A 54,592-nucleotide genomic window follows, 5' to 3' on the forward strand; every position below is an offset into this window, starting at 1 on the left:
ACGACTCGAGGATGCGGACGACGCGGTCGAGCATCGAGTCACCGGACGGCGAGTTGGCCATGCCGCCATTGTTCCGTGTCCGATCCGGGCAGCTTCACCATCCGGATCCGTCCGTAGATTCGACATCTGTCAATATAGACGTGTGTCGAATCAAGATCTCGCGGGTGACGACGCCTGCTGCTCTCCGCTCGTGCGCCAACCCCTGACGGGCGATCGCGCCGCCGACCTCGCCCGGATGTTCAAGGCCCTCGGCGATCCGGTGCGTCTGCGGATGCTGTCGCTCGTCGCGAGCCATGCCGGCGTTGAGGCGTGCGTGTGCGACATCTCGGGATCGTTCGATCTGTCCCAACCGACGATCTCGCACCACCTCAGAGTTCTGCGCGAGGCAGCCCTGCTCGAGTGCGAGCGTCGCGGCACCTGGGTGTACTACCGGGTGGTTCCGGCTGCACTACGGCAACTCTCCGATGTACTCGGGATCGAGCCGACCGAGGTACCCGCATGAGTGAGCGAACTGCGGTGGACACTCCCGTGATGGGCAGGATGTCGACACTCGACCGCTTCCTTCCCGTGTGGATCGGCACCGCCATCGTCGTCGGCCTGCTGCTCGGCCGCATGATTCCCGGACTCGGAGAAGCCCTGGGTTTCATCGAGATCGACGGGATCTCGCTGCCGATCGCCCTCGGCTTGCTGATCATGATGTACCCGGTACTGGCGAAGGTGCGCTACGACCGTCTCGACACGGTCACCGGCGACCGCACCCTGTTGATCTCGTCGCTGATCCTCAACTGGATCGTCGGTCCTGCACTGATGTTCGCGCTCGCGTGGCTGATGTTGCCGGATCTGCCCGAATACCGCACCGGTCTGATCATCGTCGGCCTCGCGCGCTGCATCGCGATGGTGATCATCTGGAACGACCTCGCGTGCGGCGACCGGGAAGCCGCAGCCGTGCTGGTCGCGATCAACTCGGTCTTCCAGGTGATCATGTTCGCCGCTCTCGGCTGGTTCTACCTGTCGGTGCTGCCCGGATGGCTCGGCCTCGAGCAGACCGGGCTCGACGTCTCCCCGTGGGAGATCGCGAAATCCGTGCTGATCTTCCTCGGGATCCCGCTCGTCGCCGGTTCTCTCACTCGTCGATTCGGAGAGAAGGCGAAGGGCCGCAGCTGGTACGAGCAGACCTTCCTGCCGCGCATCGGACCGTGGGCGCTGTACGGACTGCTGTTCACCATCGTGGTCCTGTTCGCGCTGCAGGGTGAACAGATCACCTCGCGACCACTCGACGTCGTACGTATCGCCCTGCCCCTGCTGGCGTACTTCGCGATCATGTGGGGGAGCGGGTATCTCTTCGGCGCTGCAGTAGGACTCGGCTACGAACGCACCACCACACTCGCCTTCACCGCCGCGGGCAACAACTTCGAACTCGCCATCGCCGTCGCGATCGGCACGTTCGGGGTCGCGTCCGGACAGGCACTGGCGGGAGTCGTCGGCCCCCTCATCGAAGTGCCGGTCCTCGTCGCACTCGTGTACGTCGCTCTGGCCCTGCGCACACGTTTCGTCGCCCGTGCCGGAGGTGCGTCGTGACCGCCGTTCCGTCCGTGCTGTTCGTGTGCGTGCACAATGCCGGACGGTCCCAGATGGCCGCCGGGTTCCTGAGTCGCCTCGCAGGGGATCGCATCACAGTCCGTTCCGCCGGGTCCGCACCCGCCGAGGAGGTGAACCCTGCTGCGGTCGCGGCGATGGCCGAGGTCGGAATCGACATCTCCGGCGAGAACCCGAAGATCCTCACCGCCGACGCCGTGCAGACCTCCGACGTCGTGATCACGATGGGGTGCGGCGACACCTGCCCGGTATTCCCCGGTACGTCCTACCGGGACTGGGTGCTCGACGACCCGGCCGGACGAGGGCTCGACGCCGTGCGTCCGATCCGTGACGAGATCCGGGCGAAGGTCGAGGCGTTGATCGCCGAACTGACGCCACCGGCATGATCGAGTTCGGTAACCGCATCCACCGGGTACCCACAGGTCTGTCACGCTGGGCGCCCATGTAGGGCACTCGGTGTGGACGCACGTCGTCCCCGACCTGCTCCGGACACCGCGTTGCACGTCATCGCAGGTCCGGTAGCGTTCTGAGACGACTCGTAATCGCGTGTCGGTCGATCGGCTCGGTGCAGCCGAACTGTGGGAGGTTCCCGTGGCTGGTGGTCTCGTCGCCCTTCTGGACGACGTCGCGGTACTTGCGAAGGCAGCCGCGGCATCCATAGACGACATCGGCGCCGCAGCCGGCAGGGCGAGCGTCAAGGCAGCGGGCGTGGTCGTCGACGACACGGCCGTCACCCCCCGCTACGTGCACGGGTTCACCCCCGATCGCGAACTGCCGATCATCCGCAAGATCGCGATCGGGTCGATCCGCAACAAGCTTCTGATCATCCTGCCGGTCGCGATGATCCTGAGTCAGTTCCTCCCGCAGGCCCTGCCGTATCTGCTCATCGCCGGCGGTCTGTTCCTCTGCTACGAGGGCGCCGAGAAGGTCTACGAAGCGCTCACCGGCGGACACCACGAAAAAGAGGCCACCGCAGCGGAGAAGGGCCCCGAGTTCGAGAAGGCCATGATCGGCGGGGCGATCCGCACCGACCTGATCCTGTCCGCCGAGATCATGGTGATCTCGCTGGCCTCGGTCGAGGACGAACCCTTCCTGACTCGCCTGCTCGTCCTCATCGTCGTCGCCGTCCTCATCACCGTCCTGGTGTACGGCGTGGTCGCCCTGATCGTGAAGATGGACGACGTCGGCCTGGCGCTCGCGAAACGGAAGTCCACTTTCGCTCAGCGCGTCGGTCGCGGTCTCGTGAAGGCGATGCCGAAGCTGATGACCGTTCTCACCGTGGTCGGGATCGCCGCCATGCTGTGGGTCGGTGGGCACATCCTGCTCGTCAATGTCGGCGAGGCCGGATTCCATTGGCCTGCCGATCGTCTGCACGACCTCGAGCACTGGTTCGGCGAGCTCGTGCACGGCGGATTCGGCGGCGTGCTGTCGTGGACCGCGGGGACCGTGACATCCGCTCTGGTGGGCCTGATCGTGGGTGCGATCGTCGTGCTGATCATGCACCTGATCCCGCGGCGGAAGAGGGCCGACGCCGCGCACTGACGCCGCCGGATCCCCCGGACGGGTCACTCGGGGGCGTTTCTCCGGACCGCCTGCGCGAACGCCCGCATGAGACCCGGATCCTTGACGCCGCGTTCGGCCTCGATGCCGCTGGAGACGTCGACACCCCACGCCCCGGACGTGGAAAGTGCCCTCTCCACGTTGTCGGGGTTCAGCCCGCCCGCAAGGACCCACCGGCCGGACGGCAAGGCACTGCGGTCCTGCCAGTCCCATGTCTTCCCTGCACCGGCGGCTGCGCCGTCGACGAGCAACAGGTCGGCGCCGAAGTCCTCCGACAGCGCCTCGGCTCCTCCGGTGTTGATCGCGCGGATCACCGTGAATCCCGCGTCGTGCAGCACGCGCACGTCGTCGGCCGACCGCAGGTCGTGCACCTGGACGTGATCGAGATTCGCGGCTCGGGCCGTCGTGACGATCTCGTCGAGGGACGCATTCACATAGACGCCGACGGCGAGTGTTCCCGCCGGCACGCGGGTGCGGAGCGTCGCGGCCCGATCCGGGGAGATGCGACGAGGGCTCTTCACGAGAACGAAACCGACCGCGTCGACGCCCAGTTCGACGGCGAGATCGACCGTCGCCTCGTCCTGCAGTCCGCACATCTTGATGAACGTCATCACTACCTTCCTCGCCGCTTCTCCACCTCGAGGATATGTGTGCGACCGTCAGCGGCAGCAGTTCGGATCCAGGACGACCCTGAGCGCCTCGAGGGACTCGACGCGGGCACGGTGATAGACGTTCATCCCGCGTCGCTCGGATTCGACCATGCCCGCCTTGCGTAGTTGTCCGAGGTGATGACTCACCGTGGATTCCGCCAGATCCACACCGGCGGCAAGATCGCACGTGCACACCGCACCTTCGTCGGCGGTGAGCAGGATCGACACGAGTTTGATGCGCACCGGATCGGCCAGGGCCTTCAACCGCAACGCGACCTCGAGGGCGGCGTCGTCGCGCATCGGCGCAGCCGATACCGGCGCGCAGCAGATCGGGGCGCGGACATCGATCACGGGCAGCGCTTTCGGCATGATTCGAGCCTAACCACCTTCTTGACATATGTCGAAGTACAGGAGCATCCTGTGGGCAGTAATTCGATATATGCCACACAGGTGGAGGCAGTCATGTCACGCATCCAGTTCGCCCTCGACGTCGACGACCTGCCCGAAGCGGTCGCCTTCTACTCGACACTGTTCGGCACCGAACCGGCCAAGCTCGAACCGGGCTACGCCAACTTCGCGATCGCCGATCCGCCGTTGAAGCTGGTGCTGTTCGAGAACCCGGGCAAGGGCGGCACGATCAACCATCTCGGGGTCGAGGTCGACTCGTCCGAGAAGGTGCACACCGAGATCGCCCGATTGACCGAGGCGGGCCTGTTCGCCGACGAGGAGATGGGCACGACCTGTTGCTACGCCACGCAAGACAAGGCGTGGGTGACGGGTCCGGCAGGGGAGAAGTGGGAGGTGTACACCGTCCTGGCGGATTCGGCCACCTTCGGGTCGAGCCCGCAGCATCTCGACGGCACGCAGGAAGCCAGCGGCGGAACATGCTGCACGACCGGTGCCCCGGACGAGCAGCAGGACGACAACTCCACGTCGAAAACCGGCGTAACCTCCTGCTGCTGACCGCCTTTCGCTACGAATATCACGGAACCGGGACGAGATCTGTCGCCTCGCCGCCGGGCGGGGCGACGACTCGTATCAGCCTCGCGCCATGTCCACGAACCGCGACAGGTGCAGCTGGTGGGCAACGGTGATGGTCGCGGTCGGGCCGTTACGGTGCTTGCCGACGATGAGGTCGGCCTCGCCACCACGAGGGTCGTCGCGCTCGAAGGCGTCGGGGCGGTGCAGCAGGATGACCATGTCGGCGTCCTGCTCGAGGCTGTTGTGCACCGCGATGCCGTCGGCGACGAAATTGTGTGTGCCGGGCACCGTTCCGTCGTAGACGTCCTGCTCGCCGAGACTCGTGACGGAGACGATCTCGTCCCAGAACACGTTGTTGGTGGCGACCATGTCGATGTCGGCCGTGTCGAGGACATCGGCGACCCGGGCGAGCCGCGAGCGTGCACCCTCGGTGGTGCGCGGGGTGGCGGACGCGACCGGTCCGATCGGAGCGAGCTGTTCGACGGCGAGCAATTCGCCGAGCTCGGCTTCGATCTCGGGGGTGACGGTGTCGGGGCTGTGCTTGACGAGCTTCGGTCCGAGCTGCGCCAGGACCCACTGCGCCGCGGTTCCGTGCTTGCCCACGTCGTGGAGGAAGACCGCCTGGTTCTCCGCCCCGGTGACAGTGAGGTCCCAGCCCTCGACGGCATCGGTGATCCGCGCGAACACGCCGATGCGCAGGAGCAGGCGCGCGAGGTCGTCGGCCAGACGACGCTCCGCCGACCGGTAGCGGACGACGGCGCGGGCAGCGCCTGCGTCCCATGCGACCTCACCGCTGTCTTCCCAGATGTGGCAGACGAGCTCGGCGACCTGCTCCTTGGGGAGCGAGAACGCGCGGGTGGGGATCAGTCGGCCGGCCACGGCAGTGTCCGCGAGAACGGCCACCTCGTCGTCGGATGCGGGTATCACGTCGAGGGGTGCGGGCACCGCACGCGGCACTGCGACACGCTCACCGGCGACCAACTCGCCCAACGGCATCCAGCCGTCGATGGTGAGGAAGGGATGGTTCGCGGTGGCTTCGACACGACGCCCCGAGGCCAGCTCCAACCGGAAGACTTCCTTACGGCCGCTGGGGAAGACCTTCACCATCGGCCGGACGACCATCCGCATGCGTTCGTCGAGCGACCACACGAGGGGCTGTTCACCCGACTCGAGCAGCTCGCCGAGCGTGACTTCGGCGCCGGTGTCGGCGCGCATGATGCGCGTGGACGCCGGCAGGCAGCCCGACTCACGGAGGTCGGAGACCTGCGGCCGCTTGTCGGTGCGCTGCTCGGGACCACGGTTGAGCTGACACACCGCGACGACCGGGACCTCGAGTTCCTTCGCGAGAAGCTTGAGGCTACGCGAGAATTCGGAGACCTCCTGCTGACGCGACTCGACCTTCTTGCCGGACGACATGAGCTGCAGGTAGTCGATGACGATGAGACGGATGTCGTGTTTCTGCTTGAGCCGCCGCGCTTTTGCGCGGATCTCCATCATCGTGAGGTTCGGTGAGTCGTCGATGAACAACGGCGCTTCGCTGATCTCGCTCATGCGGCGGGCGAGACGCGTCCAGTCGTCGTCGGTCATGCGTCCGGATCGCATGTCGCCGAGCTTGATCTTCGCCTCCGCGGACAGCAGACGCATGACGATCTCGGTCTTGCCCATCTCGAGCGAGAAGATGACCGACGCCATGCCGTGCTTGATGGAGCACGACCGCATGAAGTCCATGCTCAGCGTGGAGTTGTGTGTGGGCACCATCGCGCGACCCGCGAGGTACATGTGGTCGCCGTCGACCTCGACGCACCGCACCGGGACCGAGGGAACCGGGCGGACGGCGACGATGCGGCGCTCGCGCGGCACGGTAGCGCGGCATTCCTTGTGCCGCACGGCCTTGCTGGGCAGGACGAAGACGTCGTCGGCGGTGGCGAAGGAGATATCGGTGCCGTCGAGCACCGGCGCGTAACCGAGGCCCGACAGGAGTTCGGCGACGCCCTGCACCAGACGCTCGGACGAGCCGACGAACCGGATGGTGCCGTCGTCGTCGATCTCTCCACCGGCGTCGAGCAGACCCGCGAGGAGTTCGCGACGCTGCGGTTCGGATGCCCGCTGGTATTCGGCGGGGATGTGGGCGCCGAGCGCGACGAGGGCGCTCGTGAAACCACCTTCGCCGTCGATACGCATGTGCAGTTCGGGATCGGACGACGGGCCGCCGAGCCACGCACCGAGCGTGAAGGGGGAGACGGGCAGCTCGGTTGCCGGGAACGACAGTGCCTCGGTGTTCGCGACGGTGTGCCCGGCGTCGGCGGTGGCGGCGAGTTCGCCCGTGGTGCGGATCGCGCCGTCGCCGGTGCGCCACTGGTGCTGCTCGTCGGCGACGATCACGGTGCCGTCGGAGAACACGACGTCGAAGCACGGCCGGCCGTGCATGACCTCGGTGGCGGCGAGGACGCGGACGGGGCGGCCGTCGGCGCCGAGGAGTTCGTCGCCCACACCGACCTCGCCCATCGTGGTCCAGCCGGTGGGGGTGGGCAGGGGAGTGTCGAGCGCGAGGGCCTTACCCACACCGGGACGCGCGGCGACGATGATCATCTGGCCGGCGTGCAGCCCGTTGGTGAGCTCGTCGAGTTCGGCGAAGCCGGTGGGCACGCCGAGGGAGATACCGCCACGGCTGGCGATGGAGTCGATCTCGTCCATCGTGGGCTGCAGGAGTTCTTCGAGCGGCACGAAGTCTTCGGTGGTGCGTCGTTCGGCGACCTCGAAGACCTCCGCCTGCGCGCGGTCGACGATCTCGGCGACGTCCTGGCCGTCGGCGCCGGCGTAGCCGTACTGGACGATGCGCGTGCCCGCCTCGACGAGACGACGCAGGACGGCCTTCTCGGCGACGATCTCGGCGTAGTAGCCGGCATTGGCCGCGGTGGGGACGGTCTGGGTGAGCGTGACGAGATAGGCGGCTCCGCCGAGACGCTTGAGTTCGCCGCGCCGGTCGAGCTCGGCCGACACGGTGACCGGGTCGGCGGGTTCGCCACGGCTGTAGAGATCGAGGATCGCGTCGTACACGGCTTGGTGGGCCGGACGGTAGAAGTCGCCGGGCCTCAGCACTTCGAGGACGTCGGCGATGGCGTCCTTGCTCAGCAGCATGCCACCGAGCACGGACTGCTCGGCCACGAGATCCTGAGGGGGCTGTCGACCGAAGTCTCCACTCGGTTCCTCGGGAGGTCCCGAATATTCGGGATTTCCACGATCGTCAACGACGGCCACTGCAGTGCCTGCCTTCCTCCACATGTCCCCGTCCGGCGCGCTGTGCTCCGGCGGATACCTGCACGCACTCCCGGTGTCGGTACCCGGGGTTTCGTGTCCGGTTCTACTCGCCCCTACCGACATCCTGTGTGTGGAGTCGTGCGCCCGACGTTAGGGATCCGGATGACCCTCCACAACTCGGGTTGTGCACACAGTTGGGGATGAATTGTGGAAAGAGGAGGACAGCCTTGTGTACCGGATGTGCACAACCTGGGGACAACACATCTCACATCTCTCATAACTGCAGGTAGGAGCAGAAAAATGTCTGTTCACACGTGTGGAGAAGAAGAATTTCGGCGTGTCGGAGGGCCGGGCGTGTTCACCCATTCGTTCCCCGAACGACATTCCGAGGAGTCACAACGGTGTGGTTTACCCCCCGGTTTATCCACAGGCTGTGCACAGACGACGAGGAGCCCCACGCCGACCAGGCGCGGGGCTCCTCGAGGGGCCGGAATCAGGCAGCCACGACGTTCAGCGTGAACTTCGCGGTGACATCCGGGTGCAGCTTCACGACGATCTGGTGCTTGCCGGTCGCCTTGATGTGGGCCTTGGGCAGCTCGATGATGCGCTTGTCGACAACCGGGCCACCGGCAGCCTTGAGAGCACCGGCGACATCGGCAGCGGTGACCGAGCCGAACAGCTTGCCCGAGTCGCTCGAGGTCTTGACGCTCAGCGAAACGTCCTCGAGGCCCTCGATGGCGGCCTTGAGCTCCTGAGCGTGCTCGAGGCCACGCACGGCGCGAGCCTCCTGGGCACGGCGGATGCCCTCGACCTGCTTCTGGGCACCACGGGTGGCGACGATCGCCAGGCCGCGGGGCAGCAGGTAGTTGCGGCCGTAGCCGTCCTTGACCTCAACGGTGTCGCCAGGCGCACCGAGGTTGTCCACGTCAGCAGTAAGGATGAGCTTCATCGTGTCCCTCCCTTTCCTCAGCGAGTCGTCGAGACGTAAGGGAGCAGAGCCACCTCACGAGAGTTCTTGACAGCAACAGCGACGTCGCGCTGGTGCTGCACGCAGTTGCCGGTGACGCGGCGAGCGCGGATCTTGCCGCGATCGCTGACGTACTTGCGCAGCAGCGTCGTGTCCTTGTAATCGATCTGCACGTTCTTTTCCTTGCAGAAGGTGCAGACCTTCTTCTTCAAAACCTTCTCGCGCGCGGGCGACTTAGGCATGGTCGTTCTCCGTAATTTTGGATGTTCCGATCGAGGTCGGATCAGAACGGAGGCTCGTCGTCCCCGGAACCACCGAAGGAACCCGACTGCGGGGCGTCGCCCCACGGGTCGTCTCCGCCGACGTTCGTGTTCTGAGCGGGACGGCCACCGCCCGATCCACCGGAGGAACCACCGAAGCCTCCGCCACCGCCACCGCGACCGGCCTTGGTGACCTTGGCCGTGGCGTAACGGAGCGAGGGGCCGATCTCGTCGACCTCGAGCTCCACGACAGTGCGCTTCTCGCCTTCACGCGTCTCGTAGCTGCGCTGCTTGAGCCGGCCCTGCACGATCACACGCGAGCCGCGAGTCAAGCTCTCGGCCACGTTCTCCGCTGCCTCACGCCAGATGTTGCAGCGCAGGAACAGAGCCTCGCCGTCCTTCCATTCGTTGGACTGACGGTCGAACACGCGGGGCGTGGATGCAACGGTGAAGTTCGCAACCGCAGCACCCGCGGGGGTGAAACGCAGTTCGGGGTCGGCGGTCAGATTGCCGACCACGGTGATGACGGTGTCGCCTGCCATGTGGTTCCTCCTGCAGTGTGGGGAGTCCTGATGCGCCAGAGCCTACGGCCCGGCGCCGACAGGCTCACTTGCCGTGGCGCAGAACCTTGGTGCGGAGCACCGACTCGTTCAGGCCGAGCTGGCGATCCAGCTCTGCAACGGCAGCAGGCGTCGCGCTGATGTCGATCACCGCGTAGATGCCTTCGCTGTTCTTGGCGATCTCGTAGGCGAGACGGCGCTTACCCCACACGTCGACCTTGTCGACCTTGCCGCCTTCCTGGCGAATGACGTTGAGGAACGTCTCCAGCGAGGGAGCGACAGTGCGCTCGTCCAGGCTGGGGTCCAGGATGATCATCAATTCGTAATGACGCATAAGACCTCATCACCTCCTATGGACTGTGAACGGTCACGGACGTTCCGTGACAGGAGGGTCGTTGCGTCAGCAACCCATGAAGGGTACACGACGGCCCGGCGACCAGCGAAATCGCCGACCGTCGCGGGCAGGGGATTTGTCCTAGGGTGAGAACATGCGCACGAGCTCCGGGACCGTCTCGCTCGTCGCCGTCCTGACGTGCGCGGTGATGATGTGGTTCGGCTACCTGAACAAGGCCCGGTGCGCCGGCCCCACCTTCGACGCGGAGGGCCGCACGCTGCGGTTCGAGGACATCAAGGACGCCGACGTCTGCTATTCCGACATCCAGCAGTTGTGGATCGGCCGCGGCATCAACCTCCACGTCTTCCCCTTCGTCGACGGGGGCATCACCTCGTCGGGAGCGTTGACCGGGGGCACCGTCGAGTACCCCGTGCTCAGCGGGGTGCTCATGTGGATCGGGGCCATCGGTGCCCACACCGATGCGGAGTTCCTCCTGCAGTCGGCGTTGTTGCTCGCCCCCTTCGGGCTGGTCACCGCGTGGTTGCTCGCCCGGATGGCCGGATGGGCCGCGCTGTTGTGGTCGCTCACGCCGCCGCTCGTGCTCTACGCCTTCCTCAACTGGGACCTGCCGGTCGTGGCGGTCACCGTCACCGCCGCCGCGGTGCTGACGATCGAACGCTGGTCGCTGCGGACTCGCGGAGTGGTCGCGGCAGTGCTGCTGGGCGTGGGCTTCTGTCTCAAGCTCTATCCGGGCATCTTCGTTCTGCCGCTCATAGCCTATGTCCTCACCGGCGGGAGCTCACCCGATCGGAAGCGGGACGTCCCCGGCGCCCTCGCCGTCGCGGGCACGGCGGCAGCGACGGTCGCCGCGATCAACCTGCCCTTCGCGATCCTCGGCTACGAGGGCTGGCGGGCGTCGTTCGCCTTCCAGCAGAACCGGGAAGCGGACGGGACCAGCAACTCCATCTGGTACTGGGGTCTGCGGCCGCTGATGGGCGGCTACCAGGAATACGAGAACACCCCCCAGTACAACGAGTTGGTGGCCCAGTTGTCGCCGACGCTGATCGCGCTGTCGTTCGCGCTCGCCCTGTGGCTCGGATGGCGCCGATACCTCCGCGACGGCGTCTATCCGTGGCTCGGTACCGGGGCCGCGATGCTGTGCGGGTTCATGCTCTTCCACAAAGTGCACTCACCGCAGTACACGCTGTGGCTGCTGCCGATGTTGATTCTGCTGCGCGTGCCATGGGGTCTCGTCGCCGCCTATCTGCTCGCCGATCTCGCCATCGGCATCGGCATCTTCCGATGGTTCGCCGCGACCGCCGGCGAAACGGACATGGCCCTGCCGCTCACGCTCGTCCACATCGGAGTGTGGGGACGCGCGGTCCTGCTGGTCGTGCTGTTCTTCGTCTTCCTGCGCGTCCCGCCCAGAACTCCGTGGCAGCAGACGGAACGGACGGGCTACGCTCGCCGTCCGACGACGACCGGGAGAGCGCAATGAACGACCACTGGATGGAACATCCCGTCCTCGAGGGCCCTCGTATCCGACTCGAGCCCCTCGCCGACGCGCACGTCGAAGATCTGCTGAAGGCCGCCGACGATCCCGACACGATCTTCGCCTGGGCACACCTTGTGATCCGCGACCTCGACGACGCGCGCACATTCGTGCGCGAGGCCGTGGCCGATCCGTCCCGGCTGCCGTACGCGATCGTCGACAGGGCGACCGGCGAGGTGCTGGGGTCGACGTCCTACTACCTCCTCGAACCGGCCCACCGCACACTGGTGATCGGCGCCACCTGGCTGTCGACCCGGGTGCAGCGGACCCACGTGAACAGCGAGTCGAAACTGCTTCTGCTGCAGCGCGCCTTCGACGACCTCGGGGCCGTGCGCGTGACCTGGCACGCCGACGAACGCAACACCCGTTCGCGCGACGCCCTGCGCCGGCTCGGCGCCACCGAGGAGGGCCTGCTCCGCAAGCACCGCAGGCGCCGCGACGGCAGCTGGCGGACCACCGCGCTGTTCTCCCTCACCGACGACGAGTGGCCCGGGGTATGCGCCCGGCTCGAGGAGCGCACGGTGCGATGAGGACGAGGCGCGCGCTCGCAGCCCCCATGGCGATCGCCGTGGGTGCGGTCGCGGTGTGCGCCGCGGTGGCGTGGGCCGACCCGACCACGCCGGGCGGGGTCATTCCGCCGTGCCCCACCTACTCACTGTTCGGAATCCTGTGTCCCGGTTGCGGTTCGTCGCGGATGCTGTACTCGCTCGTCCATCTCGACATGCCGGCAGCATTGCACTACAACGCCCTCGGTCTCGTCGCGCTGGCTGTGCTCACCGTGGCCTTCGGTCTATGGACGTGGAGCAGGGCGCAGGGCACACCGATGCCGCGGTGGACGCGATACCGGTGGACCCCGCACCTCGTGCTGATCCTGACGGCGATGTGGTTCGTCGTGCGCAACATCCCGGTCGCGCCGTTCACCGCCCTACGGATCTGACCGTCAGAGGATCGGGCAGTTGACCAGGTAGTCCCAGTCCGTCCCGGGATCCCCGGTCACTCGGACGAGAATCGAGGATGCGCTACCTGCCGGCACATTCACCACTGCGACCCAACTCGTGGTAGGTGCCGGTGACACCTTCCCCTCCCGACTGCCGCGACTGGTTGCACTGCTGGGTCGTCGGCAGCGATGATCCGTTGCCCAGGATCGCACTGCCCAGATCGATCGCCTGTCCACCCAGATCCACCACGCTGCCGGGCAGTTCGGACACGCTGCCGGGCAGATCGTTGCTGCCGGCGCTGCCGGTGGGAGCGGCCGAAGCGGTAACGGGCGCACCGAATGCGACCGCCGCCACCGTGACCGCCGTCAGAACCGCGCGCAGACCCGACCTGCGAATACGAGACATGCTTCCTCCGATGATCGATGCGTTGAATCCCCCACCAGGACGTTCCCACACCGCGAGGCCTGTGCGTATCCTGCAATCGGATGAATCTGTCTCGGTCGGAACATCTTCCGGCCATTCCGATTCACGCCGTGTCGCCGCACGGCGGCCGGAAGGGAACACCCGGCAGGCGCCGTTCCCATTCGTCCTCGGTCACCGGAGTGCCGACGGTGGAACACAGTGTCGCCGCGACGGGCTCGGGGTCGAGTTGCCACAGTCGCACGGAACGGTCGGGACCACCTCCGACGAGCACCGCTCCGTCGTGCGCGAAGGTGGCGTCGCAGACCCGGCTTTCGCAGGCGGTGAGCACCGCGTGGGTGGTGTGGGAGTCCGGTCGGGTGACGTCCCAGATCCACGCCGCCCCGTCGCCGACGCCGGCCGTGAGACGATCCCCGCCGGGGGAGAAGTGCAGCGAGTACACCGCGTCCGCCCGCCCGGTGATCCACGCCAGTTCGCGTGGGACGGCAGGGTCCGCGACATCCCACAGGCGCACACTGCGGTCGGTGCTCGCCGCGGCCAGGATCGTTCCGTCGCCACCGAACGCGACCGTCTGCGCCTGACTCTCGAATCCGGACGACTCGGAGATCCGAGTCGGGTCGGTGGGATCGGAAAGATCCCAAAGTCCGACGAGACCGCCGGCACTCGCTACAGCCACGATGTCGGCAGTGGGATGCCACGACAGCATGTACGGATAGTTGTCGGCTTCGAAGGTGCCGACGACACGCGGAGCAGCGAGATCGGAGGCGCCGACGATCGCGACTTTCGCGTCCCCCGTCGCCGTTACCGCCACGACGGGTCGGTCGGGAGCGAACTCGACCACTCCGACGACACCGTGACGACGCCCTCGGTTGTCCCGGCGAACTGCGGCGCTGCAGGGTCCGCCAGATCCACAGGTGCACGGACCCGCCGGATGTTCCCGCTGCAGCGAGTGATCCGGTCTTCGACAGTGCCGCGGCACCGCTGAACCGATCCTCGACGGATGGGCTCAGAGACGGCAGTTCCACCGCCGCACCGGTATCGGCGATGTCCCACAGCGGCAAACCATTCAACCGTCCTCCGCCGCCCGAGTTGGCTCCTTTCGTTAGTGCGTGAGTGAGGACCCCGAAATCCGGTCGAGCAGTCCTTGTAGGTCGGCGTCGACCTGCGGTGGGAAGATGTGTCGGGTGCCGTTGATCGCGATGGTCGCCGACCGCAGCGGACGCAGCAGTTTGACGACCTTGACGATCGCGAGACCGCTGCGTTCCTGCACCACCCGGGAGACCGCCAATGCCGCGAACACCACCGTCAGGTGCGCCTCGATCGCATCGCGGGTGCGGTGGAAGATCGGCCGGGCCCGCAGATCCGTCTTCGACATCCGGAACGACTGTTCGACATGCCACAACTCGTGATACTTGCCGATGATCTCGCTCGGATCCATCAGGGAGACAGGAAGGTTGGTGACGTAACCTTTCAGGACGACGAGCATCCTGGCGCGTTCGAGCGAGGCAGTGTCCAGCCGCCGGCCCTTCGCGGTGACTGTCACAAACCGTGTGGACTTCGGCGCGGCGTCCCCGTCGACTACGGCCCGGGTGCGGGCTTCCTGGGCCGCCCGCCGACAACGGGCGTGGCCCGGATGTGCATGTTCATGTTCGCCTACGAACCCGATGGTCGGTGCTCGGGCTGAGAACTCCGCTCGGCCGATGCCGGGGTGGGTCGTGCCGGTGGGTCGAGGCAGTTGTCGCTGTGCCGGGATTCCTGGGTGCGTTCCTGAATCAGGGGGCGACGTCGATGACCACACGGACCGGGTCATCGAGGGCGTACACCGCGAAGGGCAGGGCCGCATCGGTGTGAGAATGGTTGAGAATTCCTGTCGTGCAGAGACGTCGAGATATCACGGGCTCGCCGGCTGGGGCGGGAGCGGCCGCTCGGTGGGCAGCGGTTCGTTCGGGGTCCAGGCGTCGAAGGGCACCTCGAAGGTGACCGTGCCGGCTCGTTCGAAGGTGAAGGTCACCGGGTGGGTCAGGCCGGGGCGGATCGCTTCGGCGGGGAATCGGCCGCGCACCGTCAGGGGACGATCCGGTGCCGTGGTCGGTCGGAGTTGTTCGATGGGTTCTCCGGCGGCCAGGGAACTGCCGGGCAGAAGTTCGCGTGCCTGATCGGAGGCATCGAGTGTCAACTCTCCGGCGGGGGAGTCGATCGAGACGAGCCGGTCGGGGGNAGAGTGTGACCTGTCCGTATCGGGGGACGGCTGGATCGGTGGGTTCGGCCTCGAAGTACACATTGCGCAGCAGCAGGTCGCCGAGTTCGGCGTTGGTGCCGTTGATGGCGGCCTGCTGGGTATCGGTTTGGGTGATCTGCCCTGCCCCACATGCGACGAGCAGGGGCGCCGTCAACGCGAGAACGAGGAGCGACCAGGCGCGGCGACGCGCGGCCGAGATGCGGTGGGTGTGTAGGCGATGTCGTGCAGGGGGTTCCACAGGGTCTCCTTTTCGTTGTGATCGACCGGGCGTCGGTTCGGACGGTCTGCCGGATCACTGCGCTTTGCGGTAGGCGTGGCGCAGCTGCCAGATCCGGGCGCCGCCGATCACCGCGGCGATCAGCAGTCCCGCCAGAGCTGCGAACAGTAGCGCCACGCCCAGCGGGAGGGTGAAATTCCAGCCGAAGAAGGCAATGGCGGTGCGTTCGGTGTTCTGCAGGATGAACACCAGCAGCGCGATGGTGACCACAGCTCCTACTGTCAGTGCCACCAGCATCCGGCCGGTGCGGGTCGGTTCGACCGCTCCAGCTGCGGGTGCGGTGTGGTCTGCGGACCCGGTGGGGGTTGGGTCGGCGTCACCGGAACGCCGTGCGGGGTGTGAGTTGTGGGTACGCATGATCGGTTTCTCTCTTCATCGGTCCGAAGCAGGCACCAGGGCGATCCCGTGGGTGGTCAGAATGTGCCGAGGGTGCCCTGCCACACGGCCACGAGGAGGTAGATGGCGACAGCGAGGGGATAGTAGGGATTCATCGATGTTCCTCAGCATGCTTTACATGGGCCGCACGGGGCGATGTGACATCACTGCTGCGAGGCAGTGTGAGGGGTCGAGATCTCGAGGGGTGCTCGACATGGGCGCCACGCGCTGTCCGAGGCCAGTTCAGTGCGGTTCGGTGGAGGTGTTCGGCCGTGTGTCGCCGACCGTGGTGTCGCGCTCGGGCCGGTCTGCTGAGGTCGGCGCGTACATGCGGTCCAGGTGCAGCTTGATCCATTCGGTGGCCACGGTCCGGGGGAGAAAGAAGTGCGAGTTCATGATCCTGCTCAGCTGGTGGGTTGCGGATACTCGCAGTCCACGGTCGGGTTGATTCCCATGTAGTTCAGGGGTCCGGCCACGATGGTTACGGCGATGGTGCCGACGCTGGCGCAGTTGGTCGAGGCGTCACCGTAGTATCCGCGTTGTCCTGCGGCGACGGCGCCGATGATCAACCAGATCAGTATCAGGAGGCTGAGCAGGCCGGATAGACGGCTTCTGGTTCGCATCGTGTGCTCCTGTCCACGAAAGCGGCGGCATCGCGCACGGTGCTCGGTCCGCCGTCCCAACCCGATGTGTGCTGTGTGCGGGACTGGGTGCTCGATCCGATCGGCGTTACCCGGCGGGTGCGCCCTCCGATACGCTGTTCGTTGCGGCGAAGCAACTGTTGCGATCTATGGTGCATCGTGAAATCGGCGGTGGATCTTGCGCTTTCGTTTCTACGGTCCACCCTAGTAACGCGGTGGAGGCGTGCCAAGGCAGGAGGGAGGATGTGGGTTGATGGTTATGCGATTGCAATCACTCGGTGCGGTCCGGGTCAATTCGTGCCCGGAATGATCCGTCCCTCTCACGACAGGGCTACCGGTCACGCTCCTCGAGGCCGCGGGCAGAAAGGGTGTGCGCGTAGCGGCGATCGCGGTGACCTCAGCCCAGGCAGCGGCCTGGTTCGCCTCGTCCCGTCCGCCGCCACGTTCGACGAGCCGGAAGGCGAGCGTTGCGGTGATCTCAACTCTGCGCCGGCCGCTCGGACTCAGAGCGTGCTGGGTGTGGGAGGGTGGCCGGGTAGCCGCACCACATGCAAGAAAGAGTTGTCGATCTTGCGGATCACGTCGGCGAACTGATCGAAGTCGACGGGTTTGGTGATGCAGACATTGGCGTGCAGCCGGTAACTGCGTAGCAAGTCTTCTTCGGCTGCGGAGGAGGTCAGCCAGCACCTCACGGCCATCGCGGCTGGGGAGATTCAAATCGAGCAGGACCAGATCCGGGCGGAGCGCATCTCTGTACAGGCCCCGTGGCGGTGCAGGAACTGCAAGGCTTGCTATGCCACAACGTTGCATAGATGTCCGCAACGCCCCTGCGATGAGTGCCGGGGGGTTCCCCCTGCGCCGAGCGCACTGAGTAACCACGTCATTGCCGTCTACCTCCGGTCCCTATCAGGGGCCGGTTGCACGCGATCGCCTCGTCCTGCTCCGGCCCGGATGTAGAGTTTGCGTCCCGCCGCGCCGGTGAGACCGAACGCGACCGTGCTCGCGGTCAGCACGAGCGTGCCGGCGCCGAGCACGGCGTCGTCGACGCCGAGACGTTCGGCTTCCATCGTCAGATAGAACAATGCGGATACCCCCACCGGCCCGAACCAGCCGAGATACATCGCGTCGGGCAGCGGTAGATGCAGTGGCCGTCGCAACAACAGTACGACCGGGATCCGCCGCAGAAGCAGGACAGCGACCACCAGGGCGGGCGCCTTCCAGCCCAGCTCGGCCCACTGCTGCCACGGTAGGGCGGCGCCGAGCAGGAAGAACAACGGCAGGACTGCGAACCTGTTGACGGCCTCGTCGATCTCGACTTCGGAAGTCCGTTCGGCGCCGGTGCCGACGGCGTTGAAGGCCAGGCCGCCGACGAATACGGCGAGCACCCCGTCGACCTGCAGCAGACCGGCCACGCCGAGGATTCCCAGTGCCAGCACAACGGTGAACAACAGGGCCGGGCCGTGTGCGGTGGCGCCGTGCTTGTCACCCAGTCGCAGTGCTGCACCGCCTACGGCGCCGAGGAGTGCGCCGGCGATCAGGGCGCCGAGGACCTGCCACAGTGATTCGGTGATCGCCGCACCGGCGCTGAGTGGACCGGCGACCGCGATCGCGGCGACCACCAGTGGCAGCGCCAGGCCGTCGTTCGCGCCGGATTCGAGCGAGAGCAGCTGTCGGTCCCGGGCGGGTAGGTCCCGTTCGGCGAGATCTCCGGTGACCACACTCGAGGCCAGCACCGGATCGGTGGGACAGATCGCGGTGCCGAACAACAGTGCCGCGGCCAGCGGTAATCCGGCCACCGCCCATCCGAGTCCGGTCGAGATCGCCGCCATCGCGGGCATGACGATCAACAGCAACACGGCCAGTGCGCGGCGGTGGCGACGCACCGCGGCGATGGGGTAACGCAAGGCAACCGCCATCACGGACACGGCCAAGAGAACCCTGGCGAGCTCGTGGAACAGACCGTGTTCGACCGTCACCGGTGCGATCGGCAACGCATCGAGCAGTTGGGGACCGAGCAGTACCCCGGCAAGCAGACCGAGTAGGGGTTCGGACAACGGCAGTCGGCGCATCGTCGAGGAAATCGCTGCCACGACCACGCCGAGCGCGCCGACCACGGCGAGAACGACATCGATGTGCATGACCGTCGCATTCCCGGATCGACCCCTGGCAATCCTGCACGGCCCGACGAGGGGGCTCGTGCCGGATCGCGGGCCCAGATTCGGACGGTCAGTAGTCGTAGTCACCGCCGGTGGCGCCGGAGTGATGTCCCAACCGTCGCAGATGAGTGCGCCGGCTCAGGCGGATCACAGGCCGGGCGAGAAAATCGAGCGAGCCGAGCAAGAACAGCCAGGTGCCGGCGGTCTGGGTGGAGTCGAAGAAGAACAACACGCTGCCGACGGTGAAGAACACCGCGATCAGGACGTCGTTGACGATCGAGGCTGTCTCGTACCGGTTGTCGATCACGACCTGCTCCCGGCCGACGGACAGTCGCAGCGACGGATCTGCGTGGGTGCGATCGGTGGCCATGGCCGGGCGAGTACCCGCGTGCAGGTGCGGGTACGCCCGACGAATGTGGTTCGGCAGCTGGTCCGATCCGATGCCTGTGGTGCGCGTCGGTGCGGCCGCCTATCTCTGGCTGGTAGTTCGTACTGCGAATCTCGGCAAAACGAACCCTGGCCAAACTCAACGCCTGCGTGGTGCGGGTGGCGGTGCGCTCATACCGGCCGGCACCGAGTTTGTCGGTGGCCTCGGCTTCGATCAGCGCCTGCATGCCTGCAGGCCGGTGCGGATCAGTTCGGCGAACACGCTGGCGCTGTCGGCGCCGGTGAGTGCGTCGAGCTGAGCGAGCAGGGCAGGGCAGGGCAGGATGATCGTGGGTCATCGCGTAGCTGCTTTCTGTGAGTCACTGTGGTAGGTAACTCGTTGATCACTACGCAATGGCCCACCCCCCGGTGAGGGTCGACACGCCGTGGACCTGTCCGGATGTCCTCACCAGATTCCCACCACTCCCCGGGACTTACCCCGCCCGCGAGAAGGAAGTTCTGCTCACCTGACTGGCAGCGGACTCGAAGACCGAAGCGGCGAGGCGGCTGTTCATCTCGCACCCGTGGATGTGGACTCTGTCCACCCGGTTCAGGCCGCGCGCAGGGAACTCAGCGCCGCGTGCTGCTCGACACCGACCCGTCCCGGCGCCACGGCGAGCGCCACCGCGGTCTGCCACGAGTCGAGACCCACGATGGTGCGCAGGATGAGGATCTCCTGCTGGAGTCGGGTCAGAGGGAAGGCCCGCGGGCTCGCGAACTCGGCATCGGCCGCGTCGGCGACCAGCGTGTAGGCCAACCGCAGGAAAGGCCGGTCGGCTCCGGACGGCGCGGTGAGCTCGGCGAGAATCGCACGGCAGGCAGCCAGGGCGAGACGATCGGCGTCGGCGATGGTACCTCCGGCGGCTTTCGCACGGGCCCGGAAGTAGGCGATCACGAGCGGATGCAGGTCGCGCAGAAGTCGTGGGATCGCGGTGGCGTCGCCGCTCGCGACCGTCCACGCCAACTCACACGTCGTGAACTGTGAGGCGGTGACATCCGTCCCCGCTCCGAATCCCCGTCCGCCGCTCGCCATTGTCCCCCCTCGTGCTCGTTCCCGAGCCTAGGGGACCGACGAAGTCTCCGACATCCCTCGTTCGGATGATTCTTCTCTTGTGACCCGATGGTGAGCAGGTCGCAACCTGGCGGGCAGCCATCGTGGCGGACGGTCGGGAGCCTGGTCGAGCACACCACCGACGGGATCGTCGACGAAGCCGTACCGCACGGGATCCCGCACCGGACGCCGGATCTGCCACAGCACAACCGCGCACAGTGCCACGACGGCGACGTCGCGCAGGAAGACCGTGGCGGTGAACCACTGCTCCGGCAGCCCCTTCCGATCGGGACCGAGGTAGTAGTACATGCGCGGAACCCACACCAGCGCATCGATCGTCATCCAGGCGACCAGTGCGCGCCGGTGGGGTACGGCCAGCACGGCGAGCGGCACGAGCCACAGCGAATACTGCGGACTCCACACCTTGTTCGTGAGCAGGAAGGCCGCGACGAGAAGGAAACACAGCTGCGCGAGGCGGGGACGGCGCGGCGCGGTGAGCCCGATCCACCCGATCGCGGCGCAGGCCGCGGCGAACAACACGAGCGAGACCCCATTGAAGGTCGAGGCCGACCAGGCCGGCCAGCCCACGAACGAGTGCAGCACGTTGTAGATCGAATCCGGATCCGCTCCGCGATCGGAGTTGAGTCGGAAGAACTCCGCCCACCCGCTCGGGTACAGCACCATGATCGGCAGGTTCACCACTAGCCACGCCGCGGCGGCCGCTCCCGCGGTGCGGGCAAACGACCGCAGGTGGCCGGTCCGCAGGCACAGCACCAGCAGCGGACCGAGCAACAGCAAGGGATACAACTTCGTCGCCGCACCGAGGCCGAGCAGGGCGCCGGCGAGAACCGGTCGACGGCGGGCCCACGCCAGCAGACCACCCGCGGCGAAGGCCGTGGCCAGGGCATCGAAGTTCGTGAAGGCGTGCACCACGACCAGTGGTGACGCCGCGACGAGCGCGGCGTCCCAGATCCTGCGGCCCGCCGACATCGCGGTGGCCCACACCGTGACGAGCCAGGCGAGCGCGAGACCGACCGCGACGACGGCGAAGTAGATCGCGACCTGCAGTGCATCGGGGAGCCACGGTGTGGCGTCCCACGCCTTCGCGATGCGCATCGAGCCGTACTGGTAGAGCCCCGCGAGCACCGGATACTCCATGTACCGGGTCTGCATCTGCCCGTCCGGGCCGGGTTCCTCCCACGACGTCCGGTACGGGAAGGCGCCCTCGGCGAGCCGTTCGGCACCGTAGAGCGGAACGATGTCGGAATAACACATCGCCACGTACTGCCGGTTGCCGCTCCAGTCCAGGCCGAGCGCGCCGTCGGGACCGACGGGTCCCTGCTGGACGCAGGCCGCCTTCGTGAACCAGCCGAAGGCGAGGAAGACGACCGCGAGCAGCAACATCGCCCGCAGGGGAGTGAAGAAGCGGGTGCGCCCGAGCACGGCGTGCCGGCCCACCGGACCGCCGATGACGGCGGTCAGGCGCGACACCGTCGGGTCGGTACGCCCGGGGGTGTCGCGCCAGTCCAGGGAACGACGATCCTCGGCCGGTGGTGCAGCGGACACCACCGGCCGGGCGTCGGATCCCCGGTCGTCGCTCACGCGGCGAGGCTACCCGGCCGGAGCGTATTCGAACGCGCCCTGGGGACTACCGCCCTGCGCGCCCTGGAATCCGCCTCCCTGCGCGCCCGGGATCGCGGGGCTCTCGAGTCCCGGGATGCGGTTCTGCGGAGGCGATCCACCCTCGTCGGAGTCGTCGCCGGTACCACCGCCGGTTCCGCCGCCGGTATCCTCGCTCTCCTCCTCCTGACCGCCGTTACCGGGACGGGAGGGCGCGTTCTGGGTGGTCGTCTGCGGGGCGACACCCGGAACGGGGATGGTGACGCCGGGGAAGATCTCCACGTTCTGCGTGGTGATCTCCGGAACCTCGGGAAGACTCGGCACGACACGCGAGGTGGTGGTCTGCTCACGGGTGGCCGGAGCTGTCGTCGACGCGGTCCACGCCGGCACGCCGGAGACACCGGCGATCGGTTCCGGCTTCGGGAACGACTCGACCTCGGTGCCCTCGAGAGCGCCGTCCATCGTGTCCTTCCAGATGTCCGACGGGATACCCGAGCCGTAGATCATGCCGCCCCAGCTGTTCTCGAGGGGCAGGCCCTCCTCGGTGCCGACCCACACCGCGGTCGACAGCGACGGGGTGTAACCGACCATCCACGCGTCCTTGTTGGAGCCGGTGTCGCCGAGCTGAGCGGTACCGGTCTTCGACGCGGACGGACGGCCGCCGGCCAGGGCGTGGCCGTTCGAGTACGCGGCGATCGGGGTCATCGCGGAAGTGGTGTTGTCGGCCACCGCCGCGTCGACGACCTGCTCACCGGCAGGGGTGCCACGGTCGAGGAGCACCTCGCCGTCGGACGTCACGACCTTCTGCACGAAGTACGGCTCGTGATGACGGCCGGACGCCGCGAGCGTGGCGTACGCCGAGGCCATGTCGAGCACGCGCGACTGGTACTGGCCCAGCACGATGCCGTAGTTGGGGCCGACGCCCTCCGGCTCGGTGAGCGTCTCACCGATGCCCGGCAGTTCCTTCGCGACACCCAACTTGTGCGCCATGTCGGCGATGGCCTGCGGGCCGTTGTCCATCTCGAGCATCATCCGGTAGAAGCTCGTGTTCAGCGACCGCTTGAGCGCTTCGGCGATAGTGCACTGCCCGCACGACTCGCCCTCGACGTTGCCGATCTTGATGCCGTTGACCGTCAGCGGACCGCTGTCGTAGGTCTGCGACAACGGCACGCCCTGGTCGAGGTTGGCGGCCAGGCCGAACACCTTGAACGACGACCCCGTCTGCAGACCGGACTGGGCGAAGTCGTAACCGACACCGCTCTCCCCGCCGTAGTAGGCGCGGATCGCCCCGGACCGGGGATCGACCGACACCACCGCGGTACGCAACTCCTCGGGTTCGCCCTCGAGATTGCTCTGCGCCGCCTCGACCGCCGACTGCTGGGCCTGGGGGTCGATCGTCGTGGTGATCTGGAGACCGGCCGTATTGAGGAGGTTCTCGTCGATGCCCTCGCGGGACAACTCGGCGAGCACCTGGTTCTTGATCAGACCTTCGGGGCCGGACGACTGGTCGCCGTTGTCGAGCTCAGCGATCGGCACGTAGGCCGGGTACTTCATACCCGACCGTTCGGCGGCATCGAGCGTGCCGGCGGCGACCATGCCGTCGAGCACGTAGTTCCAGCGCGCCTCCGCACCCTCGGGGTTCTGCTCGGGATCGAGCAGCGACGGCAACTGGATCGACGACGCGAGCACGGCGCCCTCCTCGACGGTGAGCTCACCGACGGGCTTGCCGAAGTACGCGTTCGACGCCGCTGCGATGCCGTAGGCACCGCGACCGAAGTAGATGGTGTTGAGGTAGGCCGCGAGGATGTCGTCCTTGGCCCACTGGTTCGCCATCTTCGTCGACAGCACCAGCTCCTTGAGCTTTCGCGTCAACGTCCGCTCGGAACCGACGACGGCGACCTTCACGTACTGCTGGGTGATGGTCGAACCACCACCGGCGCTGTCGCGGCCGAGCACGTTGTCGCGGGCGGCACGCGCGAAGCCGGTGACCGAGAAGCCGGGATTGCTGTAGAAATCGCGGTCCTCGGCGGCGAGCACGGCGTTGCGGACGTGCACGGGGATCGCGTCGAGTTCGACCTCGGTGCGGTTGCCCTCCGGTGGGATCACCTTCGTGATGACACCCTGACCGTCGGAGTTGAAGATGGTCGCGGCCTGGTTCGTCTGCAGCTCACCGGGGCGCGGCACGTCCTGGACGATGTACGCCAGCATGAACATGAGGATCGGGACGAGGATGCCGGCGGCGACCACGCCGTAACCGATCCGGCGAATCGTGCGCCAGCGGTTGCTCTTGCCGTCGCCCTTTCCACCCCCGGCGCCGCCACCCGAACCGCCACCGGGCGGAACCGTGGGAGGTCCGCCTGCGGGCGGGCCACCGGCAACGCGCGTCGTGGGTGCATCGTCCGCAGCACTCGCACTCTTTGCAGCACTCGCACCGACTGCAGCGCTCGCCGCGGAGACCCGCTGCGTCGGGGCATCCGCTCCGGGACGCTGTACACCTGCCGCGTCCGCTCCGGGACGCTGCGCACCTGCCGCGTCCGCTCCGGGACGCATGGCGACGGTCGGATCGGCCTGCGGCGTGCGCTGGACGGGAGGCACCGCGCCGGGCGGCAACGTGCCGGGCCGCGGCGGCATCGACTGGTTGGGGTTACGCGGCTGGTTGGCGCCCGGGGCGGGCACCGGTCCGCGCGGTGGGTACGGCTGTCCCGGTCGGCCCTGCTGGGGGCCCGGTCCCTGCCCCTGACCGGGAGCCGGAGGGCGCTGTCCCTGGCCGGGGGACTGAGGACGCTGTCCCTGACCGGGAGCCTGGGGCGGGTACGGCGGCCGGCCGCCGGGGCGCGGCGGTTGCTGACCTGCGGGACCACCGGGCTGTCCGCCCGGTCGACCCGGCTGGCCCTGTGCTCCCGGCTGGCCCTGCGGGCGCGGTTGCGGCGGCAACGGACGACCCTGCACCGGGCCCTGGGCAGGGCGCTGCTGTCCCGGAGCGGGCTGTCCCGGACCCGGCTGTCCCTGACCGGCACCGGCAGGAGGACCGGGACGTTGCTGCCCGGGTTGCGGTCCGGCGGGACCGCTGCGCTGGGGCGGGACGGCCTTGTTGTCCTCGGGTTCGTTGTCGGGGGAACTCACGTACTCATCTCCAACTGTTCTCGCGACGCATCACGCCGCGGCCTCGACACTGCTCCACGAAGAGCCGATCGGCGATGCCGACGGACGGCAGTCGATCGACGATGTGCGCAGCGGACGACGCGACGATCAGGTCGTGCGGGTCGGACCCAGGAGCGAACTCCACGAGAAAGCGTACGGGCACGTTGCCGGTACCCCTTCACTCGCTGGCGGTACGACGGCTCGATCCCGTCGACCGGCGACGCGGGCTCTTGGGTGCTGGTTGCGATCCCAGGACGTACGACTGCACCAGGTGATTCCAGCTGCAGGTGCGGCACACCTCGACCACGTGAACCGAGAATTCCTCCTGGCTGGCGGCCAGACGCACCAACTCTTCGGGGGTGCGCGCCGACCCGGACACCGGACCGAGTTTGTCGCCGAAGACCCACGAGACAAGAGTCAACTGCTCCTTACGGCAGATGGGGCACATCACATCGCTGCCCCGGCCGTGAAATTTCGCCGCCCGCAGCAGATAGGGGCTCGCGTCGCAGACCTCGCTGACTCCGCGTCGCCCCGAGTAGACCTCTGCGAGCAGCGAGCGCCGCTGCAACGCGTAGTCCACCACCTGCCGCTGAATTCGCACGGCTTCCAGAGTACGTGCGGGCGATGCGGCGAGGGGCGGGGAGTGGCCCACCGGACATCGAAGACGGGTGGTCGAGGTGGCACCGACGCATGTCCGATCGGGTCCGGAGAAGGGTGCCCGCCCGCAACCGGACGTGACACGAACCGTATGGGGCGTATCGTCGTATATATCGGCGCGATATAGTTCCGTGTCGTATCAATCGGTTGGTTCGAACGGAAACAGGAGGTGACCCGTGCTGGAACTGGCGATACTCGGGCTCCTCCTCGAATCGCCCATGCACGGCTACGAGCTGCGCAAGCGTCTGACCGGGCTCCTCGGAGCCTTCCGCGCCTTCTCCTACGGGTCGCTCTATCCGACTCTGCGGAGAATGCAGGCGGACGGCCTCATCGAAGAGGATCCGGGAATTCCCGGTCCCGTGAAACGACGTGCCCGCCGCGTCTATCAGCTCACCCCGAAGGGTCGAGAACGCTTCACCGAGCTGGTCGCCGACACGGGACCGCAGAACTACACCGATGACGGATTCGGCGTGCACCTCGCCTTCTTCGGTCGCACTCCCGCCGAAGCGCGGATGCGAATTCTCGAAGGCAGGCGCCGCCAGGTCGAGGAGCGCAGAGAAGCGCTCCGCGATGCGATCGGACGGGCCAGCGGCACACTCGATCGTTACACCCGTCAGCTCCATCAGCTCGGCCTCGAGTCCAGCGAGCGCGAGGTGCGCTGGCTCAACGAACTCATCGCCGCCGAGCAGTCGTCAGCAGCACGCAACAAAGAAGGAGAACCCGACCATGGGTGAGAACAGCACCGCGGTGCGCGTGGCCATTGTGGGCGTGGGGAACTGTGCCTCTTCCCTGGTCCAGGGCGTCGAGTACTACAAGGATGCGGACGCCGAGACCACCGTCCCCGGCCTGATGCACGTCGAATTCGGTCCCTACCACGTGCGCGACGTCCAGTTCGTCGCCGCGTTCGACGTGGATGCCAAGAAGGTCGGCTTCGACCTGTCCGAGGCGATCCTCGCGAGCGAGAACAACACCATCAAGATCGCCGATGTGCCGCCGCTCGGCGTGCCCGTGCAGCGCGGCCACACGCTCGACGGCATCGGCAAGTACTACGCCGAGACCATCGAGCTGTCCGACACCGAGCCCGTCGACGTGGTTCAGGCGCTCAAGGACGCCCAGGTCGACGTTCTCGTCTCCTACCTCCCCGTGGGTTCCGAAGAGGCCGACAAGTTCTACGCGCAGTGCGCCATCGACGCGGGCGTCGCCTTCGTCAACGCTCTCCCCGTGTTCATCGCCTCCGACCCCGAGTGGGCGCAGAAGTTCACCGACGCCGGTGTCCCGATCGTCGGCGACGACATCAAATCGCAGGTCGGCGCCACCATCACCCACCGCGTGATGGCAAAGCTGTTCGAGGACCGCGGTGTCGTGCTCGACCGCACGTACCAGCTCAACGTCGGCGGCAACATGGACTTCAAGAACATGCTCGAGCGCGAGCGTCTGGAGTCGAAGAAGGTCTCCAAGACCCAGGCCGTCACGTCGAACCTCAACGGCCCCCTCGCCGGCAAGGTCCACGACCGCGACGTGCACATCGGCCCCTCCGACTACGTGCAGTGGCTCGACGACCGCAAGTGGGCATACGTCCGCCTGGAGGGTCGCGCCTTCGGTGACGCCCCGCTGAACCTCGAGTACAAGCTCGAGGTCTGGGACTCCCCGAACTCGGCCGGCATCATCATCGACGCCATCCGCGCGGCGAAGATCGCCAAGGACCGCGGCATCGGCGGCCCGATCCTCCCGGCTTCGGCATACCTGATGAAGTCCCCGCCGGTCCAGATGGCCGACGATTCCGCTCGTGCCCAGCTCGAGGCGTTCATCATCGGAGCCGACGCGTAAGTCGTTCTCCGGCAGTATTTCCGGCGAAGGCCGCATCCCTCACGTGGGATGCGGCCTTCGCCGTTGCCGCTGTGGGTTCCGGACCCGCCTACGCCATCTTCCGGATCACCGACAGCGGCAGCACCTTCATCGCGTAGCCGAGCGGAATCCACGGCCAGCCCGGCACGTACGCCTTGGCCGGTTCCTTCTCGATCGCAGCCGCCAGTGCGCGACAACCTGTTTCGGTGTCGACGATGAACGGGACCTTCTTCACCTTCTCGTTGATCTCCGACCGGATGTATCCCGGGAAGATCGTGCTCACCGAGATGTCGGTGTCGGCGAGGTCGGCCCGCATCCCCTCACCGAGCGAGGCGACGGCGGCCTTCGACGCGGCGTAGGTCGTCAGGTTGCGCGGCATGCCCCGCACCGCGCTCATGGACGAGATGAGGACGACGTGCCCGCGCCCACGGGGCCGCATGAGCTCGAGGGCCGCTTCGCTCTGCGCCAGTGCACCGAGGAAGTTGGTGTTCGCCGTCTGGGCGTTCGCGCGGAAGTAGCCGGTACCGAGCGGTTGTCCCTTGCCGAGGCCGGCGTTGACGATCACCCGGTCGAGACCACCGAGCTCCTCGTCGAACTCGCGGAAGACGGTGAACACGTCGTCGTGCTTGTTCACATCGAGAGCGCGCACGCTCACGGTGATGCCCGGGTACGCGGCGAGCAGTTCGTCCCGCAGCTCCTCGAGCCGTTCGACGCGCCGAGCGGCGAGCGCGAGATTCCTTCCTCGCGCGGCGAATTCACGCGCCATTCCGGCACCGAGGCCGGAACTCGCACCGGTGATGAGGATGTTCCGTCGCTGCGGGCGGCTCATCGGCTCTCCTTCTCGTATCGATCGATCAATGCACTGCAACGGGATTCGAGATAGCCGACTACGATCCAGAAGTCCTTGAAGGCAGGATTGGAGGTGTGGCCGTGGTGATAGCGGTAGTAGATCTGCTGGGCGATCACGGCGAGGCGGAACAGTCCGAACACCTCGTAGAATCCCCAACCGTCCACCGGCAGTCCGGTTCGCTCGGAATAGTATTCGACGATCTCCTGACGAGTGAGCATGCCGGGGAGATCGGACGGCTGTCGCTTCGTCAGCAGCAGCATGTCGTCGTCGTCCGCCTGGACCCAGTAGGCGAGCGACGAGCCGAGGTCCATCAGGGGGTCGCCGATGGTGGCCAGCTCCCAGTCGAGGACCGCGACCGGATTCAGCGGATCGTTCTCGTCGAGGACGATGTTGTCGAGCCGGAAGTCGCCGTGGATCACGGTCTGCGCGACGTCCTGCGGCTGCCGAGCCGCCAACCACTCGGTGACACGGGCGAAATCGGGGACGTTGTCGGTGCGGGCCTTGGCGTAGCGCGACGTCCAGCCCGCGACCTGCCGTGCGACGTAACCGGATCCGCGACCCAGTTCGGACAGTCCTGCGGACTCCGGATCGATGCCGTGCAGTTCGACGAGCAGATCGACGATGCGCAGGCACAGAGTGCGGGTATCCGCTTCGGAGAGGTCGAGTTGCGTGGGCGGATTCGTCCGCAGGATGGTGCCGGGAACGCGGTCCATGACGTAGAAGTCGCTGCCGAGCACGCTGTGATCGGTGCACAGGCCGATCATGGTGGGCACGTAGGGGTAGACCGGTGCGAGCATCGACTGGATGCGGTACTCGCGTGCCATGTCGTGACCGGACGACGGCTTCGCCCCGGCCGGCGGCCGGCGCAGCACGAGATCGCGATCCGGATAGCGCAGCAGGTAGGTCAGGTTGGATGCGCCGCCGGAGAACTGGCGGACCTCCGGCACTCCGGTGATGCCGGCGTGCTCGGCGAGCCAGGCCGCGACCGCGTCGACGTCGAAGGCGTCCTCCTCGCGAACGGTGCGGGCGTTGTCGGGAAGTGTGGTCATCGTCGAAATCTCCCTCTCACGCGTACTTGCCGAGTTCGAACCGGGCGACGAGCCCCTGGTGCACCTCGTCGGGTCCGTCGGCGAGACGCAGTGCTCGCGCCGACGTCCATGCACCGGCGAGGGGGAAGTCGTCGGAAAGGCCGCCACCACCGTGGATCTGGATGGCGAAGTCGACGATCTGCTGGGTGACGCGCGGTGCGACGACCTTGATCTCCGAGACCGCCGAGCGCGCTCCGGCGAGTCCCTGCGTGTCGAGCAGCCAGGCCGCGTGCAGGACGAGCAGCCGCAGTTGGTTGATCGCGATACGGGCGTCGGCGATGCGTTCGCGGTTGCCACCGAGGTTGATGATCGGCTTGCCGAAGGCGGTGCGCTCGAGGCCGCGGCGACACGCGAGTTCGAGGGTGTGCTCGGCCAGCCCGACGAGGCGCATGCAGTGGTGGATGCGGCCGGGACCGAGCCGGCCCTGGGCGATCTCGAATCCTCGTCCGGGACCGGCGATGACGGCATCGAGCGGCAGTCGCACGTCGGTGAACGACACCTCGCCGTGGCCGCCGGGCTCGTCGAAGAAGCCCATCGTCGGGAGCATGCGTTCGACCTTCACGCCGGGGGTGTCGAAGGGCACGAGGACCATCGAATGTCGCTGGTACTTGTGGGCTTCCGGATCGGTCAGGCCCATGAAGATGAGCACCTTGCAGTCGGGATGGCCGACGCCGGTGCTCCACCACTTACGGCCGTTGAGCACGATCTCGTCGCCCTCGACCACGGCGGTCGCGGCCATGTTCGTCGCGTCCGACGACGCGACCTCGGGTTCGGTCATGCAGAAGGCCGAACGGATCTCACCGTCGAGGAGCGGGCGCAGCCACTGTTCCTTCTGCGCCTCGCTGCCGTAGTGGTAGAGGACCTCCATGTTGCCGGTGTCGGGGGCGTCGCAGTTGAACACCGCGGAGGCGAACTGCGAGCGGCCCATCTCCTCGGCGAGCGGGGCGTATTCGATGTTCGACAGTCCGGCACCGAGTTCGGCGTCGGGCAGGAAGAGGTTCCACAGGCCCTCGGCGCGGGCCTTGCGCTGCAGCTCGCGGAATTCGGGGGAGACGGCCCACCTCTCGGCGGCGTCGATGTCGCGTCGTCCCTCGCCCGGGGTGCGTCGCTCGGCCCGCAGTCGCTGTTCGACGGGCGTGACCTCGGCGACGATGAACGCTCGGAGGCGTTCGAGATAGTCGCGACTGCGCTCGGACTGTGCGAAATCCATCGGGTGCCTTCCGTCGAGTTCGACCGGGAATCTGCCCGGTCGGGCGGTCGTAACTGAGCGATGCTCAGTTAGGCTATCGGTATGAGCACCCCGCGACAAGAGGCGTCCAAAGGACGGCGTCGCCTGCCACCCGAGGAACGTCGCCGGCAACTCGTGGCGATCGGGCTGCAGGAGCTGTCGACGCGCCCGATCCACGCCCTGTCGATCGACCGCGTCGCCGAGATCGCCGGCATCTCCCGCGGCCTGCTGTTCCGCTACTTCCCCACGAAGCAGGACTTCTACGTCGCCGTCGTCGGCGCCGCATCACGCCGGTTGCTCCGCGCGGCGGATCCCGATCCGGACGAGCAGGATCCCCTCCGGGCGGTGCTGCACCCGTTCGTGTCGTTCATCGACCGCCACGGCGACAACTACCAGACGTTCTTCCACAGCGGCGTCGGCTCCGACCCTCAGATCCGCGATATCCACGACTCGATGCGCGACACCATGGTCGAGCGGGTCGTCGCGGCGCTGGGCTGCGATGACACCCCCGTCACCCGCATGCGGCTGCGGGCGTGGTGGGCGTTCGTGGAGTCGCTGGCCATCGACCGGTTCCGCGAAGGCACACCGAGCGTCGACGAGGTCGTCGACTGTTCGGCCGCGCTGCTGCCGGCGGTGCTGGCCGGGCCGTAGACCCGAACCACCTCCCCTCGATGGGCGGAGTGCGGATCTACAAGCCGGGGATCTGGATCGTCACGCCGGGGAACACCTCGATCTGCGAAGGCACCGGGACGGGCAGATCGACCGGCGGCGCGGGAATCGTGATCGGCGGCAGGTTCGACAGGTCGGGCAGCTGGAAGGTCGGCGCCGGGGGAGCGGTGGTGGTCTCGATGCCGGCGTCCTTCGGGACACCCGCCTGACCACCGATCGGCGCCGGCCACGGGAAGCTCTCGACTGGCGTGCCTTCGAGGGCGCCGTCCATCGTTCCCTTCCAGATGTCCGACGGCAGTCCGGAACCGTAGATCGACCCGCCCCAGCTGTTGGTGATCGCCCCGGCGTCGGGGGTGCCCATCCACACGGCCGTCGACAGCGACGGCGTGTACCCGACCATCCAGGCGTCCTTGTTCAACCCGGTGTCGCCGAGCTGCGTGGTGCCGGTCTTCGACGCCGACGGCCGGCCACCGGCGAGCGCGTGCCCGCGCGAGTATGCGGCGATCGGCATCATGGCCTGGGTTGCGTTGTCGGCGACCGCGGCGTCGAAGCGCTGCTCGCCGGGTGACGGCGGACGATCGAGGAGCACGACACCGTCGGCCGTGACGACCTTCTGCACGAAGTACGGCTCGTGGAAGACACCGGACGCGGCGATCGTCGCGTAGGCGGAAGCCATGTCGATGACCCGTGCCTGGTACTGGCCGAGGACGATGCCGCCCTCCGGCGGACCGCCGTTCTCGCTCAGCGTCTGCCCCTCGACCCCGGGGATCGTCAGCGGGATCCCCGCCGCATGCGCGGCGTCGGCGATCTTCTGCGGGCCGTTCGACATGGACATCATGAGCCGGTAGAAGCTCGTGTTCAGCGACCGCTTGAGTGCCTCGGCGATCGTGCAACGTCCGCACGACTCACCCTCGACGTTGCCGATGCGGATATTGCCCACCGTGAGCGGGGAGCTGTCGAAACGCGCGTTGAGGCCGATCCCGTCGTCGAGCGCGGCGAGCAGGCCGAACACCTTGAACGCCGAACCCGTCTGGACGGGGGCCTGTGCGAAGTCGAAACCGGCACCGTCCTCACCGCCGTAGTAGGCGCGCACGGCACCGGAGCGGGGATCGATCGAGACCACGGCGGTGCGCAGTTCCCCGGGTTCGCCGGACAGCGTGGACCGAGCGGCGTCGATCGCCGCCTGCTGGGCCTTCAGGTCGATGGTGGTAGTGATGCGCAGACCTTCGGTGTTGAGGGCCTGTTCGCTGATCCCCGCCGCGGACAGCTCACGCAGCACCTGGGTACGGATGTGACCTTCCGGTCCGGTCGCCTCGGTGGCCAGCACGAGGGTGTCCGACGGCACCGTCGGGGGGAACACCTGGTCCGGCCGCTCGGCCGGGTCGAGGACCTTCATCTCGACCATGCCGTCGAGCACGTAGTTCCAGCGCTCCTCGATGGCAGGCAGGTTGTACTCGGGGTCGAGCGACGACGGTGTCTGGATCACCCCGGCCAGGACGGCGCCCTCGGAGACCGACAGTTCCTCGACGGGCTTGCCGAAGTACGCCTGGGACGCCGCGCCGATGCCGTAGGCGCCACGACCGAAGTAGATGGTGTTGAGGTACGCCTCGAGGATCTCGTCCTTCGACCACTGCCGCGCCATCTTGGTGGAGATGACGAGTTCGCGCATCTTGCGTTCGAGCGTGCGATCGGAGCCGACGAGCACGTTCTTGACGTACTGCTGCGTGATCGTGGAACCGCCGCCGGCGGTGTCCTTGCCCATGACGTTGTCGCGGGCTGCGCGTGCGAAACCGGTGATCGAGAAGCCCGGGTTGCTGTAGAAGTTGCGGTCCTCCGCCGACAGCACGGCGTTGCGGACGTGCTCGGGGATCTGCGCGATCCCGACCTCGACACGGTTGCCCTCCGGCGGAACCACCCGGGTGATCTCGGTGGCGTCGTCGGATGCGTAGACCCGCGCGAGCTGGTTCGTCTTCATGTCCGCCGGGGTCGGCACCTCCGCCGAGTAGTAGGCGGTGGCGAAGATCCCGAGCGGGACGAGCACGGCGAGAACGAACGCGACGAGTACGGCGCAGCGAACGATGCGTCCCCTGCGCTTCTTCGCTGCGGCCGCGGCGGCGCGCGAGGATGTCGACCTTGTCGGGCTCGTCACTCGTTCCACTTTCTCGGTACCGAAAATCCGGACGGGAGGGTCTCCCGCCCACCGTATGGTACGGAAACGACCACGAGACGCCTCCGGAACACCGGTACGGTGCTCCTTCTCACGTCACGGCGGGGCCATCGTCACGACAGGGTCAGCCCGATCGGCGCCACGCGCGGAACGCGAACCCCCACATCACGACGAATGCGAGCAGCACGAGGGACGGCACGATGCCGGGTTGCGGCGACGTCAGCTCGGCGACCGCGGAGATCACGGCCATCACCGTGAACACCGTGAGCAGGCCGAGCAGCATCTCGAGTCGGTTCCGGCGCGGAACCTTCCTCACGACTTGACGCCACCCGCGGTCAGACCCGAGATGATGCGTCGCTGGAAGAGCAGCACCATCACCACGAGCGGCACCATGACGAGCGTGCCGCCGGCCATGATCGACGCGTACGGGGTGACGTACGGGTCGGTGCCGGTGAACCGTGCCATCGCCACCGTCACCGGGGCCGTGCTCTCGCTCGACAGCTGCGACATCAGCAGGTACTCGTTGACGGTCGCGATGAAGGCGAGGATCGCCGTGGTGAACAGCGCAGGTGCCGCGAGCGGCAGCATGACCAGGCGGAACGCCTGCCCGCGCGTCGCGCCGTCCATGCGGGCGGCCTCCTCGAGCTCCCACGGCAGTTCGGAGAAGAACGAGGTGAGCGTGTAGACGGTCAGCGGCAGCACGAACGAGATGTTCGGGATGATCAGCGCCTGGTACTTGCCGATCCAGCCGATGTCGGTGAACAGCTGGAACAGCGGCGTCACGAGCGCGACGACCGGAAACATCGACGCGCCGAGGATGATGCCGGTGACGAAGTACTTACCGCGGAACTCGAACCGCGACAGGGCGTAGGCGGTGAACACGCCGAGCAGCAGCGCGACCGCCGTGGTGGCGCCGGCGATGATGACGCTGTTGAGCAGCGCCCGCGAGAAGTTGACCTTGGCGTCGGGGTCGAGCGCGTCGGCGAAGTTCTGCAGTGTCGGGTTCGACGGCCACAGGGTCGTGCTGAACGTCTCCGACGGGTCGCGCAGGGCCGTGACGATCATCCAGTAGCAGGGGGCCAGACCCCACACGACGATCAGCGCGACACCCAGATAGGTGCCGACGGTGCTCATCCTGCGCTTGAACGGCACCTTGCGGGTCTGCACCGGCGTGGGCTCCGGCTCCGGCCGGCTCCGAGGAATCTCGGTGGTGACGGTCATACGACCTCCCCCTTACGCTGCTTCTCCTGCGTACTCACCGCGTTGGCGCCGAGGAACCGCACCAGCACGAAGGCGACGGCGAAGATGAGCAGGAAGGTGATCGTCGACAGGGCGGACGCGGAGTTCGAACCCTGACGCATCTGGTCGACGACGAGCACCGAGATCGTGGACGTCGCCGGATTGGACCCCATCATGATCGCGGGCAGGTCGTACATGCGCAGCGCGTCCATGGTGCGGAACAGGATCGCCACCATGAGGGCGGGCTTGACCAGCGGCAGCGTGATCATCTTGAACCGCTGCCAGGCGTTCGCGCCGTCGACCTTCGCGGCCTCGTAGACGTCCTGCGGGATCATCTGCAGGCCGGCGAGGATGAGCAGCGCCATGAACGGTGCCGTCTTCCACACGTCGGCGACGATGATCGCGAAGCGCGCGGGCCACGGATCGGCGGTCCACAGGTAGTCGGTGCCGAGCAGTTTGTTGGCGGCACCGTCGTTGGCGAAGATGAAGAACCACAGCTTGGCGGTGACGGCGGTGGGGATCGCCCACGGCACCAGCACCGAGGCGCGCAGCAGGCCGCGACCCCGGAACGACTTGGCCATCACGATCGCCATCGCGAAACCGATCACCGTCTCGAGCGAGACCGTGACGACGGTGAAGAAGAAGGTGTTGAAGATCGACTGCCAGAACTGGGAGCCGAGGGTGCCCGGAGGGCACGGGATCGAACCGGTGGCGGTGTTGCAGGTCTGGGTGATCCAGCGCGTGTAGTTCTCGATCCCCACGAAACCGCCGGTGACGAATCGGCCCGTCTCGGGGTCGAGTCGCTTCGAGTCACCGTGCAGCGACATCCACACCGCTCGTCCGAGCGGGTACAGGATGATCACGGCCAGGACGAGCATCGACGGGGCGACGAACATCCACACCGGGATCTTGCGCCGCTTCTTCACCGCCGTGACGGGAGGTGCGGGCACGCGGTGACGTCCGCCGACACGTCCGCGGTCGGGACCGGGGACGGTCCCGACCGCGGGGGCGTGTGGCGGATCCGCGGGAGTGTCGACCTGCGGGTCAGCCATGTACTGCTCCTAGAGCATCAGTTGCCGGCGGTCTCGATGCCGGCCCGGGTGTCGTCCAGCGCCTGCTGGACGGTCTTCTCGCCACGGATCGCAGCGTAGGCGTTGTCGGCGATCGCCTTCGACACGGCCGAGTAGTACGGCGACGCCGGACGCGGCTTGGCGGCCTCGAGGGCCTCCTTCAGCGTCGAGAAGTAGGGGTACTGCTCGAGGATCGAGGCGTCGTCGTAGACCTCGGCGAGAACCGGGGCGCCGCCCGCTTCCGCGTAGTACATCTGCGCCTGGCGGGTCTGCATGAACTCGAGGAAGTCGCGCGCGGTGGCGGGAGCATCCGAGAACGCGCTGATGCCGACGTTGTAACCGCCGAGCGTCGAGACGCCGGGGCCGTCGACGCCGGGCAGGACGGCGATGCCGTAGTTGCCGGCGACCGATGAGGTCTCACCGTCGGTGTAGAAGCCGGGCCACGTGCGCAGGAACAGTGCCTCGCCGTTGCCGAAGGCGGTCTGCGACTCGCCCTCGGTGTAGGTCTGCGCGGCGGCCGGGATGATGCCGTCCTCGAAGTTGTCGACGATGAACTGCAGGCCCTCGGCCGTCTTGTCGTCGACGGCCGGGGTCAGGCCGTCCTCGGCGACGAAGGAGCCACCGAAGGCGTTGACGATCTCGGTGACGTTGACCGTCAGGCCCTCGTAGTTCTTGAACTGACCGATGTAGCAGGCGATACCCGCCTCCTCGGCCTTCGGGCACTCGGCCTTCAGGTCGTCCCAGGTCGCGGGGGCCTCGTCGACGAGGTCGGTGCGGTAGTAGAGGAACGCGCCGTTGGTGTTCTTCGGGGCGGCGTACAGGGTGCCGTTGTAGGTACCCGACTCGACGGTCGCGGGCAGCAGGCCCTCGGTGTCGATCGCCAGGTCGTCCTCGAGGGGGAGCAGCCAGCCGTTCGCGGCGAACTCCGCCGTGTTGGTGACGTCCACGGCGATGAGGTCGTATTCGTCGCTGCGGGCCTGCATCCGCTGGGCGATGTCGTCGTACTGGTCGTTGGCCTCCTTGGCCAGCGGCTTGAACGTCACCTGCTCGTCGGGATGCTCGGCGTTCCAGTCGGCGATGATGCTCTCGAGCGCCGCGTTCAGGGGATCCTGCCCCTCGACGATCGTGATCGGGCCGCGGCCCTCACCGGAAGCAGCGGTATCCTCGCCGCCGGTCGAGGTGTCGTCGCCACCGTTGTCCGACGAGCAGCCCGCGAGAACGAGCGCGGTCGCGGCCGTAGCGGCGATCGCAGCCCTCCGCATCGCCTTCGTATTCAGAACCATCAACAACTCCCCATTTCGAGGTCGTAGAACACACGTCGGTGACCCAGCTGCACCGACACCGGCCACTACTGTGGCACGCAGCACCGGTAAAAGTCGGCATTCCGCCCATCCTGAATCGGTCGAGTGTCGACTCCGCAGACCGATCCCGGAGCGGTGATCAGCCGATCCGCTTCCCGTCGGACGTTCCGAAGACGTGCACGTGCTCGGGGTCGAAGCGCAGGTACAGCCGGTCGCCCTTCTGCGGAGGGTTGCGCCAGTCGCTGCGGGCGACGATCTGCTGGCCGATCCCGCCGACGTCGGCCCGGCCGTAGACGTAGGCCTCCGAGCCGAGCTCCTCGACCACGTCGACATCCATGGCCAGACCCTCGTTCGAGATCTCGAGGTGTTCGGGCCGAATCCCGAGCACGACCTCCTTCTCGGTGACCTGGCCGACCACGTCGCGCGGCACCGGTACGTGGGTGTCGCCGATCATCGCGCCGCGGTCGAAGACCGGGAGGCGGAACAGGTTCATCGCGGGCGAGCCCATGAAACCGGCGACGAAGACGTTCGCGGGCTTGTTGTAGAGCACGCGCGGCGACGCGCACTGCTGCAGGATGCCCTTCTCGAGCACAGCGACGCGGTCGCCCATCGTCATGGCCTCGACCTGGTCGTGGGTAACGTAGACGGTGGTGGTGCCGAGGCGGCGCTGCAGCTGTGCGATCTGCGTGCGGGTCTGCACGCGGAGTTTGGCGTCAAGGTTCGACAGCGGCTCGTCCATGAGGAAGACCTGCGGCTGGCGGACGATGGCGCGCCCCATCGCGACGCGCTGACGCTGACCGCCGGACAGCGCCTTGGGTTTGCGGTCGAGGAACTGCTCGAGGTCGAGCATCTTCGCGACCTCGACGACCCGTTCGCGGATCTCGTTCTTGGGTGTCTTGGCCAGTTTCAGCGCGAAGCCCATGTTCTCCGCGACCGACATGTGCGGGTAGAGGGCGTAGTTCTGGAACACCATCGCGATGTCGCGTTCCTTCGGATCCTGCCCGGTGACGTCCTGGTCGCCGATGAGGATGCGTCCGCTGTGCACCTCCTCGAGACCTGCGAGCATGCGCAGCGAGGTCGACTTGCCGCAGCCCGACGGTCCGACCAGGACGAGGAACTCGCCGTCCTCGATCTCGAGGTCGAGCGCGTCGACCGCAGGCGTACTCGAGCCGGGGAACAGGCACGTGGCCTTGTCGAAGGTCACCGACGCCATCTCGAAGATCCTTTCCGAAGCGGTACACGCTCGTGCGGTAGGGGAATCTACCGTGCGTCGCTCGATCGGCTCTCGACCGGCGTGACGTCGTCGTCGTTCCACACCTGGATTCCGCGGAGGCCCGGGACGTCACCGGCGCGGAAGACGGGGTCGCGACCCTGCTTGCGTTGCGCGCTGTAGTGATGGAACAACGCGTAGGCGATACCCGACAGCGGGATCAGGGCGATGAGGTTGACGGTGGCCATGATTCCCATGGCGAGGTCGGCCAGCGCCCACACCAGCGGCAGCGAGCCGATGGCCCCGAGGAAGACGCACAGCACGACCGCCGAGCGCAGGTAGGGCAGAATGCGGCGCGATCCGGTGAGGAACTCCATGTTGGATTCGCTGTAGTAGTAGTTGCCGATCACCGAGGTGAACGCGAGGAAGAAGATCAGCACGGCGAGGAAGTGCACCGTCCAGTCACCGAGTTGCAGCGCGAGCGCGTTCTGCGTCAGAGCGGCGCCCTCGAGACCGCTGCCGAATTCGGGTTCCGACAGCAGGATGATGAAAGCCGTGATCGAGCAGACCAGCAGGGTGTCGAAGTAGACGCCGAGGCTCTGGACCAGGCCCTGCTTGACCGGGTGGGAAACCGCGGCGGCGGCGCCGGCGTTGGGCGCCGAGCCCATGCCGGCCTCGTTCGAGAAGAGACCTCGGCGGATGCCGTTCATGAAGGCAGCGCCGAAGCCACCACCGATGACCTCCTCGAGACCGAAGGCGTTCTCGACGATGAGGCGGAACATGGTCGGAACCTCGCCGATGTTGAGGACCACGACGATGATGCCGATGACCAGGTAGACGAACGCCAGGACCGGCACGACGATCTGGGAGACGCCGGAGATGCGGCGGATTCCGCCGAAGATCACCGCGCCGACGATGAGGGCGACGGCCAGCCCCACGATCACCTGGAGTGCCATGGTCTTCTCGCCGACGGAACTCGAGACGGCGTCGACGATCGAGTTGGTCTGCACCGCGTTGAACACGAATCCGTAGGTGATCGTGATGATGACCGCGAAGATCATGCCCATCCAGCGTTTCCGCAGCCCGTACTGCATGTAGTAGGCGGGGCCACCGCGGAAGCTGCCGTCCTCGTCGCGCACCTTGTACAGCTGGGCGAGCGTGGACTCGAGGAAAGCGGTCGCTGCACCGACCAGGGCCATCGCCCACATCCAGAACACCGCGCCGGGACCACCGAGGCTGATCGCGATCGCGACACCGGCGACGTTGCCCGTTCCCACGCGGGAGGCCGCCGAGACGGAGAAGGCCCGGAAGGCGGACAGGCCGGGTTCTCCGTTGGGTTGTCTCTCGGGTTTCTCCACGATGGAACGCAGCATGTCGGGCAGGAGCCGGATCTGGATGAACCGGGACCGGATCGTGTAGTACAGGCCCGAACCGATGAGCAGTGCGATCACCGCATACCAGAACGTGTCGTTGATATCGGTGACGAAATCGACCGCAGTGTCCATCTGCACGATCTTGGTGGGTCGCGGGTGGTTTCGCAGGAACTTCGTGCGTGTTCCCGGTCTCGTGGGCGGAGTCGGTGCCAAGCTCTACGCTCGCTGGGTGAGTTCGGACAAGATGTTGAGTCGTATCGGCGGGTTGCTCCGCCAGGCGGAGTCCACCGACAACCCTCACGAGGCCGACGCCTTCCTCGCCGCGGCGCAGCGGCTCGCGACGTCCTCCTCGATCGATCTGGCGGTCGCGCGCAGTCACACGGCGGCGAAGGAACGCCGCGCGACTCCCGTGCAGCGACTGATCACCATCGGCGAGACGGGCAAGAAGGGACTGCGCACCTACGCCCAGTTGTTCATCGCGATCGCCGGGGCCAACGACGTGCAGTGCGACATCACCGCGAACTCCACCGTCATCTACGCCTACGGCTTCGCCGACGACATCGACGTGTGCGAGGCGCTGTACTCCTCCCTGCTCGTGCAGATGGTGCGGGCGTCCGACGCATATCTGCGCGAGGGCACCTACCGGAACGAGACCACGGTGCGCACCGTCGTCGAGGAACGCGGTGGCCGCCGTGTGCGCACACGCGTGCGCAAGCCCGTTGCCGCGGTGACGGCCCGGCTGAGCTTCCAGTCGGCGTTTGCCGCCCGCATCGGCGCCCGGCTGGCCGAGGCGAAGCAAGAGATCGAACGCGAGGTGGAAACATCCGCGCCCGGTACGGCGTTGGTGTTGCGTGGGAAGAGTCTGGAACTGCAGGACTTCTACCGCAGTACGTCGCAGGCACGGGGCAGTTGGCGGGGAAACCGGGCCCCGTCGGCGCGCTCGGCCGATGCCCGGCGCGCGGGCGACCGCGCCGGACGCGCGGCCCGGCTGGGAACGGCACCCGAACTGCCGTCGGCTCCGAGGAGGCTGGAACGGTGACCAAGGTGCGCGACACCCGCAGAACCGCTGTGTACGAAGCGGAGTCCATCGTACGGAAGATGCTCGACCGCGCCGACGAGCGCGGTCTGCGGACCGTCGAGGTCGCCGGTTCCCACGTCACGCTCCCGGTGGAGAGACGGTTCGCCTCCATCGCCTCGGTCCAGGACTACATCGACGCCGTGCTCGCCCTCGACTGGGTACGCACCCGGTGGGAGCGCGCCGCCGTGCCGGTGCGCGTGCGGGCCCGTGCGGGCAACGCGGCCGCACACTACGAACGCGACTGCGCGACGATCGCTCTTCCCGAGCACCGGGTGAACACCGCGTGGGCGTTCCGCGAGATGGTGGTGTTGCACGAACTCGCGCACCATCTCGATCCGCAGGATCCCGACGACGCCACCGAGGGGGCCCACGGGCCGGCCTTCGTCGACCGCTTCCTCGCACTCGTCGGCGAAATCATCGGTCCGGAAACAGCATTCGCTTTGCAGGCGACAGGGATCGCCACCCCGGTGCATCCGCGGCGATAGCCTCCGGTTTCCGGAATCCTTACCGGCTCGAGAACCTTTCTTCGGCATGCCTGCGGACGGCCGGTCGAGATCTGTAGCAAGCATCGTATCCTGCTGCACGACATACTGATTGGTACTTTTCGAGCCCGTCGTTCACTCCGGAATCCGCATGCCTACGAAGCACGCGAATCAAGGCCTCGAGTGACGTACTGCGGTTTGCATCACACAAAGACGCGCATCGGCTGCGTACCGTACCGAGACCTCCCCGACCCCTTCCGAGCACGCCACACGACGCGCGGCATACGAAGGAGAACGGTGATGAAACCCGCAGCATGAGTCGCCCTCGGTGTGGGCATCGGATATTTCCTCGGCCGTACCAAGAAGATGCGGGTGACCATGATGCTCGCCGGTGCCGGAATGACCGGCAAACTGCCCAGCAATCCGCAGGAACTCCTGCAGCGCAGCGCCTCGATGCTCGGCTCGTCTCCCGAGATCAACAAGATCACCGAATCCGTTCGCGGAGAACTCATGCATGCGGCTCGTGCCGCTGCCGTGACCGCGGCCAGCAACCGGATCGACGCCCTCAACGAACGTCTGCAGTCCCGTGCGAGCGGTGGCGGGCGATCGGAGGAACCCGAGGATGCCGAATACGAGGACGAATACGACGAATCACGCGACGAGGAGGAAAGTCGCGGCAGCAGGCGTCGCGGCAGCCGGAATCGGGACGAGGAGCCGGATTACGACGAGACGGACGAAGAGGGTTCCGACGAAGAGGATTCGGGCGAGGAGGATTCGGGCGACGAAGAGGAGCCGGAACCCGAGCGTCCCGCACCGCGGCGCCGTGAAGCCCGCGCCACATCCCGTCCGCGGACGTCCCGCAGCAAGAAGACGGCCGACAGCGAAGATCCGGACGACTCGGAGGAGGCACCTCCGAAGCCGCGCAAGCGCGCAGCGCGTAGCACTGCGTCGTCCTCCTCCTCCGGTCGTGCGCCCGTACGTCGAACGAAGGGGTGAGAGCGATGGCCAGGTTGAGCGATGTATCGGGCGGAGTCGCCGACGCGGTGGGCAAGGCCGGGAAGACCGCGACCGATACCGCCGGTAAGGCGGGCCGCACCGCCTCGGACACGGCGGGGAAGGCCACGGGCGGACTGACCGGCGGTCTGCAGCAGTCGTTGCAGGGCCTCGCAGGAACCGTCGCGCAGAATGCGTTGTCGAGCCTGTCGGACAGGGTCACCGGCACGGCGGGACGATTACAGGATTACTCCGAGGGCAAAGGCGGAAATCTGGCCAGTGCGCTCACCGGCGTCGACAAGCTCGCTCAGGGCGAGTCGCCGCTGAAGGCGGCGGCGAGCTCGGGGTTCGAGAATCTGAAGAACACCGCGAAGGACAAGTTCGAGGACGTCAAGGAGGCCGTCACCGGCGGGGGCAAGGGGGGCGGCGGCGGCAACAAGAAGATCAAGCTCACCAACATCGTCGAGAGCATCGACGTGGGGGTGCCGGTCGATCTGGCCTACGACCTGTGGACGCAATTCGCCGACTGGCCGAAGTTCATGAAGAAGGTCGAACAGGTCGAGCAGGTCCAGGACGAGAAACTCCATTGGACGGGCAAGGTTTTCTGGTCGCGTCGGAACTGGGAGTCCACGATCCTCGAACAGGTGCCGTTCGAACGGATCGTGTGGCGTTCCAAGGGAGGAAAAGGTTACATCGACGGCGCGGTGACCTTCCATGAACTCACACCGGATCTCACCCGGATACTCCTGGTGCTCGAGTACCACCCCCGGGGCCTGCTCGAGCGCACCGCGAATCTGTGGCGGGCGGTGGGTCGCCGGTCACGCCTGGAACTGAAGCACTTCCGGCGCCACGTCATGACCGAAGCCGTGTTGCATCCCGACGACGTCGTCGGCTGGCACGGCGAGATCCGCGACAGCGAGGTCGTCAAGGACGACGAGACCGCGCGCCGGGAGGAAGAGGAGCAGGAGGACACCGGCGAGAACGACGAGGAGTGGGAGACCGACGCCTCCGGTGACGAGGACGAGATCCGCGACGAGGACGAGGATTTCGAGGAGAGTGAGCCGTCCGAGGACGAAGGCGACGAGGAGTCGGCCGAGGACGAGGAGGATCTCGAGGACGAGTATCCCGAGGAGGACGAGTCCTCCGACGAAGAACCCGACGACGAAGAGGAAGAGCCCGAACCGCCTCGGAAACGTGCGCCCGCCAAGCGGACCCGGGCGACGAAGAGCACCGGTACGCGCTCGTCCCGCTCGAGAGGATCCCGGTCATGACCATCCAACCTGCAGGGGGCGGCGGTGGAGGCGGCGGGGGCGGTATGGCCCGTCCCAACTCGTCCGGCCTCGCCGACGTCATCGACACCATCCTCGACAAAGGCCTCGTCATCGACGCGTTCGTGCGTGTCTCGCTCGTCGGTATCGAACTGCTCACCATCGACGCCCGCGTCGTCGTGGCCAGTGTCGACACCTATCTGCGTTTCGCGGAAGCGGTGAACCGGCTCGAGATCTCCGACAACGAGCCGAAGGGCCTTCCGGATCTCGTCGGCGACATCACCTCCGGCGGTTCCAAGCACAAGACGAAGGGCGCGCTCGAGGCTGCGGGGGAGAAAGTCAGCGAGTTCCTCGGGGACGTCCAGGAGCAGCGGCAGCCCGCTCGACGATCACGCAGGGGTGAGGACTGATGTCCACCGAACAGACCGAACGACCCGAGCAGGGCGACAGCGACGAAACCGCCACGACCACTGCGGTCTACGTCTACGGCATCGTCCCGTCGGATGTGGAACCGGAGGAGCATGCGGAAGGGGTGGGCAATCCGCCGGCCGAGGTGTCGGTCGTCAAGTCCGGTCGCATCGCTGCACTGGTGAGCGAGATCCCGACCGATCGCGCTCTCGGCACACCGGACGATCTCGAGGCGCACGCCGCGTTGCTCGACGGGACCGTGACGGTCGCCCCCGTGCTCCCGCTGAGATTCGGTGCCGTCCTCACCGACCGGGACGCGGTGGCCGCGGAACTGCTCGAGGGGAACGAGGACGAACTCGCCTCGGCCCTCGACCAACTCGACGGTCTCGCACAGTTCGTCGTGAAGGGACGGTACGACGAGAAGGCGATCCTGCAGGAGATCCTCGAGGAGAACTCCGAGGCGGCGCAGTTGCGGGAGCAGATCCGTGGGCAGTCCGAGGACGCGACCCGCGAGGCGCGAATGGCGCTCGGGGAAATCATCAACGCGGCGATCGAGGCCAAACGGAACGAGGACACGCGCCGCACGGTCGAGGCCCTGTCGTCGCTCGACCCGATGGTCAACGAGCGGCAACCCACGCACGAGCAGGATGCCGTGCACATCGCCGTCCTCGTCGAACTCGAGCGGCAGGACGAACTCGAACAGGCCCTGCAGGAACTGGGTCGGGAATGGGAGGACCGGGTCGAGATCTCGTTGCTCGGCCCGATGGCGGCCTACGACTTCGTGGCGAAATCCGACCCCGGCGAAGGAGGTTGACGATGGGTCTGCTGACCTCCCTGCTCACGCTGCCCCTCGCTCCCGTCAGGGGAGTGATGTGGCTCGGAGAGATCATCCAGGAGCAGGTCGAACAGCAACTGCACGATCCCGCCAACGTGCGGCGCGAACTCGAGCAGATCGAGGAAGCGGCGGAGGCGGGTGAGCTGACCCCCGAGGAGAAGGACGAGGCGCAGCAGGCCGTGCTGAACCGCATGATCTCCCGGGGCGGCTCCGGCCCCGCCGGGGGAAAGGAGTGATCCCGTGGCGCAGGACACCGGCCCGCCCGCGATCTCGGCGGCCGAGGCCGCATCGGCGGCCCTCACACATCTGAAGGAACTGACCTCGAAGGAAGCTCAGGGGGTCACCTCCGTCGAACCCACCGAGGACGGATGGGTCGTCGAGGTGGAGGTCGTGGAAGACCGGCGGATTCCGTCGTCGGCCGACATGCTCGCGCTCTACGAGGTGGAGGTCGATCTGGACGGTGATCTGCTCGCGTACCGGCGGACCCGGCGTTACGGACGCGGCAGCAGCGACATCGGCGCAAGGACCGGGTCATGACGGTGGTCGGTGGGGGAGGCGGCATGTCGTCGCCGCAGCCCTACGGGGGTGGAGGACGGTCGACCAATCTCGGCGACATCCTCGAACGTGTCCTGGACAAGGGGTTGGTCATCGCCGGCGACATCCAGGTGAATCTGCTCGACATCGAACTGCTCACGATCAAGCTCCGCCTCGTCATCGCATCGCTCGAGACGGCCAAGGCCGTCGGGATCGACTGGTGGGAGAGCGATCCGTGGTTGACGAGCAAGGCTCGCTCACCCGAGGTCGATTCGAGCCGGGTGGAACTCGAATTGGAGAACCGGCAGCTTCGCGAACGGTTGGCCGCACTCGAGGCCCGAGCGGAGGAACTGGAGCCGGAACCGGCGGAGATCGTGGACGAGGAGAACCGTGACTGACACGACCGGGACCTGGATGTACGCCGTGACCGACGAGACGCTCGTCGGCCACGAGACCGAGGGCGCCTCCGGCGTCGCCGGCGAGCAGGTCCGCACGGTGCAGGAGGGCGGACTGACCGCCGTGGTCGGAACGGTGCCCCTGGACGATTTCGGCGAGGCCGCACTGGCTCGCAATCTCGAGGACCTGGACTGGCTGGAAAGAGTGGCCCGCGCCCATGATTCGGTCGTCGCCGGATTGGCACGGCACTTCTCCGTGGTACCCCTTCGACTCGCGACCGTCTGCCTCGACGACGAACGGGTCCGGGCCCTGCTCACCGAGCACCGGGAGCAGTTCGCGTCTGCGCTCGCCCTCGTGACCGGTCGTACCGAATGGGGGGTCAAGGCGTTCGCCGATCGCAAGGCGCTCACCGCGGCCGCCGCGGAAGCGCATGCGGAGGGTGCGGGTTCCGGCAGGGGCACGGCCTATCTGCTGCGTCGCCGCGCGCAACTGGCGGCGCAGGAGAGCATCGAACGCGATGCGGCCGAACGCGCCGCCGATATCCACGATCGGTTGCTGCGTGTGTCGGCCGCGGGTCGCCGGAGCGCGCCGACCGATCCGGCACTGAGCGGCAGCCAGGAGTGGATGCTGCTCAACGGGACATATCTCGTCGACGACGACAGGGCGGACGAATTCTATTCCGAGGTGGAGGAACTCGGGTCCCTGAATCCGGGGATCAGGCTCGAGACGAGCGGCCCGTGGCCGCCCTACTCGTTCGCTGGAGCAGAACGGATCTCGCCGTGAGATACGCCGACGGATCGGTGGACGAGGAACGGCGGATCGCTCTGATCGATCTGCTGGATCGGGTGCTGTCGGGCGGCGTGGTCATCACCGGCGACATCACACTGTCGATCGCGGATATCGATCTGGTGCGGATCTCGTTACGCGCGTTGATCTCGTCGATCAGTACCCTGTCGCTGCCCGGGGTCGACGTCCCCGTTCCCCATGGGGCCCGGGAGGGTTCGTGAGCGAGCCGGTGAACTTCCCGTCGCGTATCGACGCCGATCCCGAATCCGTGGAGCGGGGTCTGGTGACGCTGGTGCTCACGCTCGTCGAACTGCTCCGGCAGCTGATGGAGCGTCAGGCCCTGCACCGCATGGATGCAGGGGATCTCAGCGACGAGCAGATCGAACGGCTCGGCACGACACTGATGCTGCTCGAGCAGCGCATGGGCGAACTGCGCGACCATTTCGGGCTCACCCCCGAGGATCTCAACATCGATCTCGGTCCGCTGGGGACACTGCTGCCCCGGGAGTGAGCCCGATCGGTCACATTCCGGCGATCTCCACGAGCTCGTAGTCCTTCACACCGCCGGCGAGCACCCGCAGGTGATCGTCCATGGTGCCGAGGGTGTGCTCGATCGCGGTCAGGCGGCTCAGGTAGTGGCCGATGGAGTGCTCGGCCGTGACACCGATGCCGCCGTGCATCTGCACGGACTCCTGGCCGATCTTCCGAGCGGACCGGCCGACCTGCAGCTTGGCGCGCGAGGCGATGGTCGGGTCGACGATGCCGTCGGCGAGGGCCATGGTCGCGTACAGGCTCATGCTCGACGCCAGCTCGTACAGCACGTACATGTCGGCCGCACGGTGGGTGAGCGCCTGGAACATCGACAGCGGCACACCGAACTGCTTGCGCTGCTTGAGGTAGCTCGTGGTCAGCTGCACCGAGGAGTCGAGGGCACCGACCGCCTCGGCGCACAGTGCCGCCTGCGCGTGCACCTGCGCCGCGGTGATGGCGGCGGACGCGTCGGCCGCCTCACCGAGCGGGGTCGCCGCAACATCGTCGAGCACGAGTTGCGCACCGCGACGCTCGTCGTGGGTGCGGTACGGCGTGCGGACCAGACCGTCCGCCGATGCGTCGACGACGAACAGTCCGACGCCACCCTCCGGGAGCTTCGCGGAGACGATGAAGGTGTCGGCGCAATCACCGTGCAGCACAGGATTCTTGCGACCGGAGACGGTCCAGGAGTCGCCGTCGCGTGCCGCGGTGGTGGCCACCTCGGTGTGCGGCCAGCGGCTGCCCGGCTCGTCGTGCGCGAACGCGAGGAGCACGGTGCCCTCGGACAGTTGCGGCAGGATGTCGGAGCGCTGCGCGTCGGTGCCGACCTCGGCGACGAGCCGGCCGGGCAGGTAGACGCAGTCGAGCACGGGCTCGGGTGCGAGCGCGCGGCCGATCTCGGTCATGACGGCCATGACCTCCACCGGTCCGGCTCCCATGCCGCCGTGCTCCTCCGCGAAGGGCAGGCCGAGCACGCCGAGTTCGCCGAGTTGCTTCCATACGTCGCGGTTCCAGCCCAGGTCACCTTCGGCCACCCGGTTGCGCGACTCGACGTCGTACGCGCCGGAGAGCAGGTCGCGGACGGTCGCGCGGAGCATGTCCTGTTCGGTGTCGAGTTCGAAATTCATGTCCGGGGCCTCACAGTCCGAGAATCGAGGAAGCGATGATCGAACGCTGAACCTCGTTCGACCCGCCGTAGATGGTGACCTTGCGGTTGTTGAGGTAGGTCGGCATCGTCAGCTGCGCCCAGTCGGGCGAGTCGATACCGGCCTCGCCGGCGGGCAGCGAATCGGGACCGGCGATGTCGACGAGCAGTTCGGTCGCGGCCTGCTGCAACTCGGAGCCGCGCATCTTGAGCAGCGACGATGCCGGGTTGGGCTTGCCGTCGGCCGAGCCGGCGACGACGCGTAGCTGGGTGAGCTCGAGAGCGAGCAGCTCGTTCTCGAGTTCGGCCAGGCGTGCCGCGAAGATCGGGTCGTCGAGCAGCGAGCCGCTGCCGTAGCGGGTCTCGGCCGCGAGGGACTTCGCCCGCGCGAGCTTGACCTTGGTGGCGCCGACCCGGGCGATGCCGGTGCGCTCGTTGCCGAGCAGGAACTTCGCCTGCGTCCAGCCGGTGTTCTCCTCGCCGACGAGGTTCTCGGCGGGAACGCGCACGTCTTCGAAGAAGACCTCGTTGACCTCGTAGCCGCCGTCGATCAGTTTGATCGGACGGAGGGTGACGCCCGGGGTGTCCATCGGGAAGAGCAGCATCGAGATGCCGGCCTGCTTCTTCGCGTTCGGATCGGTGCGGACGAGGCAGAAGATCCAGTCGGCGTGCTGCGCGAGCGTCGTCCACGTCTTCTGACCGTTGACGATGTAGTCGTCACCGTCGCGGACGGCGCGGGTCTTGAGGGACGCGAGGTCGGAGCCGGCCTCGGGCTCGGAGAAGCCCTGGCACCACCAGATGTCGAGGTTGGCGGTGGCGGGGAGGAAGCGTTCCTTCATCTCCTGCGAGCCGAACTGCGCGATGACCGGCCCGATCATGGACGCGTTGAACGGCAGCGGGTCGGGCACCGACGCGAGCTGCAGCTCGCTGAGCCAGATGTTGCGCTGCATCGGCGTCCAGTCCTGACCGCCCCATTCGACGGGCCAGTTGGGAACGGCGAGGCCGCGCGAATGCAGGATGCGCTGGACGGCGACGTAGTCGTCCTTGCCCAGCGGAGTGCCGGAGGCGGTCTTCGCACGCACTTCGGCGGGGATCTCGGTGGTGAAGAAGGTGCGCAGTTCGTCGCGGAACGCACGCTCCTCCTCGGTGAGCTTCAGGTTCATGGAGGGACCTTCCAGGGATGCCGGCGCCGTAGCGCTTCTCGCGATTCCAAACTAACCTTACATTGTTAGCTCGTCCAGGCCGGGCCGGAAGGAGGACGATGGATGGCGCGCCCGCGCACGCCTCTGCTCAGCCGTGAGCTCATCCGCGACGTCACGCTACGACTCGTCGACGAGCACGGCCTCGACGCCGTCTCGATGCGTCGGATCGCCGCCGAACTGGGTGTTCGCGCCCCGTCGCTGTACAGCCACTACGCCACCAAGGAAGAACTGCTCGACGACATCGCCGACGCCATCGGTGAATCGGTCGATGTCAGCGGGTTCGCCGAGGACGACTGGCAGGAAGCGCTCCGACGCTGGGCTCGCACCTACCGCGACGCGCTCGCCGCGCACCCGAATATGGTGCCCTTCCTCGCCTCGAGTCCCGGCACGCGGCCCGTCTCCCTCCAGGCGTCCGACGCCATCCACGGCGGCCTCACCCGCGCCGGCTGGCCGCCCCGCTTCGCGACGATGATCGGAGCCTCGATCAAGTACATCGTCATCGGTTCCGCGATCACCTCGTTCGCGGGCGGATTCGACGATCACATCGACACCTACAACGAGCGGTATCCGCATCTGTCGCAGGCGCATCGGCTTCGCGAGTACGCCGCCGAGATCGATGCCGAGAGCTTCGACCTCGTTCTCGAGTCCTTCCTGCGGGAACTCGGGCGACGATACGAGATGTTTCCTTAGCCCGAATGCACCGATCAGCTGAGCGCGTTGCTGTGAATATGGTTGTGCGGTAACGATCGCCCTGCTGGCATGGCTGATCGTCCGACCACTCGGGTCGGGTTGTTCCACTGGATCGTCAAGTCCCGAGTCTTGTTGAGGCTGAGCGTGTGTTCAGTCCTCAGGCCGCAGGTGCGGCCGGTGGTTGTGCGTAGCAGGCGGTCTCGATCTCGGTCGGGGTGCGGTAGTCGAGTATGCCGTGGACCCGTTCGGTATCGAACCAATGCACCCATTGCACGGTGGCCGCTTCGACGTCTTCCCGGCCGGTGTTCTCCGACAGAACGCGACAGATCGGTTCGATCCCCCAGCGGTGTTGGTGTTCGTCGATGAACACAGGCGATTACTTCAGTCGGCGTGGGGCCACCTCCCACTTGCGGGGGACGAACTCCGCCTTCGCGAAAAACACTGTGGCAGAGCGAAGTATCTCCATCAACTGCCGTAGTTCGCGGTTCTCTTTCTCCGGACGGCGGATGCGCGCTTCGGCATCGACCGGCTCGGTCGGGAGCTCGTCGTCTTCGGCTTTGCGCACCCAGGTCCGCAGGGCTTCCTTGTGGACGCCGGTCTGCTCGGCGATCCGGTTGATGGCGCGCCGGTGCGGGTGTCGGGGTCACGGCGGGCTTCGACGGCGAGTCGGGTCGCTCGCTCACGCCAGTTCCTGAGGGTATTTGTAGTTCGCCATGATGAGTCTGGGGTGATCCTTCCGGGATGCCTGGCTCACCCTCGATGAGATCAGGGACGATTCAGTAATCATGCTCGACGATGACGTGATCGCCGTGCTCAGCACGGCGTGGCGTCGAACCGCTGGATGGGGCGCGGTCTATCGAGCGCGCGTGGCAGTCGCCGCGCCTTCCGCACGAAACGGCAGGACGTGGCATCGGCTGCTGCGGCGTTCAGCCTCACCCCGAGGCGTGAGCGTTGCGCCAGGCCGCCCACACCTGGGGACGGAGCCGGCCACGATCGGGGACCTTCATGCCCTCGCCGCGGGCCCACGCGCGTACGTCGGCGGTGGACGGTTCCGCGGTGGGAGCGTCCTTGTGCTGCGGTGTGATGCGGTCACACGCCGCGTCCTCGACGCCGGTCCACTCGTGCGCGGCGGCGAGATAGCGGTAGGTCCACTCCTCGGCGAGCTGACGAGTCTCGCAGAACACGATCGGCACACCGGGGTAGCGGACCTGCAGCTCGGCGAGACCGTCCGCGATCATCGCCGGCCGGACCCGTTCGAACTTGAACACCGCCGAGTAACGGTCTTCGACCACCACTGCGGCGCGGGGAAGGGCAGCGAGCTCGGCCATCGCGAAACGCAGCCTCCCGCTGGTCAGGCTGCCTACCAGGTCGGCCAACGACTTGCGTTCGACCGAGGCGACCAACCGGTCGTCGACGAGCAGACCGTAGTCTCCGCACGCCAACACACGGCGGACGGTGTCGACCTGCTGCCCGGGGAATTTGTAGGGGTAACGCTCGTGGGAATCGACGACGATCGTCAGTTCGGCGATGCCGGCGGCTCGGGCGGTGGGGGTGCGCACATTCGGACGTGCCTGCTTCCGAGTGCGCGGGGATTGCCAGAACACGGCATCGCGCCCCCGAGCTTGGGTGAACACGATCTGCGACCGGTTCTCCCGTCCCCGGTCCAGGACCACGTCGATCGCGGCGCCGCGACGCACACACGAACGCAACCGAACCTGCTCGACGATCTCGGGGTCCTCAGGCCACTCGTCGGCCGGAACGGGATAGCAGAACAGGGCTTTGGTACGCGGCCAGGTGTCGGAGGTGCGAAACACCAGTCCGTCCGACAGGGGCAGGCGCAGTAGGAACGGCAGCCGTGATTCCGGGTCCGGGTTGCGGGCGATCACCATGTCCACGAAGTTCGGCGGCCTTTCGCTCGGCGATACATACCGAGCAGTGTCCGATACCGATCGCCCGCCGACAAGCCTGCCGGACACGCGTGTGCGAGGCAGGAATGCATCGGGTGGGCGCGACAGAAACCGGTCGTCGATGAAAGGTCCTGCCACATGTCCGACAAGAGCAGAGGTTCGGCCGGGCAGAAGCGCGCCGCGAAAGCCGAGAAGCGAGCGCAGAAGAACCAGGGGACGATGGTCTCGCTCGCAGATCGCTCTCGCCGAACCGCGGTCGACGAGTACCAGCGGCTCATACCCATATTCCATGCGTGGCTGCTCGACAGCGGCATAAGCACCGGGGTGGAGATGGCCGCGGCGCACATCGTCGGTGTCGGGCAGGCAGTGGACTTACTCGCTCAGGACACGATCCGGTTCTCGGCGACCGCGTGGCGCACATCGGCCATCGACCATCTGCTCCGCGCTGCGTGCGGCTCGCTGGTACTGACGGTGGGCAACACCGACCAGCAGTTCCCGTCCGCCGAGCTCGACACCACCGCATTGATCGCGGCACCCGAGCCGGTGGACTGGTCCGAACCCGACCAGCTCGACATCGCCGCGGCCGTCGAAGGTCCGGACCAGTGGAGCGGCGAGCACAGTGGCCGGGTGTATGTCTCGGTGCATGTCGACTGTCGCTGACCTGCAAGCAACCCCCCGACCATCGGCAAGGATGTGTCTGCGGTTGCTCAGTCAGAAGTGATAATCCTGCCCGGATTCGGTCGTCGGACCGTGGATCGGGTCAGTAGTGGTAGCGGGCGGCGATGATGACCAGGGCACCGTCGATGACCTCGTAGACCAGGCGGTGTTCTTTGTCGATACGTCGAGACCACAGTCCTGACAGGGCATGTCTGAGCCGTTCGGGTTTGCCGATCCCCGAGTACGGGTCTCGTTGGCAATCCCTGACCAGCTCGTTGACACGCTCGAGCTGTTTTCTGTCGGTCGAGATCCAGAACTGGTAGTCGTCCCACGCTTCGTCGGTGAAGGTGATGTTCACTCGATGAGTTCCCTTTCGGTGTATTCACCTCCGCGAGCTCTCTGCATGCTGGCGAGCAGTCGTCGGGCGTTGGCCGGAGACTGCATCAGGTACGAGGTCTCGAGCATGGCGTCGTAGTCATCCTTCGACATCAGGACGGCATTGCCCCGCTTGGATACGATTTCCACAGGGGTGTGGTCCTTGTTGACCTGTTCGAGCAGCGGAAAGAAGTTTTTTCTCGCTTCGGTAGCAGTGATGGCAGCCATAGGTACTCCTTCCCCGAAGTCTCTCGGCCCAGCTCTTGAACCGGTACATTAAACGGTACCACTTCGGTACGGCATTCGGTACCAAAAGGTGTGAGGTGCGGCTTTCGTTCCCTCTGCTCGTCCATCTGCCGGCGCTGCGCTCCGGGTGCACGCACGCTGGCTCGTCCACCATCGACATCGACACCACCGACGGCGACACCCCCGCACGAATCCTTACCTTCAGCGGACCGCCGATCGGCGAACCCGTGGTGCTCGGCGGACCGTTCGTCATGAACACCAAGGTGGAAATCACCAATGCATTCGAGGACTTTCACGCCGGTAAATTCGGCGACATCCCCCGCCGGTCCCGACTGCAGTACCTCTGATCGACCTTGTCATTGCCGGTGGCGCCGCCAGCGATCGATTCCTCGACGGTAAGCCCGTCGCTCTACTCATCACCCGCGGCGGCTCTTACGGCGCCGGCGCCCCGCGCGACGGCTGGGATCACAGCACCGCGTTCCTCGTCCGAATCCTCGGCGACCTGTGGGGTGGCGACGTCACCGTGATCGGACGCGATTCACACTCGTCGGCGTGAATCCCGCCCTCGACCAGTTGGCCGAGACCGCAGCGACTCTGGAGAAGGACGCGCGGGAAACTGCCGACATGGCCCCGGACCCGGCACGCCGTCCGGCTGCGCCCGAGTTGGAGGTCATCGTCGTGCGCGTTCCCCTCGTCCGCCGATCGCTATCGAGCCCGGCGGGGAACATTTCGTCGGGTTCCTCCATCTCGGTGCTGCACTCACTTGCTTCAAGAAGCCGTCCACATGAGACACACTCTCTTAACCTGGACTCCATGACGCGCCCCATTCGCATCGGACTCCAACTACAGCCCCAGCAGCAACCCGATTACGGCGTCATCCGCGACACCGTGCTCCGCGCCGAGGACGCAGGCGCCGACATCGTGTTCAACTGGGACCACTTCTACCCGCTCTACGGCAACCCCGACGGCGCCCACTTCGAGTGCTGGACGATGCTCGGCGCCTGGGCGGAGCAGACCGAGCGCGTGGAGATCGGCGCACTGGTCACCGGTGGCGGCTACCGCAATCCCGATCTGCTCGCCGACATGGCCCGCACCGTCGACCACATCAGCGGCGGTCGTCTCATCCTCGGCATCGGCTCGGGCTGGTTCGAACGAGATTACGACGAGTACGGCTACGAGTTCGGCACCAAGGGCTCCCGCCTCGACCTGCTCGCCGAGTACATGCCCCGCATCGTGAATCGCCTCGGCAAGCTGAACCCGCAGCCCACCCGGCACATTCCCATCCTCATCGGTGGCGGCGGCCCGAAGAAGACGCTTCCGATGGTCGCGAAGTACGCGGACATCTGGCACAGCTTCGGCGA

65 protein-coding genes and 2 pseudogenes (2 of these 67 only partly in view) are annotated in these 54,592 nt (G+C 66.9%); 28 read left to right on the top strand and 39 right to left on the bottom strand.

Annotation, left to right across the window (positions count from 1 at the left end):
• Positions 1-61, bottom strand: partial view of an IclR family transcriptional regulator gene (locus QR64_RS05005; RefSeq protein ID WP_039584388.1) — the 5' end (the start) only. It extends 698 nt beyond the left edge of the window; only the first 61 of its 759 coding nucleotides appear in the window; its start codon is at positions 59-61; its stop codon lies beyond the left edge, outside the window.
• Positions 62-142: 81 nt separating this feature from the next.
• Here QR64_RS05005 and QR64_RS05010 point away from each other — a divergent pair, with 81 nt between their 5' ends.
• The 4 genes from QR64_RS05010 (at position 143) to QR64_RS05025 (ending at position 3,138) form a co-directional block, all read left to right on the top strand.
• Positions 143-502, top strand: a complete 360-nt coding sequence (locus QR64_RS05010; RefSeq protein ID WP_039584389.1) for an ArsR/SmtB family transcription factor — start codon at positions 143-145, stop codon at positions 500-502.
• Complete coding sequence (gene arsB, locus QR64_RS05015; RefSeq protein WP_039584390.1) at positions 499-1,578, top strand: ACR3 family arsenite efflux transporter; 1,080 nt, start codon at positions 499-501, stop codon at positions 1,576-1,578. Before QR64_RS05010 ends, arsB begins: the two co-directional genes overlap by 4 nt.
• Positions 1,575-1,982 (top strand): arsenate reductase ArsC, encoded by a 408-nt coding sequence (locus tag QR64_RS05020; RefSeq protein WP_019290558.1) that lies wholly within the window; start codon positions 1,575-1,577, stop codon positions 1,980-1,982. Before arsB ends, QR64_RS05020 begins: the two co-directional genes overlap by 4 nt.
• A 205-nt stretch (positions 1,983-2,187) precedes the next feature.
• On the top strand, positions 2,188-3,138 hold the full coding sequence (locus QR64_RS05025) for a DUF808 domain-containing protein (RefSeq protein WP_183079246.1): 951 nt from the start codon (positions 2,188-2,190) through the stop codon (positions 3,136-3,138).
• Positions 3,139-3,161: 23 nt separating this feature from the next.
• Here the strand turns inward: QR64_RS05025 and QR64_RS05030 are convergent, their stop codons facing one another.
• Both QR64_RS05030 and QR64_RS05035 read right to left on the bottom strand, forming a co-directional pair.
• Positions 3,162-3,767 carry a phosphoribosylanthranilate isomerase gene (locus QR64_RS05030; protein ID WP_039584391.1) on the bottom strand — a complete coding sequence of 202 codons (606 nt, stop codon included), beginning with the start codon at positions 3,765-3,767 and terminating at the stop codon, positions 3,162-3,164.
• Positions 3,768-3,815: 48 nt separating this feature from the next.
• Complete coding sequence (locus tag QR64_RS05035; RefSeq protein ID WP_039584392.1) at positions 3,816-4,175, bottom strand: Rv2640c family ArsR-like transcriptional regulator; 360 nt, start codon at positions 4,173-4,175, stop codon at positions 3,816-3,818.
• A gap of 93 nt (positions 4,176-4,268) precedes the next feature.
• Between QR64_RS05035 and QR64_RS05040 the strand changes: the two genes are divergently transcribed.
• The gene (locus tag QR64_RS05040) at positions 4,269-4,769 is read left to right on the top strand and encodes an ArsI/CadI family heavy metal resistance metalloenzyme (protein WP_039584487.1); all 501 of its coding nucleotides are present in this window, start codon (positions 4,269-4,271) and stop codon (positions 4,767-4,769) included.
• A gap of 75 nt (positions 4,770-4,844) precedes the next feature.
• Here the strand turns inward: QR64_RS05040 and dnaB are convergent, their stop codons facing one another.
• The 5 genes from dnaB to rpsF form a co-directional block, all read right to left on the bottom strand.
• Positions 4,845-8,069 carry a replicative DNA helicase gene (gene dnaB, locus QR64_RS05045; protein ID WP_084222286.1) on the bottom strand — a complete coding sequence of 1,075 codons (3,225 nt, stop codon included), beginning with the start codon at positions 8,067-8,069 and terminating at the stop codon, positions 4,845-4,847.
• A 469-nt stretch (positions 8,070-8,538) separates the two neighbouring features.
• Positions 8,539-8,994, bottom strand: coding sequence for a 50S ribosomal protein L9 (gene rplI, locus QR64_RS05050; protein WP_006550799.1), 456 nt, complete (start codon positions 8,992-8,994; stop codon positions 8,539-8,541).
• A 17-nt stretch (positions 8,995-9,011) separates the two neighbouring features.
• Positions 9,012-9,254 (bottom strand): 30S ribosomal protein S18, encoded by a 243-nt coding sequence (gene rpsR, locus QR64_RS05055; RefSeq protein WP_006550800.1) that lies wholly within the window; start codon positions 9,252-9,254, stop codon positions 9,012-9,014.
• Between the two features lie 41 nt (positions 9,255-9,295).
• A complete protein-coding gene (locus QR64_RS05060; RefSeq protein ID WP_006550801.1) occupies positions 9,296-9,814 on the bottom strand; it encodes a single-stranded DNA-binding protein in 519 nt (172 codons plus the stop codon).
• Positions 9,815-9,878: 64 nt separating this feature from the next.
• Complete coding sequence (gene rpsF / locus QR64_RS05065) at positions 9,879-10,166, bottom strand: 30S ribosomal protein S6 (protein WP_006550802.1); 288 nt, start codon at positions 10,164-10,166, stop codon at positions 9,879-9,881.
• 154 nt (positions 10,167-10,320) lie between these two features.
• Between rpsF and QR64_RS05070 the strand changes: the two genes are divergently transcribed.
• From QR64_RS05070 to QR64_RS05080, 3 genes are read left to right on the top strand one after another with little or no spacing between them, the layout of a single operon-like run.
• Positions 10,321-11,664 carry a glycosyltransferase 87 family protein gene (locus tag QR64_RS05070; protein WP_039584394.1) on the top strand — a complete coding sequence of 448 codons (1,344 nt, stop codon included), beginning with the start codon at positions 10,321-10,323 and terminating at the stop codon, positions 11,662-11,664.
• Positions 11,661-12,248, top strand: coding sequence for a GNAT family N-acetyltransferase (locus QR64_RS05075; RefSeq protein WP_039584395.1), 588 nt, complete (start codon positions 11,661-11,663; stop codon positions 12,246-12,248). The genes QR64_RS05070 and QR64_RS05075 overlap by 4 nt, the downstream gene beginning before the upstream one ends.
• A 26-nt stretch (positions 12,249-12,274) precedes the next feature.
• The gene (locus tag QR64_RS05080; protein WP_039584396.1) at positions 12,275-12,655 is read left to right on the top strand and encodes a DUF2752 domain-containing protein; all 381 of its coding nucleotides are present in this window, start codon (positions 12,275-12,277) and stop codon (positions 12,653-12,655) included.
• Between the two features lie 82 nt (positions 12,656-12,737).
• On the opposite strand, the gene QR64_RS05085 is transcribed toward QR64_RS05080, so the two are convergent.
• The 9 genes and pseudogenes from QR64_RS05085 to QR64_RS05125 all read right to left on the bottom strand — a co-directional run bounded on the left by QR64_RS05085 (position 12,738) and on the right by QR64_RS05125 (position 19,134).
• Positions 12,738-13,061, bottom strand: coding sequence for a hypothetical protein (locus QR64_RS05085; protein WP_039584397.1), 324 nt, complete (start codon positions 13,059-13,061; stop codon positions 12,738-12,740).
• 121 nt (positions 13,062-13,182) lie between these two features.
• On the bottom strand, positions 13,183-13,917 hold the full coding sequence (locus QR64_RS05090) for a WD40 repeat domain-containing protein (RefSeq protein ID WP_024102468.1): 735 nt from the start codon (positions 13,915-13,917) through the stop codon (positions 13,183-13,185).
• Between the two features lie 261 nt (positions 13,918-14,178).
• Positions 14,179-14,685, bottom strand: a pseudogene (locus QR64_RS05095) (transposase); the annotation flags it as partial.
• A 922-nt stretch (positions 14,686-15,607) separates the two neighbouring features.
• The gene (locus tag QR64_RS27580) at positions 15,608-15,949 is read right to left on the bottom strand and encodes a lipopolysaccharide assembly protein LapA domain-containing protein (RefSeq protein WP_232333413.1); all 342 of its coding nucleotides are present in this window, start codon (positions 15,947-15,949) and stop codon (positions 15,608-15,610) included.
• 261 nt (positions 15,950-16,210) lie between these two features.
• The gene (locus QR64_RS26780) at positions 16,211-16,363 is read right to left on the bottom strand and encodes a hypothetical protein (RefSeq protein WP_019290544.1); all 153 of its coding nucleotides are present in this window, start codon (positions 16,361-16,363) and stop codon (positions 16,211-16,213) included.
• Positions 16,364-16,371: 8 nt separating this feature from the next.
• Positions 16,372-16,590: a hypothetical protein gene (locus QR64_RS05110; protein ID WP_006550812.1), complete on the bottom strand. Its 219-nt coding sequence runs from the start codon at positions 16,588-16,590 to the stop codon at positions 16,372-16,374.
• 521 nt (positions 16,591-17,111) lie between these two features.
• Positions 17,112-17,399, bottom strand: a pseudogene (locus QR64_RS27585) (response regulator); the annotation flags it as partial.
• 99 nt (positions 17,400-17,498) lie between these two features.
• Positions 17,499-18,746, bottom strand: a complete 1,248-nt coding sequence (locus QR64_RS05120) for a cation:proton antiporter (RefSeq protein WP_039584398.1) — start codon at positions 18,744-18,746, stop codon at positions 17,499-17,501.
• A gap of 88 nt (positions 18,747-18,834) precedes the next feature.
• Positions 18,835-19,134, bottom strand: a complete 300-nt coding sequence (locus tag QR64_RS05125; protein ID WP_019290542.1) for a YrhK family protein — start codon at positions 19,132-19,134, stop codon at positions 18,835-18,837.
• Between the two features lie 43 nt (positions 19,135-19,177).
• Between QR64_RS05125 and QR64_RS28800 the strand changes: the two genes are divergently transcribed.
• Positions 19,178-19,450 (top strand): hypothetical protein, encoded by a 273-nt coding sequence (locus tag QR64_RS28800; RefSeq protein ID WP_024102474.1) that lies wholly within the window; start codon positions 19,178-19,180, stop codon positions 19,448-19,450.
• Positions 19,451-19,740: 290 nt separating this feature from the next.
• Here the strand turns inward: QR64_RS28800 and QR64_RS05135 are convergent, their stop codons facing one another.
• The 5 genes from QR64_RS05135 to QR64_RS05150 form a co-directional block, all read right to left on the bottom strand.
• Positions 19,741-20,223, bottom strand: coding sequence for an ECF subfamily RNA polymerase sigma-24 subunit (locus tag QR64_RS05135; protein ID WP_039584399.1), 483 nt, complete (start codon positions 20,221-20,223; stop codon positions 19,741-19,743).
• Between the two features lie 27 nt (positions 20,224-20,250).
• On the bottom strand, positions 20,251-21,843 hold the full coding sequence (locus tag QR64_RS05140) for a glycosyltransferase family 87 protein (protein WP_039584401.1): 1,593 nt from the start codon (positions 21,841-21,843) through the stop codon (positions 20,251-20,253).
• Positions 21,844-21,852: 9 nt separating this feature from the next.
• Positions 21,853-24,492: a transglycosylase domain-containing protein gene (locus QR64_RS05145; protein WP_051424945.1), complete on the bottom strand. Its 2,640-nt coding sequence runs from the start codon at positions 24,490-24,492 to the stop codon at positions 21,853-21,855.
• A 496-nt stretch (positions 24,493-24,988) separates the two neighbouring features.
• On the bottom strand, positions 24,989-25,165 hold the full coding sequence (locus QR64_RS26785; protein WP_153811623.1) for a hypothetical protein: 177 nt from the start codon (positions 25,163-25,165) through the stop codon (positions 24,989-24,991).
• A 15-nt stretch (positions 25,166-25,180) separates the two neighbouring features.
• A complete protein-coding gene (locus QR64_RS05150; protein ID WP_172414849.1) occupies positions 25,181-25,603 on the bottom strand; it encodes a DUF5318 domain-containing protein in 423 nt (140 codons plus the stop codon).
• Positions 25,604-25,835: 232 nt separating this feature from the next.
• Here QR64_RS05150 and QR64_RS05155 point away from each other — a divergent pair, with 232 nt between their 5' ends.
• Together QR64_RS05155 and QR64_RS05160 are read left to right on the top strand one after the other, a co-directional pair.
• Positions 25,836-26,393, top strand: a complete 558-nt coding sequence (locus QR64_RS05155; protein ID WP_006550821.1) for a PadR family transcriptional regulator — start codon at positions 25,836-25,838, stop codon at positions 26,391-26,393.
• On the top strand, positions 26,386-27,486 hold the full coding sequence (locus QR64_RS05160) for an inositol-3-phosphate synthase (RefSeq protein ID WP_006550822.1): 1,101 nt from the start codon (positions 26,386-26,388) through the stop codon (positions 27,484-27,486). Before QR64_RS05155 ends, QR64_RS05160 begins: the two co-directional genes overlap by 8 nt.
• Positions 27,487-27,574: 88 nt before the next feature.
• Here the strand turns inward: QR64_RS05160 and QR64_RS05165 are convergent, their stop codons facing one another.
• Genes QR64_RS05165 through QR64_RS05175 form a run of 3 tightly spaced genes read right to left on the bottom strand, consistent with a single transcriptional unit; the run spans position 27,575 to position 30,652 of the window.
• Positions 27,575-28,333 carry an SDR family oxidoreductase gene (locus tag QR64_RS05165; protein ID WP_006550823.1) on the bottom strand — a complete coding sequence of 253 codons (759 nt, stop codon included), beginning with the start codon at positions 28,331-28,333 and terminating at the stop codon, positions 27,575-27,577.
• Complete coding sequence (locus QR64_RS05170; protein WP_006550824.1) at positions 28,330-29,403, bottom strand: phosphotransferase family protein; 1,074 nt, start codon at positions 29,401-29,403, stop codon at positions 28,330-28,332. The genes QR64_RS05165 and QR64_RS05170 overlap by 4 nt, the downstream gene beginning before the upstream one ends.
• A 16-nt stretch (positions 29,404-29,419) precedes the next feature.
• Complete coding sequence (locus QR64_RS05175) at positions 29,420-30,652, bottom strand: acyl-CoA dehydrogenase family protein (RefSeq protein ID WP_039584402.1); 1,233 nt, start codon at positions 30,650-30,652, stop codon at positions 29,420-29,422.
• 81 nt (positions 30,653-30,733) lie between these two features.
• On the opposite strand from QR64_RS05175, the gene QR64_RS05180 reads away from it, so the two are divergent.
• Positions 30,734-31,321 (top strand): TetR/AcrR family transcriptional regulator, encoded by a 588-nt coding sequence (locus QR64_RS05180; protein WP_033098472.1) that lies wholly within the window; start codon positions 30,734-30,736, stop codon positions 31,319-31,321.
• Positions 31,322-31,358: 37 nt separating this feature from the next.
• On the opposite strand, the gene QR64_RS05185 is transcribed toward QR64_RS05180, so the two are convergent.
• The 7 genes from QR64_RS05185 to QR64_RS05215 all read right to left on the bottom strand — a co-directional run bounded on the left by QR64_RS05185 (position 31,359) and on the right by QR64_RS05215 (position 39,831).
• Complete coding sequence (locus QR64_RS05185) at positions 31,359-33,488, bottom strand: transglycosylase domain-containing protein (protein ID WP_039584403.1); 2,130 nt, start codon at positions 33,486-33,488, stop codon at positions 31,359-31,361.
• Positions 33,489-33,630: 142 nt separating this feature from the next.
• Positions 33,631-33,822: a hypothetical protein gene (locus QR64_RS05190; protein WP_006550829.1), complete on the bottom strand. Its 192-nt coding sequence runs from the start codon at positions 33,820-33,822 to the stop codon at positions 33,631-33,633.
• On the bottom strand, positions 33,819-34,640 hold the full coding sequence (locus QR64_RS05195) for a carbohydrate ABC transporter permease (RefSeq protein WP_033098494.1): 822 nt from the start codon (positions 34,638-34,640) through the stop codon (positions 33,819-33,821). Before QR64_RS05195 ends, QR64_RS05190 begins: the two co-directional genes overlap by 4 nt.
• Positions 34,641-34,723: 83 nt before the next feature.
• Complete coding sequence (locus QR64_RS05200) at positions 34,724-35,797, bottom strand: carbohydrate ABC transporter permease (protein ID WP_019290533.1); 1,074 nt, start codon at positions 35,795-35,797, stop codon at positions 34,724-34,726.
• Between the two features lie 17 nt (positions 35,798-35,814).
• Entirely contained in the window at positions 35,815-37,098 is a 1,284-nt protein-coding gene (locus QR64_RS05205; RefSeq protein ID WP_006550832.1) for an ABC transporter substrate-binding protein, read from the bottom strand.
• A 157-nt stretch (positions 37,099-37,255) separates the two neighbouring features.
• Positions 37,256-38,329: an ABC transporter ATP-binding protein gene (locus QR64_RS05210; RefSeq protein ID WP_006550833.1), complete on the bottom strand. Its 1,074-nt coding sequence runs from the start codon at positions 38,327-38,329 to the stop codon at positions 37,256-37,258.
• A 47-nt stretch (positions 38,330-38,376) separates the two neighbouring features.
• Complete coding sequence (locus QR64_RS05215; RefSeq protein WP_019290531.1) at positions 38,377-39,831, bottom strand: alanine/glycine:cation symporter family protein; 1,455 nt, start codon at positions 39,829-39,831, stop codon at positions 38,377-38,379.
• A 97-nt stretch (positions 39,832-39,928) separates the two neighbouring features.
• Here QR64_RS05215 and QR64_RS05220 point away from each other — a divergent pair, with 97 nt between their 5' ends.
• From QR64_RS05220 to QR64_RS05275, 12 genes are all read left to right on the top strand, one after another.
• Positions 39,929-40,738: a DUF2786 domain-containing protein gene (locus QR64_RS05220; RefSeq protein ID WP_039584491.1), complete on the top strand. Its 810-nt coding sequence runs from the start codon at positions 39,929-39,931 to the stop codon at positions 40,736-40,738.
• Entirely contained in the window at positions 40,735-41,262 is a 528-nt protein-coding gene (locus QR64_RS05225) for a TIGR04338 family metallohydrolase (RefSeq protein WP_006550836.1), read from the top strand. Before QR64_RS05220 ends, QR64_RS05225 begins: the two co-directional genes overlap by 4 nt.
• 327 nt (positions 41,263-41,589) lie before the next feature.
• Positions 41,590-42,255, top strand: a complete 666-nt coding sequence (locus tag QR64_RS05230) for a hypothetical protein (protein WP_235367015.1) — start codon at positions 41,590-41,592, stop codon at positions 42,253-42,255.
• Positions 42,256-42,260: 5 nt separating this feature from the next.
• Positions 42,261-43,523, top strand: a complete 1,263-nt coding sequence (locus QR64_RS05235; protein ID WP_039584404.1) for an SRPBCC family protein — start codon at positions 42,261-42,263, stop codon at positions 43,521-43,523.
• Positions 43,520-43,930, top strand: coding sequence for a gas vesicle protein GvpJ (gene gvpJ, locus QR64_RS05240; protein ID WP_024102484.1), 411 nt, complete (start codon positions 43,520-43,522; stop codon positions 43,928-43,930). Before QR64_RS05235 ends, gvpJ (QR64_RS05240) begins: the two co-directional genes overlap by 4 nt.
• On the top strand, positions 43,930-44,742 hold the full coding sequence (locus QR64_RS05245) for a GvpL/GvpF family gas vesicle protein (RefSeq protein WP_039584405.1): 813 nt from the start codon (positions 43,930-43,932) through the stop codon (positions 44,740-44,742). The genes gvpJ (QR64_RS05240) and QR64_RS05245 overlap by 1 nt, the downstream gene beginning before the upstream one ends.
• A gap of 2 nt (positions 44,743-44,744) precedes the next feature.
• Positions 44,745-44,999 carry a gas vesicle protein GvpG gene (locus QR64_RS05250; RefSeq protein WP_019290525.1) on the top strand — a complete coding sequence of 85 codons (255 nt, stop codon included), beginning with the start codon at positions 44,745-44,747 and terminating at the stop codon, positions 44,997-44,999.
• 4 nt (positions 45,000-45,003) lie between these two features.
• Positions 45,004-45,300, top strand: a complete 297-nt coding sequence (gene gvpO, locus QR64_RS05255) for a gas vesicle protein GvpO (RefSeq protein WP_019290524.1) — start codon at positions 45,004-45,006, stop codon at positions 45,298-45,300.
• Entirely contained in the window at positions 45,297-45,695 is a 399-nt protein-coding gene (gvpJ, locus tag QR64_RS05260; RefSeq protein ID WP_024102486.1) for a gas vesicle protein GvpJ, read from the top strand. Before gvpO ends, gvpJ (QR64_RS05260) begins: the two co-directional genes overlap by 4 nt.
• Positions 45,688-46,476 carry a GvpL/GvpF family gas vesicle protein gene (locus QR64_RS05265; protein WP_039584408.1) on the top strand — a complete coding sequence of 263 codons (789 nt, stop codon included), beginning with the start codon at positions 45,688-45,690 and terminating at the stop codon, positions 46,474-46,476. The genes gvpJ (QR64_RS05260) and QR64_RS05265 overlap by 8 nt, the downstream gene beginning before the upstream one ends.
• Positions 46,473-46,700, top strand: a complete 228-nt coding sequence (locus QR64_RS05270; protein ID WP_019290522.1) for a gas vesicle protein — start codon at positions 46,473-46,475, stop codon at positions 46,698-46,700. Before QR64_RS05265 ends, QR64_RS05270 begins: the two co-directional genes overlap by 4 nt.
• A complete protein-coding gene (locus tag QR64_RS05275; protein WP_016693994.1) occupies positions 46,697-46,990 on the top strand; it encodes a gas vesicle protein K in 294 nt (97 codons plus the stop codon). The genes QR64_RS05270 and QR64_RS05275 overlap by 4 nt, the downstream gene beginning before the upstream one ends.
• Positions 46,991-47,000: 10 nt before the next feature.
• Here QR64_RS05275 and QR64_RS05280 read toward each other — a convergent pair whose 3' ends face one another.
• Together QR64_RS05280 and QR64_RS05285 are read right to left on the bottom strand one after the other, a co-directional pair.
• The gene (locus QR64_RS05280) at positions 47,001-48,137 is read right to left on the bottom strand and encodes an acyl-CoA dehydrogenase family protein (RefSeq protein ID WP_006550847.1); all 1,137 of its coding nucleotides are present in this window, start codon (positions 48,135-48,137) and stop codon (positions 47,001-47,003) included.
• A 10-nt stretch (positions 48,138-48,147) separates the two neighbouring features.
• Positions 48,148-49,317, bottom strand: a complete 1,170-nt coding sequence (locus tag QR64_RS05285; RefSeq protein WP_019290521.1) for an acyl-CoA dehydrogenase family protein — start codon at positions 49,315-49,317, stop codon at positions 48,148-48,150.
• A gap of 102 nt (positions 49,318-49,419) precedes the next feature.
• Between QR64_RS05285 and QR64_RS05290 the strand changes: the two genes are divergently transcribed.
• Positions 49,420-50,046 carry a TetR/AcrR family transcriptional regulator gene (locus QR64_RS05290; protein ID WP_006550849.1) on the top strand — a complete coding sequence of 209 codons (627 nt, stop codon included), beginning with the start codon at positions 49,420-49,422 and terminating at the stop codon, positions 50,044-50,046.
• 157 nt (positions 50,047-50,203) lie between these two features.
• On the opposite strand, the gene QR64_RS05295 is transcribed toward QR64_RS05290, so the two are convergent.
• The 3 genes from QR64_RS05295 to QR64_RS05305 form a co-directional block, all read right to left on the bottom strand.
• Entirely contained in the window at positions 50,204-50,416 is a 213-nt protein-coding gene (locus QR64_RS05295) for a transposase (RefSeq protein WP_006550850.1), read from the bottom strand.
• 6 nt (positions 50,417-50,422) lie between these two features.
• Positions 50,423-50,665, bottom strand: a complete 243-nt coding sequence (locus tag QR64_RS05300; protein WP_082331778.1) for a transposase — start codon at positions 50,663-50,665, stop codon at positions 50,423-50,425.
• Between the two features lie 313 nt (positions 50,666-50,978).
• Positions 50,979-51,935, bottom strand: coding sequence for an ERCC4 domain-containing protein (locus tag QR64_RS05305; protein WP_039584493.1), 957 nt, complete (start codon positions 51,933-51,935; stop codon positions 50,979-50,981).
• A 156-nt stretch (positions 51,936-52,091) separates the two neighbouring features.
• On the opposite strand from QR64_RS05305, the gene QR64_RS27275 reads away from it, so the two are divergent.
• Positions 52,092-52,613, top strand: coding sequence for a hypothetical protein (locus QR64_RS27275; protein ID WP_200886478.1), 522 nt, complete (start codon positions 52,092-52,094; stop codon positions 52,611-52,613).
• 100 nt (positions 52,614-52,713) lie between these two features.
• Here QR64_RS27275 and QR64_RS05315 read toward each other — a convergent pair whose 3' ends face one another.
• Together QR64_RS05315 and QR64_RS05320 are read right to left on the bottom strand one after the other, a co-directional pair.
• Positions 52,714-52,968, bottom strand: a complete 255-nt coding sequence (locus QR64_RS05315; protein WP_006550854.1) for a Txe/YoeB family addiction module toxin — start codon at positions 52,966-52,968, stop codon at positions 52,714-52,716.
• Positions 52,965-53,213, bottom strand: a complete 249-nt coding sequence (locus QR64_RS05320) for a type II toxin-antitoxin system Phd/YefM family antitoxin (RefSeq protein WP_006550855.1) — start codon at positions 53,211-53,213, stop codon at positions 52,965-52,967. Before QR64_RS05320 ends, QR64_RS05315 begins: the two co-directional genes overlap by 4 nt.
• Before the next feature lie 95 nt (positions 53,214-53,308).
• On the opposite strand from QR64_RS05320, the gene QR64_RS28555 reads away from it, so the two are divergent.
• Together QR64_RS28555 and QR64_RS05330 are read left to right on the top strand one after the other, a co-directional pair.
• The gene (locus tag QR64_RS28555; protein WP_019290514.1) at positions 53,309-53,578 is read left to right on the top strand and encodes a pirin-like C-terminal cupin domain-containing protein; all 270 of its coding nucleotides are present in this window, start codon (positions 53,309-53,311) and stop codon (positions 53,576-53,578) included.
• Positions 53,579-54,044: 466 nt separating this feature from the next.
• Positions 54,045-54,592, top strand: the 5' portion of a protein-coding gene (locus QR64_RS05330) for an LLM class F420-dependent oxidoreductase (RefSeq protein WP_006550857.1). 247 nt of this gene lie beyond the right edge of the window; the window shows 548 of its 795 coding nt (coding positions 1-548); it begins with the start codon at positions 54,045-54,047; its stop codon lies beyond the right edge, outside the window.

The organism is Rhodococcus sp. Chr-9 (genome assembly GCF_000801125.1).
GTDB classification, from domain to species: domain Bacteria; phylum Actinomycetota; class Actinomycetes; order Mycobacteriales; family Mycobacteriaceae; genus Rhodococcus; species Rhodococcus pyridinivorans.

Excerpts from the sequence above, each read along its gene's own strand:
- QR64_RS05290 (WP_006550849.1), top strand. The coding sequence starts at position 49,420 with ATGGCGCGCCCGCGCACGCCTCTGCTCAGCCGTGAGCTCATCCGCGAC.
- dnaB (WP_084222286.1), bottom strand. The coding sequence starts at position 8,069 with ATGTGGAGGAAGGCAGGCACTGCAGTGGCCGTCGTTGACGATCGTGGA.
- QR64_RS05245 (WP_039584405.1), top strand. The coding sequence starts at position 43,930 with ATGTCCACCGAACAGACCGAACGACCCGAGCAGGGCGACAGCGACGAA.
- QR64_RS05110 (WP_006550812.1), bottom strand. The coding sequence starts at position 16,590 with ATGCGAACCAGAAGCCGTCTATCCGGCCTGCTCAGCCTCCTGATACTG.
- QR64_RS05030 (WP_039584391.1), bottom strand. The coding sequence starts at position 3,767 with ATGACGTTCATCAAGATGTGCGGACTGCAGGACGAGGCGACGGTCGAT.
- QR64_RS05035 (WP_039584392.1), bottom strand. The coding sequence starts at position 4,175 with ATGCCGAAAGCGCTGCCCGTGATCGATGTCCGCGCCCCGATCTGCTGC.
- QR64_RS05215 (WP_019290531.1), bottom strand. The coding sequence starts at position 39,831 with ATGGACACTGCGGTCGATTTCGTCACCGATATCAACGACACGTTCTGG.
- QR64_RS05040 (WP_039584487.1), top strand. The coding sequence starts at position 4,269 with ATGTCACGCATCCAGTTCGCCCTCGACGTCGACGACCTGCCCGAAGCG.
- rplI (WP_006550799.1), bottom strand. The coding sequence starts at position 8,994 with ATGAAGCTCATCCTTACTGCTGACGTGGACAACCTCGGTGCGCCTGGC.
- QR64_RS05250 (WP_019290525.1), top strand. The coding sequence starts at position 44,745 with ATGGGTCTGCTGACCTCCCTGCTCACGCTGCCCCTCGCTCCCGTCAGG.
- rpsR (WP_006550800.1), bottom strand. The coding sequence starts at position 9,254 with ATGCCTAAGTCGCCCGCGCGCGAGAAGGTTTTGAAGAAGAAGGTCTGC.
- QR64_RS05180 (WP_033098472.1), top strand. The coding sequence starts at position 30,734 with ATGAGCACCCCGCGACAAGAGGCGTCCAAAGGACGGCGTCGCCTGCCA.
- arsB (WP_039584390.1), top strand. The coding sequence starts at position 499 with ATGAGTGAGCGAACTGCGGTGGACACTCCCGTGATGGGCAGGATGTCG.
- QR64_RS05085 (WP_039584397.1), bottom strand. The coding sequence starts at position 13,061 with ATGTCTCGTATTCGCAGGTCGGGTCTGCGCGCGGTTCTGACGGCGGTC.
- QR64_RS05320 (WP_006550855.1), bottom strand. The coding sequence starts at position 53,213 with ATGGCTGCCATCACTGCTACCGAAGCGAGAAAAAACTTCTTTCCGCTG.
- QR64_RS05120 (WP_039584398.1), bottom strand. The coding sequence starts at position 18,746 with ATGCACATCGATGTCGTTCTCGCCGTGGTCGGCGCGCTCGGCGTGGTC.
- QR64_RS05200 (WP_019290533.1), bottom strand. The coding sequence starts at position 35,797 with ATGGCTGACCCGCAGGTCGACACTCCCGCGGATCCGCCACACGCCCCC.
- gvpJ (WP_024102484.1), top strand. The coding sequence starts at position 43,520 with ATGACCATCCAACCTGCAGGGGGCGGCGGTGGAGGCGGCGGGGGCGGT.
- QR64_RS05280 (WP_006550847.1), bottom strand. The coding sequence starts at position 48,137 with ATGAATTTCGAACTCGACACCGAACAGGACATGCTCCGCGCGACCGTC.
- QR64_RS05080 (WP_039584396.1), top strand. The coding sequence starts at position 12,275 with ATGGCGATCGCCGTGGGTGCGGTCGCGGTGTGCGCCGCGGTGGCGTGG.
- QR64_RS05235 (WP_039584404.1), top strand. The coding sequence starts at position 42,261 with ATGGCCAGGTTGAGCGATGTATCGGGCGGAGTCGCCGACGCGGTGGGC.
- QR64_RS05125 (WP_019290542.1), bottom strand. The coding sequence starts at position 19,134 with ATGGCCACCGATCGCACCCACGCAGATCCGTCGCTGCGACTGTCCGTC.
- QR64_RS05165 (WP_006550823.1), bottom strand. The coding sequence starts at position 28,333 with ATGAGCCGCCCGCAGCGACGGAACATCCTCATCACCGGTGCGAGTTCC.
- rpsF (WP_006550802.1), bottom strand. The coding sequence starts at position 10,166 with ATGCGTCATTACGAATTGATGATCATCCTGGACCCCAGCCTGGACGAG.
- QR64_RS05170 (WP_006550824.1), bottom strand. The coding sequence starts at position 29,403 with ATGACCACACTTCCCGACAACGCCCGCACCGTTCGCGAGGAGGACGCC.
- QR64_RS05160 (WP_006550822.1), top strand. The coding sequence starts at position 26,386 with ATGGGTGAGAACAGCACCGCGGTGCGCGTGGCCATTGTGGGCGTGGGG.
- QR64_RS05135 (WP_039584399.1), bottom strand. The coding sequence starts at position 20,223 with ATGGCGAGCGGCGGACGGGGATTCGGAGCGGGGACGGATGTCACCGCC.
- QR64_RS26780 (WP_019290544.1), bottom strand. The coding sequence starts at position 16,363 with ATGAACTCGCACTTCTTTCTCCCCCGGACCGTGGCCACCGAATGGATC.
- QR64_RS05175 (WP_039584402.1), bottom strand. The coding sequence starts at position 30,652 with ATGGATTTCGCACAGTCCGAGCGCAGTCGCGACTATCTCGAACGCCTC.
- QR64_RS05205 (WP_006550832.1), bottom strand. The coding sequence starts at position 37,098 with ATGGTTCTGAATACGAAGGCGATGCGGAGGGCTGCGATCGCCGCTACG.
- QR64_RS05210 (WP_006550833.1), bottom strand. The coding sequence starts at position 38,329 with ATGGCGTCGGTGACCTTCGACAAGGCCACGTGCCTGTTCCCCGGCTCG.
- QR64_RS05305 (WP_039584493.1), bottom strand. The coding sequence starts at position 51,935 with ATGGTGATCGCCCGCAACCCGGACCCGGAATCACGGCTGCCGTTCCTA.
- QR64_RS05195 (WP_033098494.1), bottom strand. The coding sequence starts at position 34,640 with ATGAGCACCGTCGGCACCTATCTGGGTGTCGCGCTGATCGTCGTGTGG.
- QR64_RS28800 (WP_024102474.1), top strand. The coding sequence starts at position 19,178 with ATGTGGTTCGGCAGCTGGTCCGATCCGATGCCTGTGGTGCGCGTCGGT.
- QR64_RS05070 (WP_039584394.1), top strand. The coding sequence starts at position 10,321 with ATGCGCACGAGCTCCGGGACCGTCTCGCTCGTCGCCGTCCTGACGTGC.
- QR64_RS05145 (WP_051424945.1), bottom strand. The coding sequence starts at position 24,492 with ATGCCGCCGCGGCCCGGCACGTTGCCGCCCGGCGCGGTGCCTCCCGTC.
- QR64_RS27580 (WP_232333413.1), bottom strand. The coding sequence starts at position 15,949 with ATGCGTACCCACAACTCACACCCCGCACGGCGTTCCGGTGACGCCGAC.
- QR64_RS05075 (WP_039584395.1), top strand. The coding sequence starts at position 11,661 with ATGAACGACCACTGGATGGAACATCCCGTCCTCGAGGGCCCTCGTATC.
- QR64_RS27275 (WP_200886478.1), top strand. The coding sequence starts at position 52,092 with ATGTCCGACAAGAGCAGAGGTTCGGCCGGGCAGAAGCGCGCCGCGAAA.
- QR64_RS05060 (WP_006550801.1), bottom strand. The coding sequence starts at position 9,814 with ATGGCAGGCGACACCGTCATCACCGTGGTCGGCAATCTGACCGCCGAC.
- QR64_RS05285 (WP_019290521.1), bottom strand. The coding sequence starts at position 49,317 with ATGAACCTGAAGCTCACCGAGGAGGAGCGTGCGTTCCGCGACGAACTG.
- gvpJ (WP_024102486.1), top strand. The coding sequence starts at position 45,297 with ATGACGGTGGTCGGTGGGGGAGGCGGCATGTCGTCGCCGCAGCCCTAC.